Annotated in this window: 51 protein-coding genes, 6 tRNA genes, 3 rRNA genes and 1 pseudogene (2 of these 61 cut by a window edge); 46 read left to right on the top strand and 15 right to left on the bottom strand. The window is 41.5% G+C overall.

Annotation, left to right across the window (positions count from 1 at the left end; translation table 11 throughout):
- Positions 1 to 1,643, top strand: the 3' portion of a protein-coding gene (locus F993_RS06355; protein WP_004655620.1) for a DUF2339 domain-containing protein. Its footprint begins 1,222 nt before the window's first position; only the last 1,643 of its 2,865 coding nucleotides appear in the window; its start codon lies off the left edge, out of view; the stop codon is at positions 1,641 to 1,643.
- Here the strand turns inward: F993_RS06355 and F993_RS06360 are convergent.
- Positions 1,640 to 2,557 (bottom strand): mechanosensitive ion channel family protein, encoded by a 918-nt coding sequence (locus F993_RS06360; protein WP_004655618.1) that lies wholly within the window; start codon positions 2,555 to 2,557, stop codon positions 1,640 to 1,642. The genes F993_RS06355 and F993_RS06360 overlap by 4 nt on opposite strands.
- A 9-nt stretch (positions 2,558 to 2,566) precedes the next feature.
- The gene (locus tag F993_RS06365) at positions 2,567 to 3,388 is read right to left on the bottom strand and encodes a hypothetical protein (RefSeq protein ID WP_004655616.1); all 822 of its coding nucleotides are present in this window, start codon (positions 3,386 to 3,388) and stop codon (positions 2,567 to 2,569) included.
- Positions 3,389 to 3,481: 93 nt separating this feature from the next.
- On the opposite strand from F993_RS06365, the gene gspE reads away from it, so the two are divergent.
- Positions 3,482 to 4,972: a type II secretion system ATPase GspE gene (gene gspE / locus F993_RS06370; protein WP_004655614.1), complete on the top strand. Its 1,491-nt coding sequence runs from the start codon at positions 3,482 to 3,484 to the stop codon at positions 4,970 to 4,972.
- 65 nt (positions 4,973 to 5,037) lie between these two features.
- On the opposite strand, the gene F993_RS06375 is transcribed toward gspE, so the two are convergent.
- The 7 genes from F993_RS06375 to F993_RS06405 all read right to left on the bottom strand — a co-directional run bounded on the left by F993_RS06375 (position 5,038) and on the right by F993_RS06405 (position 10,170).
- Positions 5,038 to 5,472, bottom strand: a complete 435-nt coding sequence (locus F993_RS06375) for an organic hydroperoxide resistance protein (RefSeq protein ID WP_004655612.1) — start codon at positions 5,470 to 5,472, stop codon at positions 5,038 to 5,040.
- Between the two features lie 87 nt (positions 5,473 to 5,559).
- Entirely contained in the window at positions 5,560 to 5,997 is a 438-nt protein-coding gene (locus F993_RS06380) for a MarR family winged helix-turn-helix transcriptional regulator (protein WP_004655610.1), read from the bottom strand.
- Between the two features lie 135 nt (positions 5,998 to 6,132).
- The gene (locus tag F993_RS06385) at positions 6,133 to 6,495 is read right to left on the bottom strand and encodes a DUF4951 domain-containing protein (RefSeq protein WP_004655608.1); all 363 of its coding nucleotides are present in this window, start codon (positions 6,493 to 6,495) and stop codon (positions 6,133 to 6,135) included.
- 211 nt (positions 6,496 to 6,706) lie between these two features.
- A complete protein-coding gene (locus F993_RS06390) occupies positions 6,707 to 7,531 on the bottom strand; it encodes a carbon-nitrogen hydrolase family protein (RefSeq protein ID WP_004655607.1) in 825 nt (274 codons plus the stop codon).
- A gap of 28 nt (positions 7,532 to 7,559) precedes the next feature.
- The gene (gigB, locus tag F993_RS06395; protein ID WP_004655605.1) at positions 7,560 to 8,081 is read right to left on the bottom strand and encodes an anti-anti-sigma factor GigB; all 522 of its coding nucleotides are present in this window, start codon (positions 8,079 to 8,081) and stop codon (positions 7,560 to 7,562) included.
- 102 nt (positions 8,082 to 8,183) lie between these two features.
- Positions 8,184 to 9,152 carry an RsbU family protein phosphatase GigA gene (gene gigA / locus F993_RS06400; protein ID WP_004655603.1) on the bottom strand — a complete coding sequence of 323 codons (969 nt, stop codon included), beginning with the start codon at positions 9,150 to 9,152 and terminating at the stop codon, positions 8,184 to 8,186.
- Between the two features lie 130 nt (positions 9,153 to 9,282).
- Positions 9,283 to 10,170, bottom strand: coding sequence for an MlaA family lipoprotein (locus F993_RS06405; RefSeq protein ID WP_004655601.1), 888 nt, complete (start codon positions 10,168 to 10,170; stop codon positions 9,283 to 9,285).
- Positions 10,171 to 10,734: 564 nt separating this feature from the next.
- On the opposite strand from F993_RS06405, the gene F993_RS06410 reads away from it, so the two are divergent.
- From F993_RS06410 to hisC, 14 genes are all read left to right on the top strand, one after another.
- Positions 10,735 to 12,272, top strand: a 16S ribosomal RNA gene (locus F993_RS06410).
- 59 nt (positions 12,273 to 12,331) lie between these two features.
- Positions 12,332 to 12,408, top strand: a tRNA-Ile gene (locus F993_RS06415).
- A gap of 55 nt (positions 12,409 to 12,463) precedes the next feature.
- A tRNA-Ala gene (locus F993_RS06420) sits at positions 12,464 to 12,539 on the top strand.
- Positions 12,540 to 12,916: 377 nt separating this feature from the next.
- Positions 12,917 to 15,808, top strand: a 23S ribosomal RNA gene (locus F993_RS06425).
- Between the two features lie 159 nt (positions 15,809 to 15,967).
- A 5S ribosomal RNA gene (rrf, locus tag F993_RS06430) occupies positions 15,968 to 16,082 on the top strand.
- The 16S, 23S and 5S rRNA genes sit together here with 2 tRNA genes alongside, the layout of an rRNA operon.
- 140 nt (positions 16,083 to 16,222) lie before the next feature.
- Positions 16,223 to 16,558 carry a hypothetical protein gene (locus tag F993_RS06435; protein WP_004655600.1) on the top strand — a complete coding sequence of 112 codons (336 nt, stop codon included), beginning with the start codon at positions 16,223 to 16,225 and terminating at the stop codon, positions 16,556 to 16,558.
- A gap of 200 nt (positions 16,559 to 16,758) precedes the next feature.
- Positions 16,759 to 18,207, top strand: coding sequence for an RNA polymerase factor sigma-54 (locus F993_RS06440; protein ID WP_004655598.1), 1,449 nt, complete (start codon positions 16,759 to 16,761; stop codon positions 18,205 to 18,207).
- 170 nt (positions 18,208 to 18,377) lie between these two features.
- Positions 18,378 to 18,719: a ribosome hibernation-promoting factor, HPF/YfiA family gene (gene hpf, locus F993_RS06445; protein ID WP_004655596.1), complete on the top strand. Its 342-nt coding sequence runs from the start codon at positions 18,378 to 18,380 to the stop codon at positions 18,717 to 18,719.
- A gap of 138 nt (positions 18,720 to 18,857) precedes the next feature.
- On the top strand, positions 18,858 to 19,109 hold the full coding sequence (gene ibaG / locus F993_RS06450; RefSeq protein WP_004655594.1) for a BolA family iron metabolism protein IbaG: 252 nt from the start codon (positions 18,858 to 18,860) through the stop codon (positions 19,107 to 19,109).
- Between the two features lie 6 nt (positions 19,110 to 19,115).
- On the top strand, positions 19,116 to 20,375 hold the full coding sequence (murA, locus tag F993_RS06455) for a UDP-N-acetylglucosamine 1-carboxyvinyltransferase (RefSeq protein WP_004655591.1): 1,260 nt from the start codon (positions 19,116 to 19,118) through the stop codon (positions 20,373 to 20,375).
- Entirely contained in the window at positions 20,372 to 21,061 is a 690-nt protein-coding gene (gene hisG / locus F993_RS06460; protein ID WP_004655588.1) for an ATP phosphoribosyltransferase, read from the top strand. Before murA ends, hisG begins: the two co-directional genes overlap by 4 nt.
- Before the next feature lie 139 nt (positions 21,062 to 21,200).
- Positions 21,201 to 21,863 carry a DUF4272 domain-containing protein gene (locus F993_RS06465; protein WP_004655587.1) on the top strand — a complete coding sequence of 221 codons (663 nt, stop codon included), beginning with the start codon at positions 21,201 to 21,203 and terminating at the stop codon, positions 21,861 to 21,863.
- 131 nt (positions 21,864 to 21,994) lie between these two features.
- Positions 21,995 to 23,287, top strand: a complete 1,293-nt coding sequence (hisD, locus tag F993_RS06470) for a histidinol dehydrogenase (protein ID WP_004655585.1) — start codon at positions 21,995 to 21,997, stop codon at positions 23,285 to 23,287.
- Between the two features lie 159 nt (positions 23,288 to 23,446).
- A complete protein-coding gene (gene hisC, locus F993_RS06475) occupies positions 23,447 to 24,532 on the top strand; it encodes a histidinol-phosphate transaminase (protein WP_004655583.1) in 1,086 nt (361 codons plus the stop codon).
- Between the two features lie 8 nt (positions 24,533 to 24,540).
- Here hisC and F993_RS06480 read toward each other — a convergent pair whose 3' ends face one another.
- Positions 24,541 to 25,884, bottom strand: coding sequence for an anthranilate synthase component I family protein (locus tag F993_RS06480; RefSeq protein WP_004655580.1), 1,344 nt, complete (start codon positions 25,882 to 25,884; stop codon positions 24,541 to 24,543).
- 506 nt (positions 25,885 to 26,390) lie between these two features.
- On the opposite strand from F993_RS06480, the gene filA reads away from it, so the two are divergent.
- The 6 genes from filA to filF all read left to right on the top strand — a co-directional run bounded on the left by filA (position 26,391) and on the right by filF (position 34,697).
- The gene (gene filA, locus F993_RS06485) at positions 26,391 to 27,338 is read left to right on the top strand and encodes a putative pilus system protein FilA (protein ID WP_004655578.1); all 948 of its coding nucleotides are present in this window, start codon (positions 26,391 to 26,393) and stop codon (positions 27,336 to 27,338) included.
- A gap of 412 nt (positions 27,339 to 27,750) precedes the next feature.
- Positions 27,751 to 28,584: a putative pilus system C39 family peptidase FilB gene (gene filB, locus F993_RS06490; protein ID WP_004655576.1), complete on the top strand. Its 834-nt coding sequence runs from the start codon at positions 27,751 to 27,753 to the stop codon at positions 28,582 to 28,584.
- A gap of 45 nt (positions 28,585 to 28,629) precedes the next feature.
- The gene (filC, locus tag F993_RS06495; RefSeq protein ID WP_004655575.1) at positions 28,630 to 29,772 is read left to right on the top strand and encodes a putative pilus system protein FilC; all 1,143 of its coding nucleotides are present in this window, start codon (positions 28,630 to 28,632) and stop codon (positions 29,770 to 29,772) included.
- Positions 29,773 to 29,787: 15 nt separating this feature from the next.
- The gene (gene filD / locus F993_RS06500) at positions 29,788 to 31,452 is read left to right on the top strand and encodes a putative pilus system OmpP1/FadL family transporter FilD (protein WP_171066071.1); all 1,665 of its coding nucleotides are present in this window, start codon (positions 29,788 to 29,790) and stop codon (positions 31,450 to 31,452) included.
- Entirely contained in the window at positions 31,452 to 32,696 is a 1,245-nt protein-coding gene (gene filE / locus F993_RS06505) for a putative pilus assembly protein FilE (protein ID WP_004655570.1), read from the top strand. Before filD ends, filE begins: the two co-directional genes overlap by 1 nt.
- Positions 32,697 to 32,717: 21 nt before the next feature.
- Positions 32,718 to 34,697: a putative pilus system protein FilF gene (gene filF / locus F993_RS06510; RefSeq protein WP_032812748.1), complete on the top strand. Its 1,980-nt coding sequence runs from the start codon at positions 32,718 to 32,720 to the stop codon at positions 34,695 to 34,697.
- Positions 34,698 to 34,735: 38 nt separating this feature from the next.
- Here filF and F993_RS06515 read toward each other — a convergent pair whose 3' ends face one another.
- The gene (locus F993_RS06515) at positions 34,736 to 35,284 is read right to left on the bottom strand and encodes an NUDIX hydrolase (RefSeq protein ID WP_004655567.1); all 549 of its coding nucleotides are present in this window, start codon (positions 35,282 to 35,284) and stop codon (positions 34,736 to 34,738) included.
- 121 nt (positions 35,285 to 35,405) lie between these two features.
- Between F993_RS06515 and F993_RS06520 the strand changes: the two genes are divergently transcribed.
- From F993_RS06520 to fghA, 7 genes are all read left to right on the top strand, one after another.
- Positions 35,406 to 36,020, top strand: a complete 615-nt coding sequence (locus F993_RS06520; protein WP_171066070.1) for a CoA pyrophosphatase — start codon at positions 35,406 to 35,408, stop codon at positions 36,018 to 36,020.
- 23 nt (positions 36,021 to 36,043) lie between these two features.
- Positions 36,044 to 36,571, top strand: coding sequence for a gamma carbonic anhydrase family protein (locus tag F993_RS06525; protein ID WP_171066069.1), 528 nt, complete (start codon positions 36,044 to 36,046; stop codon positions 36,569 to 36,571).
- Positions 36,572 to 36,702: 131 nt separating this feature from the next.
- Complete coding sequence (gene tsaB, locus F993_RS06530) at positions 36,703 to 37,401, top strand: tRNA (adenosine(37)-N6)-threonylcarbamoyltransferase complex dimerization subunit type 1 TsaB (RefSeq protein ID WP_004655560.1); 699 nt, start codon at positions 36,703 to 36,705, stop codon at positions 37,399 to 37,401.
- A gap of 8 nt (positions 37,402 to 37,409) precedes the next feature.
- On the top strand, positions 37,410 to 38,231 hold the full coding sequence (locus F993_RS06535; protein WP_004655558.1) for an undecaprenyl-diphosphate phosphatase: 822 nt from the start codon (positions 37,410 to 37,412) through the stop codon (positions 38,229 to 38,231).
- A complete protein-coding gene (locus tag F993_RS06540; RefSeq protein ID WP_004655556.1) occupies positions 38,231 to 39,055 on the top strand; it encodes a class I SAM-dependent methyltransferase in 825 nt (274 codons plus the stop codon). The genes F993_RS06535 and F993_RS06540 overlap by 1 nt, the downstream gene beginning before the upstream one ends.
- Before the next feature lie 188 nt (positions 39,056 to 39,243).
- Positions 39,244 to 40,689 carry a C13 family peptidase gene (locus F993_RS06545; protein ID WP_004655554.1) on the top strand — a complete coding sequence of 482 codons (1,446 nt, stop codon included), beginning with the start codon at positions 39,244 to 39,246 and terminating at the stop codon, positions 40,687 to 40,689.
- Entirely contained in the window at positions 40,658 to 41,497 is an 840-nt protein-coding gene (gene fghA, locus F993_RS06550) for an S-formylglutathione hydrolase (RefSeq protein WP_004655551.1), read from the top strand. Before F993_RS06545 ends, fghA begins: the two co-directional genes overlap by 32 nt.
- An 89-nt stretch (positions 41,498 to 41,586) precedes the next feature.
- On the opposite strand, the gene F993_RS06555 is transcribed toward fghA, so the two are convergent.
- Together F993_RS06555 and F993_RS06560 are read right to left on the bottom strand one after the other, a co-directional pair.
- Positions 41,587 to 42,594, bottom strand: a complete 1,008-nt coding sequence (locus tag F993_RS06555; RefSeq protein ID WP_004655549.1) for an OmpA family protein — start codon at positions 42,592 to 42,594, stop codon at positions 41,587 to 41,589.
- Positions 42,595 to 42,711: 117 nt separating this feature from the next.
- Complete coding sequence (locus tag F993_RS06560; RefSeq protein WP_004655547.1) at positions 42,712 to 42,987, bottom strand: DUF2218 domain-containing protein; 276 nt, start codon at positions 42,985 to 42,987, stop codon at positions 42,712 to 42,714.
- Positions 42,988 to 43,168: 181 nt separating this feature from the next.
- On the opposite strand from F993_RS06560, the gene rpe reads away from it, so the two are divergent.
- From rpe to F993_RS06630, 14 genes are all read left to right on the top strand, one after another.
- Entirely contained in the window at positions 43,169 to 43,855 is a 687-nt protein-coding gene (rpe, locus tag F993_RS06565) for a ribulose-phosphate 3-epimerase (protein ID WP_004655545.1), read from the top strand.
- Between the two features lie 368 nt (positions 43,856 to 44,223).
- The gene (locus F993_RS06570) at positions 44,224 to 44,649 is read left to right on the top strand and encodes a hypothetical protein (protein ID WP_004655543.1); all 426 of its coding nucleotides are present in this window, start codon (positions 44,224 to 44,226) and stop codon (positions 44,647 to 44,649) included.
- A 70-nt stretch (positions 44,650 to 44,719) separates the two neighbouring features.
- Complete coding sequence (locus F993_RS06575) at positions 44,720 to 46,675, top strand: multicopper oxidase domain-containing protein (protein ID WP_004655540.1); 1,956 nt, start codon at positions 44,720 to 44,722, stop codon at positions 46,673 to 46,675.
- A complete protein-coding gene (locus tag F993_RS06580) occupies positions 46,662 to 47,564 on the top strand; it encodes a copper resistance protein B (RefSeq protein ID WP_004655539.1) in 903 nt (300 codons plus the stop codon). The genes F993_RS06575 and F993_RS06580 overlap by 14 nt, the downstream gene beginning before the upstream one ends.
- A gap of 82 nt (positions 47,565 to 47,646) precedes the next feature.
- Positions 47,647 to 48,144, top strand: coding sequence for a hypothetical protein (locus F993_RS06585; RefSeq protein ID WP_004655536.1), 498 nt, complete (start codon positions 47,647 to 47,649; stop codon positions 48,142 to 48,144).
- Position 48,145: 1 nt separating this feature from the next.
- Complete coding sequence (locus tag F993_RS06590; protein ID WP_004655534.1) at positions 48,146 to 48,691, top strand: hypothetical protein; 546 nt, start codon at positions 48,146 to 48,148, stop codon at positions 48,689 to 48,691.
- A 168-nt stretch (positions 48,692 to 48,859) separates the two neighbouring features.
- Positions 48,860 to 49,177 carry a DMT family transporter gene (locus F993_RS06595; protein ID WP_004655532.1) on the top strand — a complete coding sequence of 106 codons (318 nt, stop codon included), beginning with the start codon at positions 48,860 to 48,862 and terminating at the stop codon, positions 49,175 to 49,177.
- A gap of 17 nt (positions 49,178 to 49,194) precedes the next feature.
- A complete protein-coding gene (locus tag F993_RS06600; protein WP_004655530.1) occupies positions 49,195 to 49,683 on the top strand; it encodes a methylated-DNA--[protein]-cysteine S-methyltransferase in 489 nt (162 codons plus the stop codon).
- A gap of 349 nt (positions 49,684 to 50,032) precedes the next feature.
- On the top strand, positions 50,033 to 51,253 hold the full coding sequence (gene argJ, locus F993_RS06605) for a bifunctional glutamate N-acetyltransferase/amino-acid acetyltransferase ArgJ (protein WP_004655528.1): 1,221 nt from the start codon (positions 50,033 to 50,035) through the stop codon (positions 51,251 to 51,253).
- Positions 51,254 to 51,396: 143 nt separating this feature from the next.
- Positions 51,397 to 52,461, top strand: a complete 1,065-nt coding sequence (gene nadA, locus F993_RS06610; protein WP_004655525.1) for a quinolinate synthase NadA — start codon at positions 51,397 to 51,399, stop codon at positions 52,459 to 52,461.
- Between the two features lie 143 nt (positions 52,462 to 52,604).
- A tRNA-Pro gene (locus F993_RS06615) sits at positions 52,605 to 52,681 on the top strand.
- Positions 52,682 to 52,749: 68 nt separating this feature from the next.
- A tRNA-Arg gene (locus F993_RS06620) sits at positions 52,750 to 52,826 on the top strand.
- A gap of 36 nt (positions 52,827 to 52,862) precedes the next feature.
- Positions 52,863 to 52,938, top strand: a tRNA-His gene (locus tag F993_RS06625).
- Between the two features lie 4 nt (positions 52,939 to 52,942).
- A tRNA-Pro gene (locus F993_RS06630) sits at positions 52,943 to 53,019 on the top strand.
- Between the two features lie 1,379 nt (positions 53,020 to 54,398).
- On the opposite strand, the gene F993_RS06650 is transcribed toward F993_RS06630, so the two are convergent.
- Positions 54,399 to 55,028, bottom strand: coding sequence for a type VI secretion system amidase effector protein Tae4 (locus F993_RS06650; protein ID WP_004655517.1), 630 nt, complete (start codon positions 55,026 to 55,028; stop codon positions 54,399 to 54,401).
- Positions 55,018 to 55,548 (bottom strand): PAAR domain-containing protein, encoded by a 531-nt coding sequence (locus tag F993_RS06655; protein WP_004655515.1) that lies wholly within the window; start codon positions 55,546 to 55,548, stop codon positions 55,018 to 55,020. The genes F993_RS06650 and F993_RS06655 overlap by 11 nt, the downstream gene beginning before the upstream one ends.
- Before the next feature lie 204 nt (positions 55,549 to 55,752).
- On the opposite strand from F993_RS06655, the gene F993_RS06660 reads away from it, so the two are divergent.
- The 3 genes and pseudogenes from F993_RS06660 to F993_RS06665 all read left to right on the top strand — a co-directional run.
- Complete coding sequence (locus F993_RS06660; protein ID WP_004655513.1) at positions 55,753 to 56,220, top strand: DMT family transporter; 468 nt, start codon at positions 55,753 to 55,755, stop codon at positions 56,218 to 56,220.
- 84 nt (positions 56,221 to 56,304) lie between these two features.
- Positions 56,305 to 56,941: pseudogene (locus tag F993_RS0119780) on the top strand (nuclease-related domain-containing protein).
- 181 nt (positions 56,942 to 57,122) lie between these two features.
- Positions 57,123 to 57,671: the 5' end (the start) of a GMC family oxidoreductase gene (locus tag F993_RS06665; protein WP_004655506.1), read on the top strand. 1,056 nt of this gene lie beyond the right edge of the window; the window shows 549 of its 1,605 coding nt (coding positions 1–549); its start codon is at positions 57,123 to 57,125; the stop codon falls past the right edge of the window.

The raw sequence follows: 57,671 nt of genomic DNA, 5'->3' as shown, positions 1-57,671 counted from the left end.
TTATCTGGCTGAGCATTCGCTATAGCCAGCTGATGTTACGTGCTCAAAATGTGCAGCAACAAACAGCTCAGCTCCCTGAGCGTTTACAACCGATTTTAGATGTAGGCTTGATTTTTAGTGTGCCTGTACTGGGCTTTTCGCTACATGCCTATTTAATGCATAACTCAACCTCAGCACTCACTTGGGGTGTAGTTGCACTTGCGATTGTTTATATCAGTTTAAATATCTGGATTAAGCGTCAACATCCGCAACTTTTAATTTTAGCCAAAAGCTTTTTCATTCTTGCTGTGGTCTTTGTTGCATTGATTTTCCCATTGGCCAAAGGGGCACATTGGACTTCAACAGGCTGGGTAATTCAGGGAACGGCATTGATTGTCTGGGGCGTGACCGAGCGTTACCGATTAAGTCGCTATGTTGGTGTGGCATTGGTGTTATTAAGTTCTGTGGCGCTGCTGTTCCAAGTCTGGTCAAATGATCATTTCCCAATTCTAAGCACTGCGATTTTTGCATTGGCTCAGTTTAGCTCTGCTTTTTACTTATTACATTATCAAGAAGTGGAGAAGTATTTCAGCGCACGTATGCTGAGTGGTGTGTTTCTGGTACTTGGACTGTATTCAGGAGCGATTGCAGGGGCTGAGTTGATGCAATGGCAGCAGTATGGACTGAGTCCTTATCTCGCGATTGCTGTCATATTACTGCTGTTATTTAGTTTGGCTGTGCATTTTAAATCACGTTTGCAGTGGGACAATCTACAGCTGATTTTGGCGGCGGTACTGTTATTCCTACTCTACGGGGAAATGTTTGCTGTAGGCGTTTATTCGACTGGACATTGGCCGAACATGTTAGATCAGGTCAGTTTTGCCGTTGCTGCAAGCTTATTGTCCTTACTGCTGATCAGTTTGAATTTGAGTAAGTTTCGTGTCTATACGGTGATTTGGGCGACGTTGCTGTGGTTGAGTCTTGCCAGTATCGGTTTGGCCATTTTCCCAATCATGCCGATTGCAGCACTTGCGCTGATCCCTGCGATCTATGCTATTTGCTTATTACGATTGCATAAAACACAGTTATTGCATCAATTACCAGTGTGGGGCTTAAGCCTGTTGTGGTTGTTGCTGATTAGTCTAGATCCTTATTCGGCTGAACATTATTATGTTTTACCACTATTCAATCCTACCGATCTTTTGTCGTTGTTGGTGTTTGCAGGTCTGATCTGGATGATATATCAGCATGATTTTAGCGCAGAGCGTTCGATGGAGTGGGGCTTTAAAGTTATCACGATTTTGATTGGCTTATTGGTATTGAGCAGTGTGGTGGTCCGCGCCATGCATCATTATCTAGGCACGCCATTCTGGAGTGTCGCAATCTGGACGAATGGTGATGTACAACTGAGTTTGACGCTGCTGTGGGTGATCTTGGCCTTCGTTCTGATGACTTTTTCCAGTCGCCGTCACATTCGACAAATCTGGTTTGTTGGGGCTGCCTTGTTAGCCATTGTAGTAGCGAAACTACTGTTATTGGATCTATCGCAAAGTGGCACCTTAACTCGCGTGATTTCATTTATTGGTTCGGGAGCTGTGATGCTGGTGATTGCTTATTTGGCACCTTTACCACCTGCGATAGAAGAAAATCAGAAAGAGAGCTAACTCTCTTTCTGTTCTTTTTTGAGTTCTTTCTGATTGGCATATTGATCGACTTCGTCATTTTCTAAGGGCAGAGGTCGATCAATCAGACCCATTTTCGGTACAGGAATTTCAATCTCATTTTCCAGAAAGCCATTGCGAATACGTTCCTGCATTTCATCGCGAACTTTGAGTGAGTTCTCCTGACGACACCATACCGCAAATAGAAGCTCAATGGATGATTCTCTAAATGCCGTCACCGTAACCGTAGCTTTAGGATCATCCATCACCAGCGGGTATTTGGCTGCCACTTCTAATAGAACATGTCGTACTTTAATAATGTCTTCGTGGAAGTTAATCGCCAAGGTGATTGGAATACGCCGTATCGGGTATTTGGATAAGTTCATCACAGGGGTTCGGATCAGTTGTTCATTCGGCAAACGAATATAAACATTGTCCAGTGTGAGCAGTTTCACCGAGAGTAGATCAATTGAAATCACCTCACCTTCGATGGTTTGACCTCGAATTAAAGTAATTTGAATGGTATCACCGACTTCAAATGAGCCTTCTCCAATCAAGAATAAACCACTGATCAAGTTGCTGGCAGAGGTTTGTGAGGCAAAACCCAAGGCAACGGTTAAGATCCCTGCGGCACCCAAAAACACACTGAGTTTAAAACCGGCTTCTCTGAGGCTGGTCATAATGAACAGCAAGAAAATGAAGTAAAAGATACCTCGGCGCCATAACAGGCGTTGATGGGCATTAAAGCGACTGCCTACTGTGCGAATAAAGGCATTTGAAACCAAACGTGCAATCAGGAAGCCGATGAAACATAAAATAATCGCGACCACGATTTCACTAAGTCGCTCAAAGTTAATGTTGGTGAAAACACTTGTCAGGCTGCCAGCAACATCTTTGGGAATATTTGAATTTGGCATGGCAACCCCTTAAAAGAATGAATCGAACATATTAAATAAGGTGCTCCCCGGTGCGCGGGGCGGATGCACGTAAATCACTTCACCCGCAGGGCTTGGCGTTTTGTTTTCGATTCGAATACGTGCAGGATGATCGGTGCCTTCGTAATAGACTTTGATTTGTGAAGTCCATAAGCGACCTGTACTCTCACTATAAAATAAAGGCAGTGCGGGAACGGGGACATTCATACGGTCAAAACGCAATTGGTGATGACTGGTATTGTGGAACTCAATAGGAGTCACTGCTCGGAATGCACGTGGTTTGAGTAGATTCAAGTCAATACGTCCATCGACCGAGGTGGCATAGCAAATTTCACCATTCTGCGGATCTTTACCAAACCATGTGTCCTTAGGCTGAATCACAGGAATATCAAATAAAGGTTCAGAGAGTCCATCCACCATCCCTGCAATCCATAATGGAGTGCTAATATATAAGGTGCCGCGTTGACCCGCAGGAATATAAATCGGATCAACCGGTCGAATCACCACCGAGCGATCAGCCAAACGTGGCATCAAATGAAAACTGCTATTGGTTTTATGAAACATGTAGCGTTCAATTTTTGCTGGGGGTGGCATGGCAAACTCAGTATCGTTCAGGATTTTCCATTGCTGTTCGTAGTCGTGCTGAGATTGCGGGCGATGATATTCCAAACGCCACTCTTTAATTCCGCGTGTCAGACGAAACAGTAATGAACCGAATTGCCAAGCTTTGGTTTGCTGGATTTCAAATTGTTGTTCGCCCCACCATTTCAAAGTATTGGAATGTGGCGCTTCATATTGATTATTTTGAGACAAGATGCAAAATTCCTGTGTGAGTATGCTAAACAGACTTCACGCTGTAATCTGCTTAGAGTACACTCACTGCTTTCTTTTATCATTATTTGTGTGATGCAAATACTTAAACAAATACAAATTCCTTATAGTTTCGCTAAACGACATGGCGTTTTGTTACGTTATGAAGGCGATCAAGTTTTTATTGTACGACGCAAGGACACCGCGCGTATTGCTTTGCAGGAAGCTCGTCGAATTTTGGGGAAATCAGCTCTTGATCAACTTTGTACTGATCAAGAGTTTCATGCCTTACTGAGTTCCAGTTATGCAGGGGATACCGGGGAGTCGCAGCAGGTTGCAGCTGGCTTGGAAGATCATCCAGATTTATTGAGTTTGGCAGATCAAGTGCCTGAAGCTGAAGACTTGATGGATCAGGAGGATGATGCACCGATCGTGCGTCTAATCAATGCCTTGTTGTCAGAAGCGATTCGGGTAGGCGCCTCGGATATTCATATCGAAGCCTTTGAGAAAAAACTCTCGGTCCGCTTGCGTGTCGATGGACAATTGCGTGAAATTGTACAGCCACGTCGTGAATTAGCGCCGTTGTTGGTGTCCCGTATTAAAGTCATGGCCAAGCTGGATATTGCCGAAAAGCGGATTCCGCAAGATGGTCGTATCTCATTGCGTCTTGCAGGGCGTGAAGTGGATGTGCGTGTTTCGACTTTACCTTCTTCGCATGGCGAGCGCGTGGTAATGCGTTTGCTGGATAAGCAGGCAGGGCGTTTAAACATGACCCATTTGGGTTTAATGCAGAACGATTATGAGCGTTTAACGCAACTGGTTCATCGCCCGCATGGCATTATTTTGGTGACAGGCCCAACGGGTTCGGGTAAAACCACCACCTTATATGCGGCGCTATCCGATCTGAATGACAATACTCGCAATATTTTGACCGCTGAAGACCCAATTGAATATCAGTTGGAAGGAATTGGTCAGACCCAAGTCAATACCAAAGTGGATATGACCTTCGCACGTGCGCTTAAGGCGATGCTACGGCAAGATCCCGATGTGGTGATGGTGGGTGAGATTCGTGATCTGGAAACTGCTGAAATTGCGGTTCAAGCTTCTTTAACCGGTCACTTGGTGTTATCCACCCTACATACCAATACCGCGATTGGTGCAGTAACGCGTCTGAAAGATATGGGAATTGAGCCTTTCTTATTGGCGAGTTCTTTGATTGGGCTGATTGCGCAACGTTTGGTGCGAACTTTATGTCCACATTGTGTCACGTGGCGTAAGGCTGATGATTTTGAGCGCCAAGTATTCCAGCATCTTAAAGTGGATGAATATATGCAACTACCAGAGCCTCATGGTTGCGAAAAATGTTCACATGTTGGCTTTAGTGGACGAACTGCAATTTATGAAATTGTGCCCGTAGATGAATCGATGCGCCGTTTGATTCATGGCAATGCGGCTGAGTATGAATTGGAAAATCATGCACGTCGTCATGCTGCTTCGATTCGTGATGATGGTTTACTTAAAGTATTAGCTGGGAAGACAACTTTAGAAGAAGTGCTTCGTGTCACCAATGAAGCTGCGGAAGAATAAATAAATTCACGCATAAAAAAACAGCATGGATCATCCATACTGTTTTTTTAGGCGATGCTAAAGACTTATTCAGTCGTCACAATATTAAAATTCACATCAATATTGCCACGCGTCGCATTTGAGTAAGGACACACAATATGTGCAGCAGCAACCAATTGTTCTGCTTCTGCTTGTTCCATTCCAATTAAATACACATTCAAGGTCACTTCGATACCAAAGCCATTTGGAATCGGGCCAATTCCGACCTCACCTTCGACATAGGCATCTTTGCTAATTTTGAATTTATCGCGATTCGCGACAAATTTCATTGCACCCAAGAAACAGGCTGAATAACCTGCAGCAAACAGTTGCTCTGGGTTGGTGACTGCGCCACCTGCACCGCCCATTTCTTTTGGCACACCTAATTGCACATCTAAAACACCGTCAGAGGAAGTTGCACGACCATCACGACCACCTGTTGCTTTTGCTTTGGCACGATAAACCACTTTTTCTAAAGACATGATTATTATTCCTAAATAATATTGAATACAATTAAATCGTACACGATGTAAATTAAAAAACAAGTTGCTGTTGTGTAAATTTTAAACTTATTTGTTTAGGTTAGTACGCAGTTCTGAAAGTTGCGCTTTCAACTCAGATAACGTTGCAGGCGTACACGAGGCCGCTTGAGCCAGTTGATTTGGAATATCAATTGCTTGTAATTGTAAAGCGTGTCCTTTCTCAGTCAGCTCAATAATTACCTGTCGTTCATCTTTATGGGAGCGTTTGCGCGTGATCAGTGTTGCTACTTCAAGTTTTTTAAGCAATGGGGTCAGTGTTGATGATTCTAAAAATAGCCGTTCGCCAATCTCTGAAACAGAGAGCTGATCTTTTTCCCAAAGCACCAACATCACGAGATATTGTGGATAGGTCAGAGCAAGTGGGGCAAGCAACTGGCGATAGACTTGATTCAAGGCGAGATTGGTCGAATAAATCAGAAAACATAACTGATTGTCTAATAACAATTGTGGATGTTCTTCGCCCATATCATTCTCAAAGGTCATTGCATCACATCAGTATATATTGCTCTGCACGATTACCTAAGTGATTTGCAGTGCAATTCAAATACGAAAAGCATTGATTATAAAAAAGGAGATAGCTTAATCAGATTAAAGTTTAGTCTACCAAAGATCGGCGATTTTTTTCATCAATCGCGCTCGATAAAGTGCTGTTGGATTACTCAGATTATTTTGTGCTTCAAGTTCAAAGTGTTGTTGCCAAGCCTTGATCATATCTAAAGTGGTGCCTTTTTGCTTAATCACCACAACATCCTCACGTCGAATATTACTTAAACGTTGTCGTGCACCTTCAGCACCAGTTCCCCAACCAATCACCCATTGCCCAAACGCGTTTAAGGATAAATTTTGTGGTGTAGACAAAACCCGAGAAGATGGTGTCAACTCATCCCCATCGAGATCAAGTGATGATGCATGCAGCGGTACAGCGGTCCCCAAAAAAGAGAAAATCAGAATCAATCTAAACATGAATAAAACTTAATAAGAATTAATTGGCGATGTTACATCATTGGTAGTCCAAAATCGTATGAGCTTGTTCTACTATGATCAATAATTTGTATTAAATCATGATTCTATAGATCAGACATTTATTAAAGTTGATCATCTCAGTCAGATTGCTTTTGATTGGGTGAATTTTATACAGCAAGAGTTTGCTAGACAGAATATAACCAGAAGCAGTTTAATAATGAATAATTTTGCGATGTTGCATGAGTGGCATTGCCAAACGAAGCTGATTTTGTTGCTCAAGGTCAAAGTTACTGCTGATTAAACCGTGTCCTTCAGTATCAATGCTTTGCAGCAATTGGCCGCGGCTATCTGCGATGCCTGCATGTCCCCAGGTTTGACGTTGTTCACCGTGCCAACCTTGTTGTGCAGCGCCTAAAACATAACACTGACTATCCATTGCACGTGCTTGTAAGAGCAATTGCCAATGGAGCTGGCCTGTCGTATAGGTAAATGCAGCTGGGGCAGTTAAGATATTGGCGCCTTGCTGACGTAAAGTTAAGGCAAGTTCAGGGAAGCGTAAGTCATAGCAGACCATCAGGCCAATATTGCCAAAAGGTGTTTTGGCAACCACCACTTGATCACCGGGTTCGAAGAACTTGGACTCTTGATAACCCCCCACAGCATCGCCCACTTGTACATCAAACAAGTGGATTTTGTCATAGCGGGCTTCAGTACCTTCAGGACTAATACACAGACTGACGGTTCGAACACGGCCATCTTGAATGACCGAACCATCTGGACGGAAAGGGCATGGGAGTGTACCTGCAACAATCCAGATCTGGTAATGATGCGCCAACTGCTCTAAGCGCGCTTGAATGACTTCGAATTGGGCAGCAGTTTCGCGTTGCTTACCTGCGGCAAAGCAGACAAAATTCTCGGGGAAAACAATCAGCTCGGCACCTTGAGCCTTACTTTGTTGAAGTAATGATTCAATGACATTGAAGTTCGCTTCAATATCATTTTGAGAATTCATTTGGGCAACAGAAAGTAAGGTCATAGGGAGGCCTCAATACTGAGTTTAACGGTCAAGCATTTTGTTTTTGTACATCTGTGTTTAAGCAATCTTGTTCTTTTTGCAATTGCTTCACCAGTGGTTCAAACATATTCTGGTTGTTTTCATTTAAACGCATCAACGTTTTGTGTGCATCGAGCACGGTATTGAGCATGGCACTATGTGTGACATGTTCATCTGTCAGCTCTAATGTACATACATTAGGGTCGCCGCAGTAATTCAAAATCACAAATACTTGCCCGAGCCCCATACTATTGGCCAAGGTGGTAATATCTGGATTTGTCGACAGCATAACCGCTTGTATGTGATGAGCTTGCTTAAGCTTTAAACCCAATTTTGCCAGTATGCCTAAAACAGTACTGTCAATAAATGTGGTTTCAGTTAAATCAACGATTGCACCAACAACATTCTGCTGTTGTTCAATTCTATTGAGTAGTTTGTCTAGACTTATACAAGAGTGAGCACGCACTTCGCCAATAAGCTTGAAAATATGCGTTCCGTTCAAACTTGCATATTCAACATGACCTGTTGACATATAAATGCCATTTTCAGAGAAAGGATATAAAATTATCCCATAGTGATATTGTAGACACAAGTGGTTGCAAGGTGTGATTTAATTAAAGTGTTGATTTTTAATTTAATTCATTCGGCGTAAGCTCAAGATCGCGATGTCATCTGCTACATGATCAGGTGCTTTAAAGGAATCTTTTTGTAGGTGTTCGACCAATTGATTAAACTGATCATTCAAACCGCCATCAAAGGGCTCCAATGCTCCATCAGAACATAAAATAAACCGCGCATGGCGACTTAATCGACAATGATGCTCTTCCACTTCAAGCTCCTCGGTCAGACCCAAAGGAAAGCTGCTGGTGGTTAAAATCTGAGGGGGTTGATTGGGTTCGAAAATAATCGGTGGTGGGTAATGTCCTGCACTGGACCAGCGGACTTCATGCGTGACCAAATTTAAGATCCCGGCCACCATGGTAATGTGCTTCTCGATGTTTTCTTGCACTAACATGGCATTCAGTTTCTGAATCAATTGACTTGGTGTTTTTGAACGACCATGGAACGCAGCCATCCATGAGGTTAATAAGCTGCTAGTGACACCATGACCGGATACGTCAGCAAGATAGAACAAGACCTCTTCATCATTTAAGCGCCAATAATCATACCAATCACCCGATAAATAGGCTGAAGGTTGAAAAAAGGATTCAAATTGATAGTTCGGCAATTCAATTGGATTTGGTAACAGGCGCTTTTGTAATTCGGCGGCAGACGGTAAATCACGACTGTCTTGATTACGTTTGTATTGCGCATCTATTTTAAACAAGGAGTGAACAGGATTTTTGGGCAAACTATCCCACATCCAACCTGCTAAAGCACCTAATTCCCATGCTTGTGCCAACGCTGCACCTTCATGTTCAAACGCAAGCACAATCGTAGGGAGTTTCCACTGATATTTTAAAAAGTCTTGTACATCGGCAATTGCGATAATGGTTTGATCATACAAATCCAAATCATCAACTTGAATGATCTGCAAACTGGGTAACTCAGTTAAAGCTTGATCTAAACAGGGTATGGAACGCGTAGGTTGAATGAAATACATAGATGAATAGCCAATCCTTTGTATGATCATTTAAAATTCATCATAGATGAAAGATGACCTTGGATATAGTATTGCCAGAGTTTAAATTCTCTGGCAATACATAAGTTTGTAAAACATTATTTTAATTTAATCATTTTTCATCGGCAGAACTGTCATCGACATCATCTGCATCACCCACAAATGAAACATCATTTGAGTCGCCACGTTTCTCTGCAATCTGGAACGCTTTACGTTGTAGATAGAAGTCACGAATCATTGAATACTTGTCACCTTTCAAGCTTTCTTCAATATCTAGAATTTGAGATCGTGCATCAACTGCCTGTAACAGGTTGGTTGACCAATAAATACCATCTTGATCATCTAACAGATATTTCTGTGGACGACCATAACTATCTGCGGCTAAACCAAATCCATCACGGAATGTACTTGGGCCGAAGAAAGGTAACATCACATAAGGACCTGATGGAACACCATAATAGCCAAGGGTAACACCAAAGCTTTCCTCTTCAGTATTTAAACCTAAACGACGAGCCGGATCGGCAAAACCTAAAGTTGTTAACGTATTTACAGTAAAGCGACCTAAGGTTTTTGCTGCACGTGTAGGACGACCTTGTATGAGTTGATTCACCGCATTCCAAGGTTCGCCTAGGTTTTTGCGAAATTGACGATATGGGCTACGTACAGGTTCTGGAACCTTGGCAACATATTGAATAGCGACAGGCTTTAGAATGTTGCGGTCTAGCATGTCATTAAAAGCATAGATTTGACGGTTCAACGGCTGTAGAGGGTCTTTCACTGAATCTGGCTGTGCTGCATTCGCATTCACTTTTAAATCATTTTTAGTCAGATGCTTTAAATCTTTAATCGCTTGAATCGTTGAGGTCTTCTGTTCTGCAGTGACTTGGCTTGCTACAGCATTAGTTTGATTGGCTGAGTCGCTGAGAGTCTCTTGTGCGAATACTGATGAACATGCTCCAGCAGTTAACAACCCAAGCAAGATAAAATTTGAGTAATGCATATAAGTCCTTAATCGCTGTGAGAGCGAAATAATACAGCCATTAAAATGATTGCGTCATGCAACGCGAAACATAGAGATGAGCATATAGTTTAGTTGTTCTCTTATTATTAAAACAAATTCGGTCGAAAAATATAAGAAAAATTGTGATTTTGGTTTAAAAATGTTCACTCGAATAAAAAAGTTGAGAAAGGGGGTTGTGTTGTGTTGTGAATGCTGTAGAATGCACATCCATCGGCGGTGATGCAGATAAAAACTTGTTGAGAAACAAGGATTTGGCTGGAAAGGTTGGATTCTTGGGTTGATTGATAAGTTTGCTAAATATCTAAATTACCTGTTGACTTTTAAGAAATTGAGAGTAATATAGCCGACCTAGCTTGATGATGACGAATCATCGAGAAGATCATTAAGAGAATAGAAGAACAACTTGTGTGGATTTTTACTAGTTAATCAATCGAAAATATTTCATTGATTGAAGAGTAGAAATTTCTCGAAGTTTATTTGAGCGAATTTTTAGTCAGAAAATTGATGAGCCAAGATTTGTAGCCATAAGCTACTAATGATTTTAAACTGAAGAGTTTGATCATGGCTCAGATTGAACGCTGGCGGCAGGCTTAACACATGCAAGTCGAGCGGAGTGATGGTGCTTGCACTATCACTTAGCGGCGGACGGGTGAGTAATGCTTAGGAATCTGCCATTTAGTGGGGGACAACATTCCGAAAGGAATGCTAATACCGCATACGTCCTACGGGAGAAAGCAGGGGATCTTCGGACCTTGCGCTAAATGATGAGCCTAAGTCGGATTAGCTAGTTGGTGGGGTAAAGGCCTACCAAGGCGACGATCTGTAGCGGGTCTGAGAGGATGATCCGCCACACTGGGACTGAGACACGGCCCAGACTCCTACGGGAGGCAGCAGTGGGGAATATTGGACAATGGGCGGAAGCCTGATCCAGCCATGCCGCGTGTGTGAAGAAGGCCTTTTGGTTGTAAAGCACTTTAAGCGAGGAGGAGGCTACCTGGATTAATACTCTAGGATAGTGGACGTTACTCGCAGAATAAGCACCGGCTAACTCTGTGCCAGCAGCCGCGGTAATACAGAGGGTGCGAGCGTTAATCGGATTTACTGGGCGTAAAGCGTGCGTAGGCGGCTTTTTAAGTCGGATGTGAAATCCCCGAGCTTAACTTGGGAATTGCATTCGATACTGGGAAGCTAGAGTATGGGAGAGGATGGTAGAATTCCAGGTGTAGCGGTGAAATGCGTAGAGATCTGGAGGAATACCGATGGCGAAGGCAGCCATCTGGCCTAATACTGACGCTGAGGTACGAAAGCATGGGGAGCAAACAGGATTAGATACCCTGGTAGTCCATGCCGTAAACGATGTCTACTAGCCGTTGGGGCCTTTGAGGCTTTAGTGGCGCAGCTAACGCGATAAGTAGACCGCCTGGGGAGTACGGTCGCAAGACTAAAACTCAAATGAATTGACGGGGGCCCGCACAAGCGGTGGAGCATGTGGTTTAATTCGATGCAACGCGAAGAACCTTACCTGGTCTTGACATAGTAAGAACTTTCCAGAGATGGATTGGTGCCTTCGGGAACTTACATACAGGTGCTGCATGGCTGTCGTCAGCTCGTGTCGTGAGATGTTGGGTTAAGTCCCGCAACGAGCGCAACCCTTTTCCTTATTTGCCAGCGGGTTAAGCCGGGAACTTTAAGGATACTGCCAGTGACAAACTGGAGGAAGGCGGGGACGACGTCAAGTCATCATGGCCCTTACGACCAGGGCTACACACGTGCTACAATGGTCGGTACAAAGGGTTGCTACCTAGCGATAGGATGCTAATCTCAAAAAGCCGATCGTAGTCCGGATTGGAGTCTGCAACTCGACTCCATGAAGTCGGAATCGCTAGTAATCGCGGATCAGAATGCCGCGGTGAATACGTTCCCGGGCCTTGTACACACCGCCCGTCACACCATGGGAGTTTGTTGCACCAGAAGTAGGTAGTCTAACCGTAAGGAGGACGCTTACCACGGTGTGGCCGATGACTGGGGTGAAGTCGTAACAAGGTAGCCGTAGGGGAACCTGCGGCTGGATCACCTCCTTAACGAAAGATTGGTGACTGGTAAGAATCCACAACAAGTTGTTCTTCGAAGATGTATCTGAGGGTCTGTAGCTCAGTTGGTTAGAGCACACGCTTGATAAGCGTGGGGTCACAAGTTCAAGTCTTGTCAGACCCACCAAATCTGATTGCAGTAGCTTGGATTGAAAGATATGTCGTTCATTAAGTGATAAGCTGGGGACTTAGCTTAGTTGGTAGAGCGCCTGCTTTGCACGCAGGAGGTCAGGAGTTCGACTCTCCTAGTCTCCACCATACATTACGAAGTAATGTAAAAAACGAAAGTTAAATTCCAAGATAGCTTATAGAATTTAGTAAGTAGATAGCTTATTAAGTTCTGTGATTTATCACAGTTTACTACGCACCGACGAGGTGGTAGTTAATCATTAACAGATTAGTAGAATTGAGTCTGAAATAAATTGTTCACTCATTCTTTGATTTAAACGTTTCGATGTTTAAGTTGAATGAAATGAGAACTAGCAAAAACACTGAATCAAGCGTTTTGGTATATGAATTTAGATTGAAGCTGTACGGTGATTAAGTTCACGAAACAACAAGCTGTATGAATTAATGTTTACATTGATTCTGTTGCTACACCCACTTGTAGGTGTAACGACTGTTTGGGGTTGTATAGTCAAGTAATTAAGTGCATGTGGTGGATGCCTTGGCAGTCAGAGGCGATGAAAGACGTGATAGCCTGCGAAAAGCTCCGGGGAGGCGGCAAATATCCTTTGATCCGGAGATTTCTGAATGGGGGAACCCACCCGCTATAAGGCGGGTATCATAAGCTGAATACATAGGCTTATGAAGCGAACGAGGGGAAGTGAAACATCTCAGTACCCTTAGGAAAAGAAATCAATTGAGATTCCCTTAGTAGCGGCGAGCGAACGGGGAGCAGCCCATTAAGTTGTGTGTGTTCTAGTGGAACGCTCTGGGAAGTGCGAACGTAGAGGGTGATATTCCCGTACACGAAAGGGCACACACAATGATGACGAGTAGGGCGAGGCACGTGAAACCTTGTCTGAATATGGGGGGACCATCCTCCAAGGCTAAATACTCCTGACTGACCGATAGTGAACCAGTACCGTGAGGGAAAGGCGAAAAGAACCCCTGTGAGGGGAGTGAAATAGATCCTGAAACCGCATGCATACAAGCAGTGGGAGCCGACTTGTTCGGTGACTGCGTACCTTTTGTATAATGGGTCAGCGACTTATATTCAGTAGCAAGGTTAACCGCATAGGGGAGCCGTAGAGAAATCGAGTCTTAATAGGGCGTTTAGTTGCTGGGTATAGACCCGAAACCAGGCGATCTATCCATGAGCAGGTTGAAGGTTGGGTAACACTAACTGGAGGACCGAACCCACTGTCGTTGAAAAGCCAGGGGATGACTTGTGGATAGGGGTGAAAGGCTAATCAAGCCTGGTGATAGCTGGTTCTCCCCGAAAGCTATTTAGGTAGCGCCTCGGACGAATACCATTGGGGGTAGAGCACTGTTTCGGCTAGGGGGTCATCCCGACTTACCAAACCGATGCAAACTCCGAATACCAATGAGTACTATCCGGGAGACAGACTGCGGGTGCTAACGTCCGTAGTCAAGAGGAAAACAATCCAGACCGCCAGCTAAGGCCCCAAAATCATAGTTAAGTGGGAAACGATGTGGGAAGGCATAGACAGCTAGGAGGTTGGCTTAGAAGCAGCCACCCTTTAAAGAAAGCGTAATAGCTCACTAGTCGAGTCGGCCTGCGCGGAAGATGTAACGGGGCTAAAACTATGTGCCGAAGCTGCGGATTTGACTTTAAGTCAAGTGGTAGGGGAGCGTTCTGTAAGCCGATGAAGGTGTATTGAGAAGTATGCTGGAGGTATCAGAAGTGCGAATGCTGACGTGAGTAACGACAAAACGGGTGAAAAACCCGTTCGCTGAAAGACCAAGGGTTCCAGTCCAACGTTAATCGGGGCTGGGTGAGTCGACCCCTAAGGCGAGGCCGAGAGGCGTAGTCGATGGGAAATTGGTTAATATTCCAATACTTCTGTGTAATGCGATGAGAGGACGGAGAAGGTTAAGTCAGCCTGGCGTTGGTTGTCCAGGTGGAAGGTTGTAGGCATGTATCTTAGGCAAATCCGGGGTACTCTATGCTGAGAACTGATAGCAAGCTGTACTTGTACAGTGAAGTGGCTGATACCATGCTTCCAGGAAAAGTCTCTAAGCTTCAGTTACACAGGAATCGTACCCGAAACCGACACAGGTGGTCAGGTCGAGTAGACCAAAGCGCTTGAGAGAACTCTGCTGAAGGAACTAGGCAAAATGGTACCGTAACTTCGGGAGAAGGTACGCTGCTGACGGTGATGGGACTTGCTCCCTGAGCTATTGGCAGCCACAGAAACCAGGCCGCTGCAACTGTTTATTAAAAACATAGCACTCTGCAAACACGAAAGTGGACGTATAGGGTGTGATGCCTGCCCGGTGCTGGAAGGTTAATTGATGGGGTTAGCGTAAGCGAAGCTCTTGATCGAAGCCCCAGTAAACGGCGGCCGTAACTATAACGGTCCTAAGGTAGCGAAATTCCTTGTCGGGTAAGTTCCGACCTGCACGAATGGCATAATGATGGCGGCGCTGTCTCCAGCAGAGGCTCAGTGAAATCGAAATCGCTGTGAAGATGCAGTGTACCCGCGGCTAGACGGAAAGACCCCGTGAACCTTTACTGCAGCTTGACATTGAACTTTGACCTTACTTGTGTAGGATAGGTGGGAGGCTTTGAAGTACGAACGCTAGTTTGTATGGAGCCGTCCTTGAAATACCACCCTGGTAATGTTGAGGTTCTAACTCTGCCCCGTAATCCGGGGCGAGGACCATGTCTGGTGGGTAGTTTGACTGGGGCGGTCTCCTCCTAAAGAGTAACGGAGGAGTACGAAGGTGCGCTCAGCGTGGTCGGAAATCACGCGTAGAGTATAAAGGCAAAAGCGCGCTTAACTGCGAGACCCACAAGTCGAGCAGGTACGAAAGTAGGTCTTAGTGATCCGGTGGTTCTGTATGGAAGGGCCATCGCTCAACGGATAAAAGGTACTCTGGGGATAACAGGCTGATACCGCCCAAGAGTTCATATCGACGGCGGTGTTTGGCACCTCGATGTCGGCTCATCTCATCCTGGGGCTGAAGCAGGTCCCAAGGGTATGGCTGTTCGCCATTTAAAGAGGTACGCGAGCTGGGTTTAGAACGTCGTGAGACAGTTCGGTCCCTATCTACCGTGGGCGCTGGAAATTTGAGAGGATCTGCTCCTAGTACGAGAGGACCAGAGTGGACGAACCTCTGGTGTACCGGTTGTGACGCCAGTCGCATCGCCGGGTAGCTATGTTCGGAAGGGATAACCGCTGAAAGCATCTAAGCGGGAAGCCTACCTCAAGATAAGATTTCCCTAGGAATTTATTCCTCTAAAGAGCCGTTCGAGACTAGGACGTTGATAGGTTGGGTGTGGAAGCACGGTGACGTGTGAAGCTGACCAATACTAATTGCTCGTGAGGCTTGACTATACAACACCCAAACAGTTGTTGTATTCAAGATAAATTCAATACATAACTTGATTTAGTGTCAAAACTAGTTACAATACGACTCGATTAAACTAATCCGTTAATAACTCTTTCGGTACTAAGTGGCAAAAAACGTAAGACCACCCAAAACCAAAACAGTTTGCTGGCGACAATAGCAAGAGTGAACCACCTGATCCCTTCCCGAACTCAGAAGTGAAACCTCTTAGCGCTGATGGTAGTGTGGCACTTGCCATGTGAGAGTAAGTCATCGCCAGCTTTTAAATACGAACACCCCTAACCTAACGGTTGGGGGTGTTTTTTATTGGAAAGAGAAAAGAAAATATAAGTCAATATTGAAGGAGTCGTGCTATTTTTATCCTAATTAGATGTTAAATAAGAAATGCTATTAGGACTGATATGATTCTCTATGAACTTTTATCTGCTATTGGAATTGTTTATTTAGGTTTTTTAGTATGGAAGTGGTTAGAAAAACCTAAGCAACAATATCAAGCACCTAGAGTTATTCGCGAATGGATATTGGATGATCCTGAAGGGGAGCTGTATTTAGCTTCTATTACATCAGATCAAAAAGTCTGGTCTGCTTGTGGACGTTATGCACATTCTTCTGGTTCAACGAGTACGACTTGGTCTGGCTTTTTAGCAGGGGATTTAAATGAGCTTTTGCGAAGAACCCTGGGGCAGAAAGTACTTGATGAAATGATCGAATGCCTAAAGCAGCAAAATTTGAAATGATTCCATGTTGTTCAAATGTTTGCTAAATGAGGGGGAATAGTGTGATTAGCGCTGCATTAGAATATATATTTATTTTTTTGATAGTTTTTTGAACAGATAAGTCAGTAGAAACGAATTTTCCTTATATGCGTAAACATTGCTTTATGTTATAAATATTTTTATAGGCATGTTTTTTGCTTATCTTAATAAAAGGAAAGACTATGAAATTATCTGTTGGATTGAAAGTTGCGAACAGTTTATCGTTGACTCCTCAATTACAACAGGCCATACGTCTTTTACAACTCTCAAGTTTAGAACTCGAACAAGAAATCCAGATACAATTAGATAGTAATCCTTTATTAGAGAAAATTGAAGATCTAGGTACAACAGAAAGCCTTTCGACGCTAGAAGCAAAAGAGACAGGGGACTTAACCACTGAACTCAATGCTGATCATCTTCCTAATGATTTACCTGTAGATACTGAATGGGATGATATTTATACCCATCAATCGACGGCATTGGGCTCACCAGAATATGAAGAAAGAGAAGACAATCGCCAGATACAATTGAGCCTAAAAGAGTATATTTTAGATCAAGTGAATCTTTTGCATTTTTCGACTGTAGATAAACTGATTGCATATTGCATTGTTGACTCTTTGGACGATAAAGGATTCCTCGATGCAACGTTAGAAGATATCTTGCTTGCTGTCTCAGGCTTATTGCATGAAATGGAAAGTGAGGAAGAAGTTGAAGAAGATGAAATCGTTGTGGTTTTAAAACATATTCAACGTTTAGATCCAATTGGAGTGGGTTCAAGAAATTTGGCTGAATGTTTGAGTATCCAACTTGAAACTTTTAATGAAAAAATTCCTTATCTTACTGAAGCTAGAAATCTATTAAAATACTATGAGTTATTGATCTCGAATGATTTGAATAAATTATTAAAACAAACCGGTTTATCCAAAGAACAGCTAAAAAGTGCGGTTGATTTACTCAAGACTTTAAAGCCTTATCCTGGTTTGGAATTTAATCAGCAAGAGTCTGAGTATCAAGTGCCTGATGTTGTGGTGGCAAAAAAAGACCAACATTGGCAAGTCCAACTCAATCCAGATGTAATGCCGAAACTCAGGATTAATTCTTTTTATTCCAATATGATTCGTCGTGCTGATCAAAGTGATGATAATGTGTATTTACGCAATCAAATGCTGGAAGCGAAGAATTTTATTAAAAGCATTGATGAGAGACATAAAACATTGCTGAAAGTTGCGACCTGTATTGTTGAACATCAACGCGCTTTTTTGGAGCAAGGGCCAGAGGCGATGAAACCTTTGGTGCTTCGTGATGTAGCAGAAGAAGTTGAATTACATGAGTCAACCGTTTCACGTGTGACCACCAACAAATATATGCTGACCCCACGTGGTTTATTTGAGTTGAAATACTTTTTTTCAAGCCATGTAGGAACCACAACAGGCGGTGAAGCATCATCAACAGCAATTCGTGCCATGATTAAAAAACTGGTATCGAATGAAAATCCACGTAAGCCTTTGTCTGATAATGCAATCGCTGAAATGTTGAAGGATGAAGGGATTGAAGTGGCTCGACGCACCGTAGCAAAATATCGTGAATCGTTACATATTCCTTCATCTTCTGAAAGAAAAGTCTTGATCTAAATTTTAAGGTGTGACTATTCTAGTAGTTCATTATTACGAAATAATGAATTTCTTATAGTCACTAGAGGAGTCGCTGAAAATGATTTAATGGATGTTGAACCACTGATGTACATTAAATTTGCTTGAGCGATTGTCTTGTATCCTGAGAAAAAAAGGTGAGGGAAAGAATTATGCAAATAACGATTCGTGGACACCATTTAACCATTACACCAGCAATTGAAGAAAATATAAAAGAAAAGTTTAGTCAAATGACCAAGCATCTCGATCAGGTCAATAGTATGCAAATCAAGCTGGCTAAAGATCATCAAATTGATAAACGTTCACACAAAGGCAGTGCAAACCATATTGCAGAAGCAATTATCCGTTTGCCGGGGGTGGAACTGTTTGCACAGGCGACAGCCGATGATATGTATACTTCGATTAGAAAATTGACAGATAAATTAAAACGTCAGCTTGCGAAACATCGAAAAATTCAATGTTCTTATCAGCATGAACTGGCACTTTTGAGTTAGTTTTTATTTTTATAAAAGAGGCTTTTTGTGGAGCCTCTTTTTTTTATTGATAAAAAAAGAAACTGCTTACTGAATTATGTGAAAAAGTTATAGTAAAATAGCTCGTTTTACACCAATGGTTGTATAAGAGGTCTTGGAATGAATAGTGAGCAGCTCACGCAAATTTTAAAAGAAGCTTTCCCTGAAGCAGAAGTAGCGGTGAGCGGACAAGCTGGAAAATTTGACCTGCGTATTGTTGATGATCAGTTTGAAGGTAAACGTACCGTTGCTCGTCAACAATCGGTTTATGCACCTCTAAATTCTTATATTGCGAGTGGTGAAGTTCACGCTGTTACGATTCGCGCAATGACAAAAGACGAATGGCGCAAAGCAAGCCTTTTCGGAGCTTAAATATTAATGGATAAATTTTTAATTACGGGTGGTGTTAAGCTCGAGGGCGAAGTACGCATTTCTGGCGCTAAAAATGCGGCTTTACCTTTACTTGCAGCAATGATCCTTGCTGACTCTCCGATTACGCTGACCAATGTTCCAAATCTAAAAGATGTAAACACTTTAGTTAAACTCATTGCTGGCCTTGGTGTAACCATGAGCTATGAAGGTGAAACGGTTTGTGCTGATGCGTCGACATTAGACAACCAGTTTGCACCTTATGAACTAGTTAAAACCATGCGTGCTTCAATTTTAGTTCTCGGACCATTATTGGCGCGTTACGGTAATGCCAAAGTCTCGTTACCAGGCGGTTGTGCGATTGGTTCACGTCCAGTGGATCAACACTTAAAAGCATTAGAAGCTTTGGGTGCGCAAATTGAAGTTGAAAATGGCTATGTGCATGCTTCAGTTGATGGGCGCTTAAAAGGTGGTGAAGTTGTTTTTGATATGGTGACTGTTGGCGGTACTGAAAACATCTTGATGGCTGCTGCTTTGGCTGATGGTGTGACCACAATTCGTAATGCCGCACGTGAACCAGAGATCACTGATCTTGCACAAATGCTCATTAAAATGGGTGCCAAGATTGAAGGTATTGATACCGATACTTTGATTGTTACTGGCGTTGAAAGCTTACATGGCTGTGAATATGCTGTGGTTGCTGACCGTATTGAAACTGGTTCATATTTAGCTGCTGCTGCCATTACGGGTGGTCGAGTGAAGACCACACATACTGATCCAGCTTTGCTTGAAGCTGTTTTGGACAAGTTTGAGGAAATGGGTGCGGAAGTGACCCGTGGTGATGACTGGATTGAGTTGGACATGCAAGGTAAACGTCCAAAAGCGGTGAGCTTTAGAACCTTACCTCATCCTGAATTTCCAACTGATATGCAAGCACAAATCATGGCAGTTAATGCGATTGGTCGTGGTTTTGCAACGATTTCAGAAACGATTTTCGAAAACCGTTTTATGCATGTTCCAGAACTTTCACGTATGGGTGCGAATATCCAAGTGGAAGGTCATGATGCAGTGGTCACTGGGGTTGAAAAACTGCAAGCAGCTCCTGTGATGGCAACTGATTTACGTGCTTCTTTCTCATTGGTTCTGGCTGCATTGGTGGCCGAAGGTGAAACACTAGTCGATCGTATTTACCATATTGATCGTGGCTATGAACACATTGAAGAAAAATTGCAAAGTTTAGGTGCTCAGATTAAGCGGGTAAAAGGATGAATGACTTAAGAAACGATGATCCAAATTTTGACGTAATGGGCAATTTTGATCATGGTTTAACTTTAGCACTCAGTAAAGGTCGTATCTTAAAGGAAACATTGCCCTTACTTGAAAATGCAGGCATCAACTTACTGGAAGATCCTGATAAATCACGTAAACTGATTTTTCCAACTACGCATAAGAAAGTGCGTATTTTAATTTTACGTGCTTCTGATGTACCGACTTATGTCGAGAATGGTGCGGCAGATTTTGGTGTGGCAGGCAAAGATGTATTGATGGAACATGGTGCACAACATGTTTATGAATTACTTGATCTAAAGATTGCCAATTGTAAGTTAATGACTGCGGGTAAAGTTGGAATGGAACGTCCGCAAGGTCGTTTAAAAATTGCAACCAAGTACGTGAATCTTACTCGCCAGTATTATGCAAGCTTAGGCGAGCAGGTGGATGTCATTAAGCTATACGGATCAATGGAACTTGCACCTTTAGTAGGGTTGGGAGATTACATTGTTGACGTTGTTGATACAGGTAATACCTTGCGTGCCAATGGTTTAGAGCCTTTAGAGGAAATTTGCAAAGTTTCTTCACGTCTCATTGTGAACAAAGCCAACTTTAAACGTAAGCAAGCGGTGTTAAATCCGATTTTGACGCAACTTGAAGAGGCTGTGAAATCGCGTTCAGCGTGATTTTTTGTATGATGATTCTAAAAACCGTTCTTTTGAACGGTTTTTTATCGCTTAATCTTCTGATTTGGGGAAAGAATATCTTCCTTTTAGATTTAGGGCTGTGCTAAAAGGGCGTATTGTCTGGTAATGAGTAATAACAATGAAAACGCCTTTACAGCGTAAACAACAGTCAATTTTAAAATTACAAGCTCAGTCTATCCCTTATATAGAATGGTTACCGCATATTGAATCTGCTGATGAGGTGATCACTCGTTCCGCTGAAAGTATTGCCAAAAGGGCGATTACATGTTTGATCATCATCCAAGTGGCCTGTGATTTAAATCATCAGCAATTTGATGAGGAAACTAAAAGCTTTATCGTTGATATGTTGAATAAGTTTGAAGTATTTGATGAGTTAACCCTTAAAGAGCAAAATATTTTAAATCAAGAAGTTTCTCAACAAGACATTGTCAATATGATTTGGAAATATGAAGCTTACTGGGTTTTACTTTGGGCATTAGGCATCGTTAAAGAGCTCGGCTACCCAGATACAATTGCAGATTGTGATTTTGCAGTGCAAGTTGTCTCTGCATGTGATTCTTTTGATGAATTTATGCAGCAAGTTGAGTTAAGAAGTATCGATGAAATTTTAGATCAGGCTGATTTGATCTATCGCTATGACTGGGCATGTGTTGATGCTCGCTTAAAACAACAAGAGGCGCCTAAAGATTTAAATGCTTCCATTGTCGTAGAACGTCATGGTGCTTTAAATTGGCTCATACAACGTGATGGGGATTGGGATAATCCTGACCTAAATACATAAAATCTAAAATATTTCGGCCTAAAAATGATTTTTCCTATTAAAGCAGAGGGAAATGCTGATGTTATCTTGCCCACAAGTGGGGTGAAAAAGAGTAAACTTAGCGCTCTCTTATTCGCCTTGTGGGTAAATTGATGCGACGTTTATCGACTCAGGATCAGAACTTTAAACAGATTTTTGCTGAACTTTTAGCATTTGAAACTGTGAATGATCCTCAATTAGTACAAACTGTAGACCAAATCATTGCTGATGTTCGTCAGCATGGTGATGAACATGTACTTAAATTAACGCAACAGTTCGATCGACATCCAGCGCATCAATTCTCTGATTTGGAACTGACTCAAGCCCAGCTGAAAACTGCATTTGAGGGCTTAAGCACTGAAATTCGTGAAGCTTTGGAGTTGGCTGCAAAACGCATTCGTTCGTTCCACCAAGCACAAAAGCAAGAAGGTTGGACGTATGTGGATGAACTAGGGAATACCTTAGGTCAGAAAGTCACACCGCTTGATCGCGTGGGGATTTATGTACCGGGGGGGTTAGCGTCTTATCCTTCATCGGTGTTAATGAATGCTTTGCCTGCCCATGTAGCGGGTGTTCCTGAAATCATCATGGTGGTTCCAGCACCGAATGGTGAATTAAATCCATTGGTATTAGCAGCTGCCTATTTGGCAGGGGTAAGCCGAGTCTTTACCATTGGTGGTGCACAAGCTGTTGCAGCCTTAGCTTATGGTACACAAACCATTCCAGCTGTCGATAAAATCACAGGTCCAGGCAACCGCTTTGTTGCGGCTGCAAAACGTGCTGTTTTTGGACAGGTCGGGATTGATATGATTGCTGGCCCTTCCGAGATTTTGGTGTATGCCGAAGGCGAAAATAATGCAGAATGGTTAGCTATGGATGTATTGTCTCAAGCAGAACACGATACCGTTGCTCAAGCAATTTTTATTACGCCTGATGAGTCGTTATTAAATGCTGTCGAAGTAGCCATTGAAAAGCACTTAGCTGAATTGCCAAAAGCTGAAATTGCGCGAACCTCGATTCAGAATCGCGGCGCTTTAGTCTTGGTGCGAGACCGTGCTGAAGCGATTGAGTTGATCAATCAAGTAGCACCTGAGCACTTGGAACTCTGCCTTGATGATGCTGAATTGATGAGTCAAGAAATTCGTCATGCAGGCGCAATCTTTATGGGACGTTATACACCAGAAGCGATTGGTGATTATTGTGCGGGCCCAAACCATGTGTTGCCAACTTCGGGCACAGCAAGGTTCTCATCGCCACTTGGGGTTTATGATTTCCAGAAGCGTTCAAGCCTGATTATGTGTTCACAGCAAGGTGTTAAAACTTTGGCGAAAACGGCCGATGTCCTTGCGGTACAAGAAAATCTTGATGCCCATGCACGTTCAGCCCGCTACCGTTATGAAGTTTAAATCTGAAGTGTGTGTCGTGGTCTAGCACGATAATAAATATAAACCTTTCCCAAACCCTCTCCTAAAATGAGCGGGGACTTGTCACGATATATGTGAAATAGGTTTGAAGATTCCTCTCTCTTTGGGGGAGGTTAGGAGAGGGCAACAAGAGAATATAAAATGACGTTTACAACAGAACAAATGCGGTTTTGGAGTCCCGAAGTTCGTGAATTAGAGCCTTATGTGCCGGGTGAGCAGCCTAAAATTCAGAACTTACTCAAACTGAATACCAACGAAAATCCATATCCGCCATCGCCAAAAGTCGTGGCAGCGGTTGAAGCGGTTTTGGCTAATCAAGCTGATGCGCTACGTCTTTATCCAGATCCTGATGCAACGGCACTCAAGCAGGCGATTGCTAAGCAACAACAGGTAGATATCAGCCAAGTCTTTGTCGGCAATGGTTCGGATGAAGTTTTAGCGCATATTTTTAAAGCGTTTTTTATTCAAAAAGAGCCGATTCTTTATCCAGATATTACTTATAGTTTTTATCCTGTTTATAGCCAGTTTTTTGCAACGCAAACCAAGCAGATTCCATTGAATGACCAGTTCGAAATTGATGTGTCGGATTATGCGCAGGAAAATGGCGGTATTATTATCACCAATCCAAATGCACCAACCAGTGTTGCGCTAGACTTGGAACAAATTGAACAAGTGCTTAAAGCAAATCCAGATCGTGTGGTGGTGATTGATGAAGCCTATGTCGATTTTGGTGCAGAGTCAGCGGTGCAATTGGTTAATCGATATGAGAACCTAGTCGTTTGCCAAACTACATCGAAATCACGTTCATTGGCAGGATTACGTGTTGGCTTTGCGATTGCACAAGCGCATTTGATTGCTGCGCTTGAAGCAGTGAAGAATAGTTTTAATTCCTATCCAATGGATCGCTTTGCCATTGCTGCAGCTGTTGCATCCTTTGAGGATCAAGCTTATTTTGAAGCGCAATGCCAAAAGGTGATTGCGAGCCGTGAGCAATTGGTGAGTGATCTTACCGCTTTGGGGTTTGAGGTTTTACCATCAAAAGCTAATTTTATCTTTGCAACGCACCCACAACATGATGCGGCACAACTTGCCCAACAATTGCGTGAACAAGGAATTATTGTTCGTTACTTCAACAAACCACGAATCAATCAATTCTTGCGTATTACCATTGGCACCGATGAACAAAATCAGCGTTTCGTGGATACGCTTAAAACGCAAATTTTATAAGCTTTGATCTAAATGTCCGCTTTCTGCCATGTATTGAGTAAATCAAGCATGGCAGAAATTTTATCGAAACATTCTTGATATTCAGCTTCCGCATCAGAGGCAATGGTGATGCCACCACCCGCCCACATCGATAATTGATTCTGGTATTGCTGAATACTGCGAATCAAAATATTCCAGCATCCAGTCCCATCAAAATTAAAATACCCCAAGCTGCCACAATAAGCACCTCGTGGTGCGCCTTCTAATTCTTCAATAATTTGCATTGCTCGGATTTTGGGTGCACCTGTAATCGAACCGCCAGGCAGGGCAGACAATAGCATTTGCATTGGATTAATCTGTTCTTTTAAAGTCGCGGTGATCTCACTGACCATATGATGAACTTGATTGAAGCTCTCAATTTCAAATAGTTTTGTCGTGTTTACCGAACCTGTTTCTGCATAAACACTTAAATCATTGCGCAGTAAATCCACAATCATGACATTCTCAGCCTGATCTTTTTCAGAATTGCGGAGTTTGTCTTTGGAGATTTGATCCTGCTCAGGATCATCATAACGGGGCATGGTTCCCTTAATTGGGCGCGTTTTTATCTTTCGATGAATTTGAAATTCAATAAACAATTCAGGTGAGCAGCTGAGTAATTCGAAATCATTTATTTTGAGATAACCCGCATAAGGGGCATGGGTGAGTTCCCATAAATCTTGTGCACGACTTAAAAGTGAGCCTTGTGTTTGAGCGACAAACTCTTGGGTTAAGTTGATTTGATAACAATCTCCTGCCTTGATGTACTCCTGAACTTGGTTGAATGCAGTGAAGTACTGCTGTTTCGTCCAACGAGGTTGGCATTGCTGATTTAAAGACAGTGCATTGAGTTGTTTTGGCGTCTTGATCAAATCGGAAATGTATTGATAGATACTTTCAGCCTGAGCTTCATCACTATGAAAGTACCATTCACCTTGCTGAAACTTTAAAAAGCTGTTGTATTGGCCTAAAAAAAAGCGTGGCTGTGGATGTGCATCGATTTCAATAAATTGATCTGCACTGTAGTCATAGCTACAGAAACCAATATACCCACCATGAAATCCATCAGGCTGATTAGAATAGGAAATGTCATCAAACTGAGCGAACTCTAAGGGAGTGTTCGCTTCTGATTTGATTTGATATTGATTGAATTGTATTTGTTGGAATTGCTGTAGTTCAGTGTGCTGAAAAACTAAAAACTCTGTAGGTAAAAAGGCAATTACAGGCGAAGTCTTGTCGTGCAAATGGACCAATCCAGTTAAATCATACAGTCGGGACAGAAGCTCAAATGCAGAAGGGAGTTGCGTGTTAAGCTTTTGCTGAAAATAAGACATAAAACGGAAATACTTGCACTAAATGTAGAGAGCAGAATTGTACTACATTCAAAAACATCGCACGGATCATAATCCCGTCTTTTGGATAAAATTATGTGTTGTGCTAGCAGATTACTTAGATAAAATGAATGATGTATTTATCAAATTAAAATAAGAAAGCGCTTTTGTTAACACTTCTTATACGTTTTTGGATGGGGATAAACGGAGCATCCCTAAACTTTGTTCTTGGGGATTCAAAATTATTTTATGCAAATAACCAATAATTACATGATGTTGTCATAATTTTTTGATGCTTCGGGAATTGTGTGTTTTATATGCCGTTTGTCGGTTTGTGGATAAAAAGCAGTTAACAGGAGTTGAACATAAAATAACAAACAGGTAATTTAGTAGTTGCTAAGCGAACTACTCAAGGATTGGAAGTTCAAGTTGTCATTTAAGAATAAAACGACCGTGGACAGTTTAGAGTAGTGTAAGTCAAAAAATAAATGCTCTTGGGAGAGTGCTCAATGAAAATGTTTACTAAACTAGCTTTAGTTTCTTCAATGGCGATTAGCGCAAATGCAATGGCTATGCAGTCAATGGATGATGCTGCACTAAGCGCTGCAACAGGTCAAGATGGTATCAATATTGGTCTTGGTGTTACTTCTGTTACGATCGACAAATTATTAATTCATGATACTGATGGTTATGCTGACAATGGTGGCGCAGCAGGCACAATCGGTTCTGGTGGTACAGGTGTTGCTGGTGCAATCGTTGTAAACAATGTTGCAATTACGCCAAATATGTCTGCATTATTGCCTTCTCATAACTTGGCTGATTTAACAATCGATACCGATGCTGGTGATTCAACAACTGGTGGTGCGTTCCTAAATGTAGCGGCAAAAGTATCTGGTTTGAATATTAGTCTTGGTAAAATTGAAGTGGCAGCTTCTGGAACACCGAGCGCAACAAGTATCCAGCGTGGTACGACTGGTACAGCAAATGAAATCTTATCTGGTTTAACTTTAAAAACTGGTACGATGGATGCAAATATTCAATTAGGTGCTGCGCCTCAAGGTGCAATGATCATGTTGAATACAACGATGACTGGTGGCTTGGAAATTACCAACCTTGGTATTAAAGATAAATCAACAATTGGTCAATTAACTTCAACTGGCGCAGCAAGTACATTGGCGGGTGAAATTCACCTAGACAGCATTAAAGTTGCTGATAGTGGTTCTACTAACATGACAGTCAAAGCACAAGTAAGTGTTGTTGGTGAAAGCACTGCTGGTGCAAAAGATGGATATTTAAAAATTGTCAGTGAATCTCCTGTAAATGGTTCAGATATTTACATTAAAGGTGTTCATTTAGGTAGTGCAACCGCTGGTTCGATCGGCGATGTGGAAATTCAAGGCTTGAAAACTACATATTCTGGTGGTAATGGTGCGGTAATTACGATTTCTGGCCACTAATCAATTATTAAACAAAAAAAGCGCTTTTGCGCTTTTTTTGTTTTTAAAAGAATTTACATTAGTAACGATTATATAGATAGAAAAAGTAGGACTTATGGATTTAACTTATTCTCATTGCTTGTTGTTATTTTATGCCTATTCATTATTTAACTTAAGCTACAGAATAGGACTTTGATAAATATGAATAGAAGATAAAAATTTAAAACAATGTTATAAAAATGTTTGATTAAACACAATAATTGTCAAATTATAGAAGTAATAATAAAAAAAATAACATTCCGTCAAAAAAAACCAAAAAAAAGATGTATTTTCTTATAAAAGAAGGTATCTTCATCTTGCAGGGATGTAGTGTCATCGACACTAAAAATAAAATGAATAAGGCAAGTGCTGCCATTGTTAGAAAAAGAGACTTATGTTAGAGATCGCTTTAGGCTCGGCATTGATGTATTACTTTACAACGCAAGCCTTTGAAATAGAAAAAAAACCAGAAGGGACTGTATTCTATACGGAAACTTTGGATTCTCGTAACCCTTCATTTACACGGAATCATCGCGAATCAGTTGTGATTAAACCCGCTGTAGAGGAGCAGTTCCGGGGGATTGTACGCCAAGCTTATGATTATAGCTGTGGTTCTGCTGCCTTAACGACTCTACTCAATGGTTATGGTGGTTTGAGACTAACTGAACAGCAAACTATGAGCGGTTTACTTCAATATGGCGAGTATCAACGCATTATCGAGCGTCGAAGTTTCTCTTTATTAGATATGAAACGCTTTGTCTCCGCTTTAGGGATTAATAGCGGTGGCTATCGTGGGGAGTTTTCAGACCTTACAGCTTTAAAACAGCCTGCAATTGTGCCTATTACTTATGCAGGCTTTAAGCATTTTGTCGTATATAAAGCGTATAAAGATGGAAGGGTTTATGTTGCTGATCCAGCGCTTGGCAATATTAGCTTTGATGAAGCTCGGTTTAAAGAAATATGGGACAATAATACATTATTTATTGTTGATATCCCTCAACAGTACCAAAAGAGTTTATTGGCATTGCAAGATGCAGATATGCGTCATGTAGAAGATGCAACAGTAAATCGGTACGCTCTTGCTGAAATTCAGTTTCCAACGCAAAAATTTGAACGCCTTGCAGACAAAGCGTCAACCATGCGTCGGGTTTTGGATGCAGATCCTAATTCTGCAACTTATAACCAACCAATTAACACCTATATGCGCTTATATTACAAGCGGAAGTAAGTTTAGAAAAATCAGTAAAATTAATGTAATAGGATGCAAAGTAAAATGAATCGTACATGGATGAATATGAGTGTGTTGGCCTTAAGTTTAAGCGCGATCACATCGACACTTTACGCAGCAGAACAACAACCCGCAACCGAGCCTGTAGCATCTGAGACAGATCAGGCGGTTCAAGTACCGACGAATACAGTGATTGAAAGTCCTGTCAATTCTACACCAGAGATTGCTTCGGCTGTTGAGGGGAGTCAAGCAGATCAAGCTGCAAGTGCTTTACAAAAAAAAGAAAGTGATGCGACTCAAGAAACAAATTTGCAAGAAGTTTTTACCTCAAATGAACGTCAATACTCATTAATTAAGAAAGGTATTTTCTCATCTTATTATGATTTAGATTATACCTACTATCGAGATAGCCGCCTTGATTTGGCAATGAATGATAGTAATAGCTCGCTATCACGATTACGTGTAGAGGAAGATGCTAACCATACCTTAACCAATACCTTTACGGTGCAATATGGCGTATTGGACAACGTCACTTTATCTGCATCATTACCTTTTGTTGCGAAAAAAGACTTATTACAAGACCAGACAACTGCAGGTTTAGGTGATATCAACTTTGGTGCGCGTTGGGAACCGTTCCCATTGAAACAAGGTCGATTACCTTTAGTCTTATTTGGTAGTTTATCAACCAAGACTGGTGACAGCCCATATGAAATTGGGGTAGATGAGCTTTCAACAGGTAAAGGATATTACTCAGTTGGTGCAGGTGCAAGTACACGTAAATATATTGATCCTGTCGTATTGTTTGCTTCAGTTTCAACAAGTTATGGTTTGAAAGAGTCTGGTCTTAATCAATTGCGTGGAAGTCGTGTACTTGAGAGTTTTGATCCAGGTTTAAGCGGTGGCTTCTCTTTTGGATTTGCTTACTCCTTTAACTATGATGTGTCTTTGACAATGTCATATCAACAAAGCTTTAACACGGGCGCAAAATTCTATTTTGAAAATGATGAAAGTTATAAATCTGCAGATCAAAGTAGCGCAATGTTGTCATTTGCTTTAGGGGTGCGTGTATCGCCTGAGACAATTGTCAATGGTACGGTTGGGATTGGTTTAACGGAAGATGCACCTGATGTTTCACTCGGCCTATCTTTCCCACTTGATATCATCGGTTTTGGTAAGAAAGTCCGTTAAGGAGATATAATAATGGTGAAAAACCTTAAATTATGTCCATTAACGATAGCAATTTTTTTTGTGGGGCTATCGGGTGCAACTCATGCACAACTCGGACAAGACTTATCTGTAGATTTACGTTCTCTTTCCTTAGGGAATGCGGTAACCGCTGATCCACCAGGCATTAGTGCTGTTCACTTTAACCCAGCAGCATTGGCTAAACTAGATGGCTTACAAACCGATGTACAAGGGATTTTGGCTAATTTTGCAATTCAACGAGACTATTCAGCACCTGGGGGGTATAACGTTTTCGGCTATTCGGATGATCCTTTAGTCTGTAATGATGGTCCTGAAGTTGATGCAAACATTTGTACAGATTTTAAAGGTACGGTACATGGTGATGTTGAATATGCCAGTATTTATGTCCCAATTTTAAAGAAAATTGTAGATTTAGGTCCGAATTCGCCTTTAGTTGCACCTACAGCAGGTATTTCCTATAAACCTCCAGGCTCAAAGGTAACTTATGCAACTGCGATTTATGCACCACTGGTTGCTGGTTTTGGGGCGGAGGATGGTAATCCAAGTAACTATATGGGACAACAGGTTGCCTTAGAGCGGATTACCTATTTATCACCTTCATTTGGTTATCAGGTCAATGATAATTTATATTTAGGCGCATCATTTGGAATGTCGTACCAAGCCATTGCGATGAAAACGGATCTGCGTTTTCCTAATGAGTTAATTGGGGTGCTGCGTATGGTCGATGAGGTAGTCTGTGGCCCATTTAAAGAGAATGGCGACATTATTACCGACCTTTTGCTTTTTGGTATGTGTAATGCGAAAGAGGGCATGAATCCATTTAGCAAGGTTGGAGCCTTGGATGTTTCTTTAGAGCAGTCATTAAGTCCAAGTTATAACCTAGGTTTACTTTGGGAACCAACAGACGATTTTAGCTTTGGTATGGTGTATCAAAGTGAAGCGAAGATGCGTTTAAAAGGTAAATATTTGATTAATGTTGCTGAGGCTCCGCAACAGTTAATTGCAGCTTTAAACTCATCTGCAACGGGGCAAATTCTGGCTGCCATTTTAGGCTTTCCTGGTTATGCACCTGCTGTGGAATCTGGTTTATTGGCGATGGACTTTAAGTATCCACAACATTTTAAAGCAGGGATTAAATATAAAATATTACCTGATTTACAAATGAATTTTGATTTAGGGTGGACAGATTTCTCGGCTTGGGACAAGTTTAAATTTGAGTTTGATCGACAAATCTCTTTATTAAAAGTCGCGAAATTATTATCTGCTGATGTCACAGATCGTTCGTTATCCTTGCCATTAAAATTTCAATCTTCTTGGCGTTGGGGAATAGGTTTTGAATATTCTGCAACAGATCGCTTGAAGTTACGTATGGGTTATGAACCACGGACAAGTTCAATCCCTGATGATAAGCGAAATACCATGGTGCCGATTAACAATGCGCAATTGTTTGGCTTAGGTGTTGGCTATCGTTTCGATCAGGATACAGATTTAGATTTATCAATTGGTTTCTTACGTAGCCGTGACGACATTCCTGCAAATACCAGTAGTTTATCCAATAAAACAGGAGTGGATAACCTTTTATTAAACCCTTATGCTGGTTTAAATGTAAAAACAAATACAAAAGTAACGTTACTTGGTATTAACTATAGAACTAGATGGTAATGCAAAATAAAATGATCCGTCAATCAAGACTTGTAATTTCATTTGTATGCTTAATGATAGCAAGTACTTCGGTTGTCTATGCAAATGGTTTTTATACAATTATTGGGCCTGATGGTCGTCCTATGGTTGTGCCGATGAGAGATGGAAAAAAAGCAGTAGAGCCAAATAAGCAGAAACAGGCAATTATTACTGAAAAAACGGTTCAGCCAACTATTGATCATTCCAGTACGGTAAAGACCATTGTTGTGCCTATCGAACAGCAAAAGGTTGAATATGCTCATCCAGTTGAGCCCCCAAAAAATCTGCCTAAGGCTATTAAAACTGATGAAGGTGCTAAACCTACGATAGAACAGCATAAAATAGAACCAATGCCTTCATCTGATAGGATGGACAAGGGGACAATAAAGTCTCCAATTGTACCTATTGAACAATCAAAAGTGATCCAAGTATCTACACGCCCATTGATGATAGAGACGCCATCAGTTGAAAAAAACACAACTGTGATAAAAGAAGCACCGTTAGCTCAAGGCATTTCAAGTTCTTCAAATGAGGTAGTCTCATCCACTGGATTTAGTCAGGTGGATGGTGTTGATTATGTCAATAATGAATATTTAGAAAATCAAGAATTTAATCTTGATGGCAAAAAACGCTTTTATACCATACCTGACGGCACTGGGCGTACTGAAACGATTGAACGGAAAAAAGGAGTAAGTCGTTCAGTTTTGGATAAATTATTAAATCGTTCACAGCAATCCTCTGCTCCAATCGTTTTATCTAGCACCTATGTGCGTTTATCGAGTGAAGATCTAAAAGCTGCTTTTGAAAATGATCGCTGTTTTTTAGAAGATTATAAAAAGTCGATCAAAACCTTGACTTTGAATAAAGATGTCGGCATTTGGCCTAGAAAGCCACTGAAGGATAAGTTTGAATATGAACTTTTGAAGTTAGATACCTCGATTCAATATATGCAGATTGACTCATATTCTTCTAGTAACAGTAAACCAGTGTATTACTGGCCACTGGTTGTTTTTCTCGATGAAAAAGGCTGTATTGCTGAGGGGGTCAGTGGGTTTAAAAATAGCACAACTGCAGCGACAGTGTTGCAACACTCTGCACTTCAAGGTGTGATAAAAGTACCTAAAGATGTTCGTTATGTGATGATGACACCTTTAGCCTCTGCAGTTGATGTTTCTGAGCGAGAGCTCTCAAATCAGGGGCAGATCAGAATTTCTGTTTTACAGTAACATGGATAGGATGAATCAATGATGAATAAAAAAATACTATTGCCATTTGCGCTTTCAACGTTGGCTTTTTTTTTACATGGATGTGGTAGTGAAAGCGCAAAAATCAATGAGGATCCTAATAAAGGTGTAAAAGGTGTCACATCAAGCACCAGTTGCGATATTACAGCAGATAACTGTTTGCAATTTGTATTAGACTATCCTGTTGCTGGTTTAAATTTTGATTGTAGTAGCGATACGGTTAACCATTTTGCGACTAAATTAGATAGTAATGTTGTTTCTGGTGCATGTAAGCTCGGAGATAGTGTTAACTTTTATATTCAAGGTGCATTGAGTCCCCGAAAAATTAGTTTAGGCTCAGTTAAACTTGATAATATTTCTAAGTTAAAAACAACAACCTTACCCCGTATTCGTGTAGTTGATTTTGCTACAGCATTAACAGGAAAAGAACCTGCATCATTAAGTGCGAATGATGAAACGATTAAAGTAGCTATGGCTCTCGTGAAAATATTTCAAAGCTTAGGTATAGAGCGAGGAAATAATGTTGTTACCGATCTACAACCAACGGAATTAACTACAGATAAAACAGATAAATTATCTTTAATAGAAAAAGATGTTGGTGTTTCTGAGTTCATAAGTGGGGAATATGCCCAGATTTTGAAGCCTTGGTTAAATGTAGCATCTGTTACTGATGAACAAGCGTTTAATATGGTTGTTGAACTTTTAAATTTAACAAACTCTGGCGTTTGGCAAGCAGAAATTCCAATTTATAAAGAAGGTGGAGAAATTAGTTCAACCGAGATTGCAGGTGTTAGACCTGATGGTTTCTTTGGTTGTAATAAAGCGATTTATACAGATTGTACTAAAGCCAGCAATAATCTATTACATTCTATGGGAAGTTTTTTCTTATTATCTGATCGTCAAGGTTACACGCTCGGTTATGGTCAACAATGGAGGGGGAGTGCAACTATATCAAATAATACGGTTTTATCTCCGTATGTACTTACGACTAAAGTAAAGCCTATAAAAATTCAAGCTACTACAACGAAAAATTGGTTTGATCCATTGAGTCAGAAAGTAAATGTAAATCAACCATTGCATTTTAGTCAGACCAATGATGTCGCTGATGATATATTAATTACTCAAGGTAAATTAACTAATGGTAATACGATCGCGGGTACAGAGAGTGTATATCGGAAATTAATATTAGCTAAAGATACGGATACAATAGATAGTAGTAATTTAGGATTGTGGAGACAAACAATTCGTGGTGAGTCCTATCGAGGGGTGATTGATATTGTTAAAGTTAATCCATCTAGTTATTTAGCAAGAGATATTTTTAGAACTGAAAAAAATGTAGAATCAAAACAACGATATATTTTCCCGTTGTATGCAACACTTACTTTTAAGTTTAATGACACTAGTGTTACACCAAAAGAAGTAAATCTAGGTATTGTAATTGATGAGAATGGGGATATTCGAACAGATATCAAGAAAGGAGCTACGACAACGGATATGACTGGGAATTGTGCTGCAATTCAAACGGTCAATAATGATGGAACTCTTGTAGATGAATATGGTGAAATGCAATATCGAATTGGTACAACAGGAGCAACATTATTTTCCGCAAATGATAAGTCTATTTCTGTACGTGTCATTTTAGCTAATCCTAAGTTTGATGTGATTGATGGTGCAATGTTTGGCTTAAATTTAAGTTCTGGTTCTGGCGCCAAAATTAACATTCATAATTTATTGGATGGTCAGGCAACAGGGATAAATTTAACAAATTTTGCAAATAATCAGGTAGCTTGGTCAAATACATATGCTTATTATCAAGCTGCTTATGTGAATACTTATGATAAATTAAATGATACAAATAAAAATCAGTATGTTAGACCAACTGATGAAGAAAGAGCTTTAGCAAAACGTTATACGGGTACGGTGAGTATTACCGTTGCCGATCAAAAGATTCCTGCTTGTAATGCGATTAAGATCAAGTCTTAATAACAGAATAAAAAGACCGCTGCGGCGGTCTTTTTTATTTAACCGGTATGATCGAGCCGTGTTCCCAGCGTTTCCAGATGGGTAGGAAACTGTCCGGTTTTACGATCAGTAAAATAATGTCGGAGTGTTTGTTCTACACTCGGAAAAGCCAGTTCGGTCCAAGGAATTTCATGTTCTTCGAATAGACGACATTCAATACTTTCTTCACCCGCACCAAATAAACCTTGCTTTAAATGCGCTTTAAATAACACATAGATTTGGCCAATACGTGGAATATTGTACATACAATACAGTTGTTCTATTTCTACTTCGGCCTCAGCTTCCTCACGGGTTTCACGTGCCGCACCTTGCTCCATGGTTTCAAAGAGTTCCATATAACCAGCAGGTAAGGTCCACAGACCATAGCGAGGCTCAATTGCGCGGCGACATAACAACACTTTGTCATCCCAAAGGGCCAAGGCACCGCAAATCACTTTGGGATTTTCGTAGTGAATATTGCCACAATGAGTGCAGACAAGTCGTGTTTTATGATCACCGAGTGGAATTTTTGCTTCAGTTTGATGTCCACACGCAACGCAAAAGCTCATAATTATCATCAACCGTAGAGATAGCTCAGCATAACTGAATTTTGATGACTTCGCATCATGATCTATGATTGCAGTGAAAATTTCAGCTATGATGCTGGATAAGGAAAAAGAGAAAAAAGAGATGAGTCATATGGAAGAACCATCGTTAATACAGCTTTTACAACAACGGTTGCGTTTTTCCAAACGAATCCAGCAGGCAGATGCCGCTGTTTTGATTGCCATTACCCAAGAACCGCAACCGAAAGTTCTACTGACACGCCGTTCAATGCAGCTGTCTCAACATGCAGGGGAAGTATCTTTCCCTGGTGGCAAACGTGATCCAAGTGATACCAGTAATATTGTGGTTGCTTTGCGTGAGGCTCAAGAAGAAACTGCACTGAATCCATTTGATGTCAAACTTTTGGGGGATTTACCGATTCAGCGGGCGCGAAGTGGTCTCTCGGTTAAACCGATTGTGGGGTTAATCCCGGCTCAAGTCGACTTAATTGCTCAGCCAACAGAAATTGATCGAATCTTTTTTGTACCTTTACAGGAATTGATTGATGCACCACCGTTGCCTTATGAAGTCCGTTTGGCGACACAATCGTTGTATTTCCCAAGTATGCAGGTCGAGAGTGAAATTGTGTGGGGGCTGACGGCGCGAATGTTAATTTCTTTATTTCAATATGGATTGGGGTATCAAAAGAATTGGCCATTCTTGGTGAATCCGCCTCATTTTGGTTTATCTAAATTCTAATCTTTAAAAGAGTTTTTATCATGATGTATACCTATCAGGGATTGAGTCCAAAAGCCTTATATGAACCTTGGGATGGTTGGGTTGCACCCACGGCGACCGTGATTGGTCAGGCTGAATTAGGACGTCAGGTCAGTATTTGGTTTGGTGCCGTGGTTCGTGCCGATAATTGTGTGATTCGGATAGGTAGTTTTTCCAATATTCAAGAAAATGCAGTATTACATACCGATGCAGGCATTGAACTGATTGTGGGTGAATATGTCACGATTGGGCATAAGGTGATGCTGCACGGTTGTACGATTGGCGATAATTCCTTAATTGGTATGAATGCTGTAATCCTCAATCATGCAGTGATTGGCAAGAATTGTATTATTGGAGCCAATGCGCTGATTCCAGAAGGGAAAGTAATTCCAGACAATTCAGTGGTGATGGGGTCACCGGGTAAAGTGGTGAAAACCTTAGATGAGCAGGGGGCTGCACGATTACGTTTAAGTGCATTGCATTATGCAGAACATTATAAAAATTTCTTAGATTTAGAGCCGTTCCAGTTCTAATTATTTCAGTTTAAAAAGCCAAGTTTATGCTTGGCTTTTTTATGGTGATAAAAACACAATAACTCGCCTATCGCGTTTGAGTGGAGTATGATACTCGACGTTTTTGATCTCTTTTTCTCTAAGGTTTTTGCATGAAGTTGCTTGCATTGGAAACTGCAAATGAGCAGTGTTCTGTTTCATTAATTGATGATGCTCAAGAACTCTATTTTCAATTGGATGAGCGAACCAAGGCACAAACTCAAACCATTTTACCTTTAATTGAACAAGCCTTGTTACAAACCAATACGCAATTGGCCGACTTAACCGCAATTGCATTTAGTCGTGGTCCAGGTTCATTCAGTGGTGTACGGATCAATGCGGCGGTCGCACAGGCCTTAGCGTGGTCGCAAGATTTACCTGTGATTCCTGTTTCAAGTTTACAGGCTTTGGCGCAGGCGGCTTATCGTCTCAATGGCTTAGAACAGGTGACAGCCGTTCTTGATGCACGTATGCAAGAAGTCTACATTGCCAATTTTAGTCTGGATGAGCAGGGCATGATGCAGGCCATTGATGATGAGAAATTGTTAAGTTACGAGCAGGCCACAGCGTATTGTCAATTTACCGCGATTGGTTCGGGTTCAGAATTAATTAAGCCAACTGACATAGACTCAGAAGCGGCTTCCAGTCAGCACACGTCAAATGTCAACATCAAGGCAACGGCGCAGGACATTGCAACGATTGCACGCGTGTATGCGGCACAACAAAAATGGGTTGATGCTGAATATGCACTGCCTGTGTATTTACGTGATGATGCTTGGAAAAAAATTCCCGAACAAGGTAAGGCGAACTAAGGTTAATTATGGATCTTTTATTGCTATTTAAAGCAGCAATTATGGGGTTGGTGGAAGGGATTACCGAATTTCTACCGATTTCAAGTACAGGGCATTTGATTTTAACTGGTCAACTGTTAGATTTCTGGACGGTTGAAAAACGAGATATGTTTGCGGTGGCTGTACAGATTGGTGCAATTGCAGCCGTGATCTATGAATATTGGGGTAAATTGTGGGGCGCACTGATTGGCGCACTCACAGGACAAGAACAAGGTCGCCGTTTAAGCCTGAATCTGATTATTGCCTCAATTCCAATTGTGATTATTGGTTTGACCTTCGGCGATGTGGTCAAAGCCTATTTATTTAATGCGATTACCGTTGCGATTGCCTTGATTGTTGGTGGTTTTATTATTTTATGGGCGGAACGTCGTCCACATCAGATTGTGACACAAGAAGTGGATGATCTGAGTTTTAAGCAAGCGACTTTAATTGGTTTGATTCAGTGTCTGGCTTTGATTCCGGGAACGTCTCGTTCAGGTTCAACCATTATTGGCTCATTATTCTTAGGCGTATCACGCAAAGCGGCAGCTGAGTTTTCCTTCTTTTTAGGGATTCCAGTGCTGATGGGCGCAGGCTTACTGGATATGTACAAGATGCGTCATGAGTTGCATAGCAATGATATGGCTGTGTTAGGCGTAGGAATCATTGTTGCCTTTGTTTCTGCTTTGGTGGTGATTCGCGCTTTGATTCGTTATGTCTCTAAACATGATTTCACTGCATTTGCTTATTATCGCATTATCTTTGGTTTGTTTATTCTTGCGACATGGTGGACAGGTTGGGTGCATTGGTAATGCAGATGGGGTGTTGGTATCCAGCGGAATATGCACAGCCGTTTCAACAACTGCAAACCCGTTTGGCTGAATTGAATGTGCAGCTCAACGGGCAAGTAGTTGAAAAGATCAATGCACGTTTTTTACGTTTGAATCCTGACATGGCATTGGTTTTGGATGAAGATGGGCTCAGTCTTGCTGCCAATGGCATGAAAATGCAGCCGGATTGGCGCGCTGAAATTCCTCGTCTGAAAAGAGCCAGTCTAAAATCTGAAATGATTGCCAGAGCCTGTCAGCTCGGTGAAAAGCCAACCTTAATTGATGCCACTGCAGGTTTAGGTCATGACAGTTTATTGATGGCCTATCTGGGGGCGGATGTTCGTTTAATTGAGCGCCATCCGATTCTGTTTGTGCTATTGGAATATAGCAAAGCCAAAGCTGAGCAAGATCCATTTTTACAAAGCTGTATGCAGCGGATTGAGCTGATTTATGCAGATTCCAATACCTATTTACAGCAATTGGTACAGCAAGGCGAGCAGGTGGATGTGGTGTATTTAGATCCAATGTTCCCACAGCGTGATCAAAATCAACAGGCAGCAAAAAAACAGGCACAAGTCAAAAAACAAATGCAATTGCTGCATATGTTGTTGCCTGAAGATGGCGAGATGGATTTAGGTGATCAACTCCTACATTTGGCGCAGCAAATTGCCAAACGTGTCATTGTGAAGCGCCCACGCCATGCTGTTTATCTGGCAGATCAAACGCCTGATCATCAATGGTTAGGTGATGCTTGCCGTTTTGATGCATATTTTCCAAAAGGTCAAATTTGCAACAGAATTGAATGATTGTTTGGCTTGCGTCAATGCTCGGTAAAGATTTGTGATATAGTGCAAAAGCATGATTGCTAAAAAATTCTTGTCGAGCTTACACTACAGTCACGCATCGCGTCTTTTAGGAAAAGTACTGCACATTCAATCATTAGAATGGCATATTTTCAGTTTAGGCTTGAAAAGAGAAACTCCCGAAGAATTTTATGATCGACCTCAAACCCTCTATTAATATCTGGCATGATTTTAAAAGTAACCAAATTGCTGGAATGTGGTTGTTCCTCGGGTCACGTCGTTCCTTACAGGTCGTTCATCCCTCGATTACCCAACTGATTATTTGGGGAATTCTCGGAGGATGTACCAACTCTTTGTATAGCTGGTTGGTGGCTGGACAAGTCGGAGAGTTTAACTCCCAAGGTCTGATTGGTTATGCGCTTTGGCCGTTTATTGCGCTGATTGTTGGTATTTTCCTTTCGCAGCGCATGAATCAGCCGCGTCTGATGCTGGTGCCTGCCTTATTATGGTTGGTGCTAGATACCAATATTCTACTGTTGCAATGCATCATTCAGTATTTGGGTTCAAACGGCTATCTCAATTTCATTCCTGACAGTATTTATAACGGCTTCCTGCCGCCCTTATTTGTTGGCCTCTTTGTTTGGCAAAGTTTGGCTGTGATTTGGGTTTTTTCACGTGCCTTGAATTGGCCCTGGTGGGAACGTGCCTTGGTCTTTGTGGCCACGATCGCCACCATGGTAGTTTGGCAACTTTCAGTGAAAGACCAGCCGATTTGGAAAGTGGAAGAAACTCCACCAAGCTTTGCTGAAGATGCTTTTTATGCGCAAAGCCATTTATTGGATAAAGCGCTGGATCAAATTCAATATGGGGATATCGCCAAAAGCCATTGGTATTTTATGGGGGTGGCCGGTGATAGCTATGTGGATGTATTTAAATCTGAAATTGAGCGAATAAGAGAACAGTTCGATACGCGTTTTGGAACCTTCGGGCGCTCGATTATGCTGATTAATAATCCTGCGACACGTTTAGAGGTCCCAATTGCCTCTAAAACCAGTATGGAGTTAGCTTTACGCCGTATTGGTCAGCAGATGAATCGGGATAGTGATGTCTTGTTTCTGTATATGACTTCGCATGGTGAGCGTAATCATTTTGAAATTGAAAATGCACCCTTGGATTTAGATCAGGTAGATCCAAAATGGTTAAGAGAAACCTTGGATAAATCGGGGATTCGCTGGCGTGTGATTGTGATTTCAGCCTGTTATTCAGGCAGTTTTATTCCTGCATTACAGTCACCCGATACTTTAATTATTACGGCTTCTGCTGCAGATAAAACCTCGTTTGGCTGTAATAATGAAGCAGATTATACTTATTTTGGTCGAGCGTTCTTTGATTTGGCGATGCGCGAACAATATTCAATGAAAACCGCATTTGAGCAAGCCAAACAAACCGTGACTAAATGGGAAATTGCACAGGGCGTAGAACCTTCTGAACCCCAGTGGGCGATCGGGCGGAATATGGAGCTGATGCTGCCACAGCTTGAGCCCTATTTATTTCCAACTCAGAATATCGCATCAACAGATATAACTAAAACACAGGATGATGAACATGCAGCTACTGCAAAAAAACCGCTGTTTTGAGGGTGAGCAACGTATTTATCAGCTGGAATCTCAACATTTAAAGGGAAGCACTAAGGTAGGCGTTTATTTGCCTCCTGCTGCTTTAGCGGGGAAACCGTGTTCAGCTTTGTTTTATCTTGCAGGATTGACCTGTAACGAAGAAACCTTTGCCATCAAAGCACATGCACAACGAATGGCTGCTCGATTAAGTCTGATTTTGATTACGCCCGATACTTCTCCGCGTGGAGATGATGTGGCTCAAGGTGATCACTGGGATATTGGTCAGGGTGCTGGCTTTTATCTCAATGCAACGCAACAGCCTTGGGCAGCGCATTATCAAATGGAGTCCTATCTGGTTGATGAACTCTATGCACATGTCTTGCAAGAGTTGCCTGTGATCGAAAACCAAATCGGTATTTTCGGGCATTCGATGGGTGGACATGGCGCTCTGACCTTGGCCTTTAAATATCCAGAGCAATTTAAATCGGTTTCGGCGTTTGCGCCAATTTGCGCACCGAGTATTTGTCCTTGGGGTGAAAAAGCATTCGCCCAATATTTAGGTGCTGATCAACAACAATGGCTCGCACATGATGCGACGGCTTTGGTTCAGCAAAAGGGCAGTGTATTTGATGAAATTTTAATTGATCAAGGTTTGGATGATCAGTTCTATGCGCAACTGAACCCAGAAAAGTTTAAGCAAGCTTGTCTGGATGCAGGGCAACACCTGACTTTACGCCAACACAAAGGCTATGATCACGGCTATTACTTCATACAAAGTTTTATCGATGATCACTTACAGTTTCATGCGATTCAATTAGAAAAAAATTAACAACCGAAAGGTTCTGCTTAGGGGCTGTTGTTTGAGCCTATAACATAAGGCATAGCCGAAATGCCAACAGCCCCTAATTTGTTAGAGCATTATAATTTTACTAATTCGACTCTTCTGTTTTTGGCTTTACCTTCTTCACTCTCATTACTGGAAACCGGTTTGGTATCACCAAAGCCTTGCGCCTTTAAACGGGATGGATCTATGCCTGCATCGGTCAATGCTTTGACGACAGTTTGAGCTCTTGCCTGAGAGAGTTTCAAATTATGTGCGGACTCACCTGAGTTATCGGTATAGCCATTAATTTCAAGCTTGAGCGCATCATCACTTTTTAATAAGTTCAGTATTTGGGTGATTTGTTCATGTGAGTTTGCTAGTAATGTGGCTTTATCTGTTTCAAAATTAATCTGTATATCAACTTTATTGTTTTGATCTAAAGCTGCTTTTAACTGATTTGCAGACAGGGCTTTAGCAGTTATTTCTACTGGTCGGGTTTCTAAGACCAATAAACCCGCTGAGCGTCCACTTTGAGTGATTTGAAACCAGATATCTCGATGATTCTGATGAATCACATAGCTTTGTGTCGGATTGTTATAAATATCTCCTAATCCATCGACATAAGCTACGCCATATTTTTCTGAAAGTTGGCTAGCAAGCTCTGTCGGGATTTTACTGTCTGTAATTTTTTTCCCACCTAAGTCGCTAATAACCGCATCCAAATTACGCTGTAATTCCAAGAAAGAGGTTTCTTGGTTATTCTCTTCCGCATCGATTCGTCCATTGAAAAGTTTACCCTCAACTTTCTCAAGTTTGCCTCCGACCCAAAATTCCATTTGAGCGAAGTTTTCAGTGGATTGATGCGCAAAATGATACCCTTTAGGGAGTTGAATAAATGGCAAATCTCCAAGTTCAACATTCGAAATCGGAATTTGATCGATACTGAAGCTATCGGTTTTTGTTTGTGCTTCAACTGATTGATGTTCTGTTGTCGCAGTATTTGTTTCGGCTGCCTCATGCTTTTCTGGTTTTTTACTACAACCGATGCTCGTTAGGCTGATGATTGCCGTCATTAGCATGACGGATGAAATTTTTTTATTCATATGCTTTCCCTATTTAAGGCGTACATGATATCCAAAACAAAATACTATTTTTAATTTTAAGCAGACAGATTGAATTGAAATACTGATCTGCCCGCTGATTTAACACTTTTCAGTTTTTTAACTATGCTGCCATTCAGCAACAAATTCCTGTTGTGCCATACGGTTTAAATGATCCAGTACCACCTGTTCTAGACGCGCTACATCTTCTTGTTGATTTTCAATCAGTACAGCCAAATGTTGTTCCTGTGGTGTAAGTGTCACCGTAGCCGTCGGCATAAAAATTTTTGAATGGGTTTCGGTTTCCAAGACTTCAAATTTATGTTTCCAATGGTTCAGTAAGCGCTTACTGATTCGTTTTCCTTCAGTGGTTGTGATTTGAGTCGTACTGTTCATGTTTTAGACATCCTCTTATTTCACTCCATACCATAGCAAAGCTGAGAAAAGATAAAAATAGTTCAGATGCAACGCGTTGTTGCAAGTTTGCAATGTCCTAATAATGACTTTGTAACAGACTTAAGTTCGCTAAATTTGCTATAATCCTTGCATTATTTTCTTAGAGTTTGCCAGGTCGTCCATGTCCAAGCCTTATTTAATTGCGCCTTCGATTTTATCTGCTGATTTTGCACGTTTAGGTGAAGATGTAGAGAAAGTTCTAGCTGCGGGCGCAGACGTTGTACATTTTGATGTGATGGACAACCACTATGTACCTAACCTGACTTTTGGTGCAGGGGTATGTAAGGCACTGAAAAACTATGGCATCAAAGCGCCGATTGATGTGCATCTGATGGTTTCACCTGTTGATCGTATGATCGGTGATTTCTTGGAAGCAGGTGCGGACATTATTACCTTCCACCCAGAAGCAACGGATCATATTGATCGCTCGTTACAGTTGATTAAGGCCGGTGGAGCTAAAGCAGGCTTAGTGTTCAATCCAGCAACCCCGTTGCACTATCTTGATTATGTATTGGATAAAGTCGATCAAATTCTATTGATGAGTGTAAACCCAGGGTTTGGTGGGCAAAAATTCATTCCAATGACGTTGGAAAAATTACGTCAAGCCCGTCAAATTATTGATGCCAGTGGTCGTGATATCCGTTTAGAAGTGGATGGTGGTGTAGGACCAGCCAATATTCGTGAAATCGCGGAAGCAGGTGCAGATATGTTTGTTGCAGGCTCAGCAATTTTTGGTCAGCCTGACTATAAAACGGTGATTGATCAAATGCGTGCAGAGTTGGCACAAGTTGGTGCAAAAGAAGTTTAGTATTTTCATTCTATTATTCACATAAACTTGTGGATAACTTTGTTTATAACTCGGTGGATAACCGTGTTGATAAGCAGGTGGATAAGATGTTGTTAAAATAAACAAAATGATTTCAGTTGTTTATATTCACAACAAAATAATGAAAAAAGGACAATTTTCTGTCCTTTTTTTGTGCATTAACTTATTCATTTTGCTTTATTTTTGCTCATGCTTATTGATGTGCCGTTTAGCTCGATAAAACAGCAGTTTACAGCGGGATTTGGGTGGAATTATCGAAATTCAAACACAAAGATGATTGTGCATAACTGCAAAAGAAATTATCCTAGGCACATTAAGTAATTTTTTGATGATTGGAATAAGGAACATAAGTGCAACTTCTTAAGCGATACAAACGCCTGTGGTTTGTATTCCTGATGATATTTTTCATCGGGGGAAGTGGTGTGGCTGTTGCTGCTGTTCAAGCGATTCAATCCGATCAAAATACTTCAACTACAATTCCAGCGATGGCATGTCACGATCAGCAAATGATGGATCAACATCATCAGATGCCAAGTTCGAAAAGTGACTCACTGAGTTCAGCACAGTGCCATGATGGGAAAATGCATAGCGATCAACATTGTCTGGACTGCAATAGTACCTCACATTGTCAAAGCATAAATCTGGGCTTAGATCAAAACAGCCCAAGTTTAGCATCTTTACCATTTTTAGAGTTGAGTACCCGTACCAATACGGACTATCAAGCTCGACATCTTGCTGGTTATTGGCAAGAGATTTTACGCCCTCCTAAAGCCTGATCTGTCTTTACTCGGCTCTTTCTATCCATGAACAGAGCAATTTGAAAAGTTAACAGATTAGGAAATTATCATGTCTTCAAAACTATATGCTGGTGTTGTCGCTAGCTTAAGCCTATTGTTTGCGCCTTATACTTTGGCTGCAATTAAAGAATATCATCTGAATATTAATGAAGGGATGGTGAATGTTACTGGCAAGCCCGTCAAACGTATTACCGTAAACGGTAAATTTATCGCCCCGCTCTTAGAGTTTGAAGAGGGTGATGAAGCGGTCATTCATGTGCATAACCAACTCAAAAATCAAGATACCTCTTTGCATTGGCATGGACTGCTGTTGCCTGGATTGATGGATGGTGTACCAGGTTTTAATGGTTTCCAAGGAATTAAGCCGAATGGCAGTTTTGAGTACCGTTTCAAGGTACGTCAAAACGGGACCTATTGGTATCACGCACATAGTAAAGGGCAGGAACAAGATGGTTTGTATGGCGCGTTGGTGATTTATCCAAAAGGCAAGCAACCTGTTGCTGCACATGAGAAAGCTGAACGTGATTATGTGGTGATGTTGTCGGATTTCCATGAAACGGAAAGTGACAAGATCATGGCGAATTTGAAAAAGTCTGCTGAATATTACCAAAACCATCGTGAAACATTGGGTGATGTCTGGAAACAGGTTAAAACGCAGGGTTTAAAAGCTACGTGGCAAGACCGTTCTGCATGGAATCAGATGCGTATGGCCAAAACTGACATGGGCGATGTAGACGGTTATACCTTCTTGGTCAATGGTCAGACACCACAACAAAACTGGACCGGTGCTTTTAACGCGGGTGAAAAAGTACGTTTACGTTTTATCAATGCTTCAGCAATGTCTTTCTTTGATGTGCGTATTCCCAATTTAAAAATGACCGTGGTCAGTGCCGATGGCCAGCCCGTGAAACCTGTTCCTGTGGATGAATTCCGTATTGGAACAGCCGAAACTTATGATGTATTGGTTGAACCAAAACAGGCCCATTATCAAATTGAAGCAGAGTCGATTGACCGTACAGGCTTTGCTATTGGTGCATTACACAATAGCATGACGCCCAATACGCAAAAGGTTCAGATCCCTAAAGCGCGTCCACGTGCTTTATTAACCATGGAAGATATGGGTATGGATCATGGTGCACATGGTCAAATGAATATGGGCAAGATGGATCATAGCCAGCATCAGATGCCGCAAGACAAGGCGAAGGCTGCAGCAAATTCACAGCCCGCTATGGATCATAGTGCACATGCTCAAATGAATATGGGCAAAATGGATACTGGATCAGACCAGCAGATGAATATGGCGAATATGGATCATAGCCAGCATCAGATGCCGCAAGACAAGGCGAAGACGGCAGCAACTTCACAGCCCGCTATGGATCATAGTGCACATGCTCAAATGGATATGAGCAATATGGACCATAGCCAGCATCAATCAGCTGCGACTACGGACACATCAAACACGGATACTGTGCAGGGCTGGGCTAATGCGGCAACACCAGCAGGCCATAAAGCGTTAAGTTATGCAGATTTGCAATCATTAAAGCCACAGCCTGAGAGCTATAGTCGCCCTGCGGAACGTGAAGTGGTGATTCGTTTGGGTGGAACCATGGAGCGTTATATTTGGACCATTGATGGCAAGAAATTTAGTGATCCTGACTTCAAGCCTTTAACTGTGCGTTATGGTGAGCGTATCCGACTCAAATTTGTCAATGACAGTATGATGGCGCATCCGATGCATTTACATGGCATGTTTATGCAGCTGGAAAATGGTCAGGCACCTCAAGATATGCCAAATAAACATACCTTGATTGTACCACCAGGCAAGACGGTTACGGCTTTACTGACTGCGGATGAAATCGGTGAATGGGCGATCCATTGTCATCTGTTGTATCACATGAGTGCGGGTATGATGAGTAAGTTAATTGTCGCCAATGTGGATGACAGCAAAGCAGCACCAACAACACCAGTTCAATCATCTCAAGGAGCGAGCCATGCACATCACTAAGCAATCTTCTAAGATGAAACGTTATACACAATTACTGGCGATTGGCGGCATTGTCTCTTCTTTCAGTGCATTGGCCTATGCACATGAAGGACATGATCACTCGATGCAAATGGATATGTCAGCACAGCAGAACATGACAATGAATGCATCGATGCCGATGGACCATTCACAGCATCAAAGCCCAAGCATTTCCGCTCAAACGCAGAATCAAGATGGACATGCTGACCATTATAAGGAGCATGGCGGACAGATTTATCAGTCGACGCAGTTAGATACACAATGGCTACTTGATGAAGATGGGCAGGGCACGCTCAAGTCCAAGTTAAAAACTTGGGTGGGAACCGATGAAAATAAATTATTCATCATTGCGGACTATGCCAAGGCCGAGTCAGAGAAATCGGAGCAAAGTCTGGCTGCGCTATACAGTCGGAATATTGCAGATTTCTGGGATGTGCAAGCTGGAGTAAATTACAGCTATAACCCTGAGCGTGAGGTGGATAAGGAACAATTTGAGGGTGTCGTCGGTTTTCACGGCATGGCGCAGTATTTCTTTGAAACAGATGCACATCTGTATGTTGGGCAAGACCAACAATGGCGCTTTGTATTGGAAACTGAACGAGATTTGTTGCTGACTCAAAAGTTGATCCTGCAGCCATATCTGGAAATGGAATGGGTACTGAGGGATGAATCCAAGTATGCCGCTAAAACAGGCCTTGCTGATGCAGAAGTGGGGATCAAAACTCGCTATGAAATCGTCAAGAATCGAGTGATGCCTTTTATCGATGTCGGCTATGGTTATAGCAACGGGCGTAAAGAAACCAATTGGCAAACGGCCAGTGACTCCAAAACAGGTTGGGTCTATGGTGCAGGTCTATCGCTAAAGTTCTGATATTTTACTTAAAATGTCATTTTTTCGAGATACTGTTGGTTTATACTAACAGTATCTTTTTTGAGTCATTCATGGTGCATAAATGGCTTTAGAACAACAAGACAATCCAATAATAGATAAACTAAACGCATCGACTAACTTGCGAGAAAAATCTCAACGTTTGTCGGCTTCTCAGCTTGAGTTGATTCCTGCCGATGGCAGTATGAATGTGAGTTTTTACTATATTCCTCATATGAGTAGTGCTGTAGAAGAGCAGCGCGTAAGAAAAGCATTATTGCCTTTTTCAGATCAACTCATTGAACACTGTATTGATTTAGAAGCACGCCATTTAGCCCTCTATCATCAGGACTCGATTGCTGAGGTGACTGCCGCATTACAGCGTTTGAATCTTGGTGCGGAATTACAACAAACCATGCCGCATTATGAACCGATGGAACTAGCGACCTCTAAACCACCAGTCGCTCAGAATAAATATCAGCAAGATGAAAATGTCTTCAGCCTGATTCAACAGTTTTTTTCAACTGCTTTAGCGCGATTTAAGCAATGGGTAAAAGCCTTGAGAAATAAACAGGATCAATAACATGCCGAGATGGATGTATGGCTTGCTGGTGATTGCACTCGGCTGGATGCTGTGGACAAAATGGATTAAGCCTACACCTGATATTAGTCAGATTACGACTCAGCAAGGCGTGCAGGTTGTGGCACTGGAAAATTATGAGGGTTCATTTCGCGTGCTTTCAAGAGAAGACTATCACTTAGGGCGTGAAGCTGAGTTTTCTCCTATGGATATTGCGGTAGGTTGGGGTGAAATGGCCAATCCTCAGGTTTACAAACAGATTGATATTTCCCAAAGTAACCGTTGGTATCGTTGGTCTGTCGATCACGAGCCACCCATTCCACTGCGGCAGATTGCAACACATAGTGCCAATATGCATCTGGTTCCCGCCAATTCCACAATTGCAGCACAAATGAAAAAAATTAAACAAGATGACTTGGTATATTTAAAGGGTTCTCTGATTGAGATTCAGAGCCAAGATGGCTGGCGCTGGAAGAGTTCTTTATCTCGAGAAGATACAGGTAATGGCTCATGTGAGCTGATGCGGGTCGATCAGATTATCTGGCAGTAATGTATTTTAATAGAAGACTAATTTTTTCAATGTTTTAGTGATTTTAGATACAGAACAAATCACATAATTTTCATGTTTTACAGTACACTGCTGCACCTAGGAGGACGACCTCCCTCGAAATAATCACGTTGGGACGACCCGACAATCGATAAAGTTGAGCGTAATAAAATGGCATGGGCAATTCTAATTTTGGCAGGTATTTTTGAAGTGATTTGGGCATATTCCATGAAGATGTCTGAAGGATTTACCAAGTTAACGCCAAGTATCGTGACCATTGTTTTCATGATTTTAAGTGTGGTATTACTTTCCATGTCGATGCGGACACTTCCACTTGGAACGGCCTATACCATCTGGACGGGAATTGGTGCAATTGGATCGTTTGTTGTTGGCATTTTGATCTTGAATGAACCGATGACGGCTATGCGTATGATCGCAGCGGTATTAATCGTTTCAGGTCTTGTATTGATGAAGTTATCATCAAATTAATGGTTGAGGAGAGTGTGATGCAACTGGTCTATATGTACATGGATTCTCCTGTGGGTGCATTAAAGCTGGTTGCTCACGATCAGGCACTGGTCGCCGTGATGTGGGACAATGAAGACCATAAACGGGTGCGGCTTTCTGAACTGGTAGAAGATCGTCAGCATCCGATGCTGCATCGAGTTAAACAACAATTAGAACAGTATTTTGCTGGGCAACGTCAGCAGTTTGATTTACCTTTGGATTTTCAAGGCACTGCATTTCAGCAACAGGTTTGGCAGGCTTTATTGAGCATTCCTTATGGGGAAACACGCAGTTATAAAGACATTGCCGTTCAGTTGGGTAATGAAAAAGCGGTGCGTGCGGTTGGGGCAGCCAATGGTAAGAATCCGATTTCGATTATTGCGCCGTGTCATCGGGTGATTGGGTCGAGTGGCGCATTAGTTGGTTTTGCAGGTGGTTTGGATAAGAAGCAGATTTTACTGAGTTTAGAGCAAAGCCAAATTCCATAATCTGTAGTGTTAATACTCGATTTTCATTTCTTTTTGGAATAAGCTACTTAACAGATATGAATCGACATATTTTATGACTTGAACCGTAACTCAGTTATTCGCGAGGCGGTGTCTTGCTTAGTGTAATTCAATATTAGGAATAACCTTCGGTTCGAGTTACTTTGGTTTCACCCAAAGTAACCAAAGGCATTGTCATCTACAAAACCTGTTCACTTGTTGCATTTGTTTTATCTATCGCAGAAACGGGATATTACAAATACCACCCAGGTTGTAGATGACCTTTCCGAGTCTCATATATAGGGTATGTATTCATTTTCTTTTTCATAACAAATTGAATGGAAGTTTAAAAATGGCTGTTGGTGACGTAACTATGCCACTTATGCATGTGGTGCAGGGTGTAAAAATTGGCTCAACTGAGGCGTATGTACGTTATCCAAATCGACGAGATTTAGTTATTTTTGAATTTGCCGAAGGCTCAAAGGTTGCAGGGGTATTTACCCAAAGCGCCTTTGCTGCTGCACCTGTTCAATTGAGTAAAAAGCATTTGGCAGAAAATACCCCACGTTTCCTGATCATCAACACGGGTAATGCCAATGCTGCAACAGGAACAGTTGGTTATCAAAATGCAGAGGCGACTTGTGCAAAGTTGGCTGAGCTAACTGGTGTTCAAGCCAATCAGATTTTACCGTTTTCAACTGGCGTGATTGGTGAGCAACTCCCAATTGAACGTTTAGTACAAGGCATTCAGCCTGCATTAAATGATTTAAATGCCGATCGTTGGGCGGATGCGGCATCAGGCATCATGACTACCGATACCACACCAAAAGGTGCATCTGAACAGTTTGAGCTGGATGGTGTGACCTATACCATGACGGGAATCAGCAAAGGTGCAGGCATGATTCGTCCGAATATGGCGACCATGCTCAGTTTTGTTGCAACTGATGCTCCGATTAGTACTGAACTGGTACAGCGTTTACTGCAAACCACGGTTGAGCACTCTTTTAACCGCATTACCATTGATGGCGATACCTCGACCAATGACTCTTGTATCTTTGTCGCAACGGGTCTAGCTGGCGGTGCTGAAATCCAGAACCAAGACGATGCACGTTATCAACAAGTGCTCGATGTGCTTGCACGTATCATGAATCGTTTGGCGCAATTGATTGTACGTGATGGTGAGGGTGCAACCAAGTTCATTACGGTACAGGTCGAAGGCGGAGCCAATACCCAAGAATGTTGTGATGTGGCCTATAGCGTTGCCGAGTCGCCACTCATTAAAACTGCTTTATTCGCTTCAGATCCAAACTGGGGTCGTATTGTGATGGCGATTGGTAAAGCGGGTGTGCCAAACCTAGATAGCAGCAAAGTTCAAGTTTGGCTTGGTGATGTACAAATCTGCTTGGATGGTGGTGCAAACCCAGACTATACCGAAGAAGCGGGCGCAGCCGTCATGGCTGAGAAGGAAATTAGCATTCGTATTGACCTCGGTCGTGGTACAGCAAAAGATACGGTTTATACCTGTGACTTTTCTTACGACTATGTCAAAATTAATGCCGATTATCGCTCATAAATTTGCGTTATAATAAAGCCTCCACAGTGGGGCTTTTTTTATAAGCTAGTTTGTGGATGAGGTGATTTTTCCCAAATGATCACGCCATTACCCACGTTAAAAGTTTGCAGTGATGCAAGCACGCAGGATAGAGAAGACGTTTTATGAATGATGCGAATTTAATTGCGAACGAAGCCAAAAATATTGTGCAGGCGCATTTAGATCGTTTGGGCGAGCCAAAGGACAATAGCCTTAGCCCAGAAGTGAAACAAGAAAAGTTTGCCCAAATTGCAGCAGAGTTGAAAAAACGCAATGCAGTGCTTGTGGCTCACTATTACTGTGATCCGGAAGTGCAAGAGCTTGCCGAACTGACAGGTGGCTGTGTTTCTGATTCATTGGAAATGGCGCGTTTTGGTCGTGATCATCCTGCAACAACGCTTGTGGTGGCAGGCGTGAAGTTTATGGGCGAAACTTCAAAAATCTTATCCCCTGAAAAAACCGTATTGATGCCAACCCTAGAAGCAACCTGTTCACTCGATTTGGGCTGTCCTGTCGATGAGTTCACTGCATTCTGTGATCAGCACCCTGATCATACCGTGGTGGTGTATGCCAATACCTCGGCGGCTGTAAAAGCACGTGCCGATTGGGTCGTGACTTCAAGCTGTGCGGTGGAGATCATTGAGCACTTGGACAGTTTGGGCGAAAAAATTATTTGGGCACCAGATCAGCATTTAGGCCGCTATATTCAAAAGAAAACTGGCGCTGAAATGTTGTTGTGGGATGGCGCATGTATCGTGCATGAAGAATTCCGTGCGCGTGGTATTGCACAAATGAAAGCACTTTACCCAGATGCTGCGGTATTGGTTCATCCTGAGTCACCTGAATCAGTGGTAGATATTGCTGATGCGGTGGGAAGTACCTCGCAATTGATTAAAGCAGCACAGACCTTGCCGCATAAACAAATGATCGTGGCAACAGATCGCGGCATTTTCTATAAAATGCAGCAAGCCGCACCAGATAAAGAATTATTTGAAGCACCAACTGCAGGTGAGGGTGCAACGTGTCGTTCATGTGCACATTGTCCGTGGATGGCAATGAACGAATTGGATGGTATTTTGCATGTATTGCAGCATGCTGATCAAGAAATACACGTCGATCCAGCCTTAGCTGAACGCGCGAAATTACCCTTAGATCGAATGTTGAACTTTAGTGCTTCTTTGAAACGCTAAAATGTCTGAAAATGCTTGTTAAATATACATTTGATAAGGATTTATTAGTTTTTTGGAAAATAGGTGTTGACGTTCTAGGGCGTCGCGCCTAGAATGCACACCGTACCGCACGATGTGCGATACACTAAAAGCTGAAAAGAAATCGGAGCATAGCACAGCCTGGTAGTGCACCTGGTTTGGGACCAGGGGGTCGTAGGTTCGAATCCTACTGCTCCGACCATTTAAAATATGTTGAAAAACATAGTTTTAAATATCGGCGAAGTATCGTGATAGTATTATCATCGTTATGCGCCTGTAGCTCAGTTGGATAGAGCATCCGCCTTCTAAGCGGATGGTCACAGGTTCGAATCCTGTCAGGCGCGCCATTTGGCAGCTTGGTATATAGAATCAAAGTTTTGATGGTGGATGTAGCTCAGTTGGTAGAGCCCTGGATTGTGATTCCAGTTGTCGCGGGTTCGAATCCCGTCATTCACCCCAATTTCGGAGCATAGCACAGCCTGGTAGTGCACCTGGTTTGGGACCAGGGGGTCGTAGGTTCGAATCCTACTGCTCCGACCATCATCTTAAAAGATGAGATAAAATACCGCTAAGTTAGCGGTTTTTTTACGTCTGGATTTTTTGAATTTAATAGCTTAAATTGAGTCCGTAGCCATAGGTCGAGGCGTACCAATTCACGATAAATGTAGAGATTACAAATATAAGAACTAAGATCATGATGAGTTTATGGCTCGCTTTTTTGGCCGCTATAAGGTAACCAGTCAACATGCTTAAGATGAACCAAAACCAAGTGTAGATCATTAAAAAGTTCTTAAATGAACCACTGCAACCTTCTATACATGGCCTTTTATGTTTTAGTAAGTTAATAAAAATTTCATGCGAAAGTTGCATCAAAACAATGATAATGATGAGACCTAAGATAGGGTATATAATCTTTTTTATCATTTGACCTCAAAATTAATAACTTAGGTTTTTCCATATCCATAATCTAGACCGTACCATGTTGTTGCTATACAAATGATTGAAAATAAAATTGCCCAGAAAAATATGCTTTTATATGAAATTTTTTTAAGACTTTTTAGATAGGCTAAAGCAGCTCCAAAGAAAATTGATATAAGAAATACCCACAAACAAAAATCATTGTATGCTCGACTACATCCCTCCCGACAAGTATCTCTGTCAATAATAGTTAAATACAAATTAGGGACTATGATCATCAGAACAAAAGTTACTATGATTCCAATGCAAATATATAAAAATTTATTCATTCTTTTTTAAAGAGTCATCCATTTAATAGCTTAAATTGAGTCCGTAGCCATAACCTGTGCTGTACCAAACAATGACTAAATAAATCATTAAATAGAAGGTAAGAAAGAAATAAATATTTTTACGATTAACAGTTTTTTTTGCTAATAAATAACCAAGTGTGGGTGCTATGATTAAACTTATAAGGCCAAATACAAATACAAATTTCCTAAATATTGGATCGCACCCTTCGGAACATACAGATGAATTAGGAATCATAAATTCATAGATTAGAGGTAGTCCCAAAAAAATAATTATTACAAGGATGATACTTAAAATTGGGTAAATTATTTTCTTCATTATTTACTCTATTAAGAATATTTTCTCATTTCAGAATTATGAAAAGAAGGGATAACCTGCATATACAGCTGAGTACCAATGAAATAAGTACATTACAATAAAATAGATTGGGAAGAACCACAGAAATGAAATACGTTTGCTAGTCCAATATTTCCAACCGATTAACAGTCCAAAAAAAGGTGTAAGCATGATTATTCCAAAATACATATAACTGAATGTGCCAGATGCATGTTCAACAGCATAATAACGCCCTGTCATTTTGTGCATTGAGCTTTGAGCTAAAACGGACAATATGAAAGCGATAATTACACTTAAAATTGCAGATACATATCTCATTATTTCACCTCAAAAAATATTATCTTCTTCGCCTTGCTCAAATCAGATAATTGGTAAAAGTAAAAATCGAGGCTGTCTATACCGAGTGTAAATCGTATTGTGGAAGCTAGATTCGGTGTCATTGTTGTTTTATTCCATAAATCAATATGTCCTCCACTAGCAGCATCTGAACTCTCCCCATCTCGTTGCCAATAGTCTCCAAAGAATATGATCCCTGTTTTGCCCTTAATTTTATCCTTCCAATTGACTCCTGTAATATTCTGTGCTGGACCAATCCCACAAACAGGACGGGTTTCAAGCCATTTCGACATTTCGTTGGCGCGTGTAGCTGTAGCCATACCATTAAGGAGAATGCGCCCAAGGGAAGGGGCTTTGCCTTCTGGTTTGATATTATTCTGCGAAAATGTGTTCATTTTAACGCCAACTTTATGTAGCGTTGCACTCATACGAATTGCACACTGGTTTTCAAAGCCCTTTGGAATATCTCCCTTTACTGTATACGGCGTACCCTTAACATAGCTTGTCCATAGCTCCTTAAATGTTATTGGCACAATACCGACCATACTACAAGCAGCAACAGAACCTCGTTTGGGATTTGTTTTAACCGTCCCCGATTGATTAACTGGCATCACCACCACGCTTGGTGAGTGCTTCTTCGCCTAAATAGAGTTTATAAGAAGCATGTCCCTCGGTTTCAATCCTTGGCAGTTTCCCATCAGCGCCAATTGTGCCTTGAAAGATTTTACCGTCAGTTGTTTCGATCAAGTAGGGCATACCTTCGGCAAAACTAAACTCAGCTGCAACTTGCTCATCAAAAACTTGAGGGCTACTGGTATTGAGAAAGTTGCTAACAGCGGATGAACTATTCGCGCCTGCACCGATTCCGTTATCTCTCACCACAAGGCTTTGATTCGGGAAAAAAGTTGCACCGCAAGTGGCTTTGTCACCTGCCATAATAATTGTTCTAGTGCCTGCCATTAAAAAGCCTTTGCCTGAGGATTGAGCTGTAGCCATCACTTGGCATTTGGGGCAATAGTGTCTCATGCCTTCTACGTGTACAGGAATCCCTTCGACGAGAAAGGTGTTATCCGCTTCTTGTACTATGCCACCGTGGTCTGTATGACAACCTTTGGTGATGAGTGCCTTCATTATTTTATCCAGTAAATAATCTTCAGTTATTTAAAAAATTTGTTTTAATAAAACTAATAAATGGTTTATTTACTTGGTTTAGCTATTCAAAGTAAAGTGGAATGCAAACATTGTCCTGATGTGTTAAGAGGAAGTGGCTAAAATGGTGAGTTAAGCTAGGTATTTGCGATATGATTAAATCAAAATAAAAAAGAGAAAATGACCATGCATAATATGAGTTATATTATGATTAGCATATTGGGAGGTGTGATCGTTCCATTACAGCTCGCAATGGTAAATACTTTTCGAAATACAAGTGGTGCTTCTCAAATTCAATCAACTTTTGTGCTTTATGTTGGTGGAGCAATTGCATCACTAATTATCGCATTAATCGTTGATGGTACAATTAAACCTCTATTATACCAACAAGCCTCATGGTGGATGTGGTTTCCAGGTTTTCTTGGCTCTATTTATATTCTTTGTATGTTTCTTGCAGCTCCTCAAATAGGAGCAACAAATACATTGTTATGGGTTTTCTTAGGACAAATGCTCTTTGCAACGATTATTGATAGTACTGGACTTCTAGGAATGCAAATTAGAAAAATAGATGGATTAAAGCTGTTAGGTCTGTTTTTTATCTTTATGGGTGGTTTGATTTTAATTTATAATGAATATAAAAATATAAATAATTAAGTGAATATTAATAAAATATATTTTAAAATTTTAGATCTTTTTTGTTCTTAATAAATTAAATTTAAAATTACTGGGGGGAGGAATATGCTTTTATATTTTATGTTTTTCATTATTATTCTTTCTATTATCACTTATTTGAAATCATCATATTTTAAGGGGAGAATAGGAGAGTTGATGGTTAAGGCTCACGTAGAAAAGGGATTAGGAGAGGAGTACATGTTATTCAACAATGTGACGATCGCCTGATGGCGAGCAAGGCACAACTCAAATTGATCATATTTTAATAAGTCCTTATGGGGTTTTTATTATAGAAGCGAAGAACTATACGGGGTGGATTTTTGGTGGTGTTCGACAAAAACAATGGACGCAAAAGATCTATAAGAAAAGCTATAAATTTCAAAATCCTTTACATCAGAATTACAAACATAGCAAAGTACTAGAGATGGTGCTAAATGACGTGTTAGATCTACAATATTTGCACTCGGTTATTGTTTTTACGCCTCGCAGTGACTTTAAAACAGAAATGCCTGAAAATGTGTTTCGAGGTAAGGCTTGGCTGAAATATGTGAAAAGTTTCAATGAGGAGGTGATCAGCCCCATGAAACAGAAAAGAATTCGCTGTCGTATTGAAAAAGAAGTATTGGAACAATCGTGGAAAACAGATCGTCAACATGTTGAGTATTTGAAACAGAAAAAATTAGAGAAAGAGAAATTAAGTTAGCTTTTAAATAAGATTGCTTTTTTACTGCAAGAGCATTGCTTGATTTGGCTATTGCGCTTTTATTGCGTTGCAGTTAAGTTGCTTATATTGATATGAATTGGTTAGACAACTACAACAGTATTTAAATGCCATGTTCGGCATAATGCGTCCACTTTTTAAAAAGAAAAAACAGAGTATAGCGATGACAGAAACAGCTTTTGATTTTGTAATTATAGGTGGTGGTTCAGCAGGTTCGGTACTGGCTGGACGATTAACAGAGAACCCGAATATTTCGGTATGTTTATTAGAAGCGGGTGGGGAGGGTAATAGTTGGCTTGTGAATACACCTGCCGCCGCTGTCATCAGTATTCCCACTAAAATTAATAACTGGGCTTTTGAAACTATTCCACAAAAAGGCTTGAATGGTCGTCGAGGTTATCAACCGCGTGGCAAATGTTTGGGTGGAAGTTCTGCGGTCAATGCCATGGTGTATATTCGTGGGCATCGCAGTGACTATGATCACTGGGCCGCATTAGGTAATATGGGCTGGTCGTATGAAGATGTACTGCCTTATTTCAAAAAATCAGAGCATAACGAACGTATTCATAATGAATATCATGGTCAGCATGGTCCCTTAAACGTTAGTGAGTTATATTCAGATAACCCTTATCAGAAAACTTTCATCGAGGCGGCAAAACAGGTCGGTTATCCACTGAATGATGATTTCAATGGTGCTGAACAAGAAGGTTTA

Origin of the sequence: Acinetobacter proteolyticus (assembly GCF_000367945.1) — a bacterium.
Classification (GTDB): Bacteria; Pseudomonadota; Gammaproteobacteria; order Pseudomonadales; family Moraxellaceae; genus Acinetobacter; species Acinetobacter proteolyticus.
The sequence above is the reverse complement of the archived record's forward strand: the minus strand, read 5'-3'. Positions and strand labels throughout refer to the sequence as shown.

Coding starts and splice junctions, on each gene's coding strand:
- F993_RS06360 (WP_004655618.1), bottom strand. CDS start 2,557: ATGCCAAATTCAAATATTCCCAAAGATGTTGCTGGCAGCCTGACAAGT.
- gspE (WP_004655614.1), top strand. CDS start 3,482: ATGCAAATACTTAAACAAATACAAATTCCTTATAGTTTCGCTAAACGA.
- F993_RS06375 (WP_004655612.1), bottom strand. CDS start 5,472: ATGTCTTTAGAAAAAGTGGTTTATCGTGCCAAAGCAAAAGCAACAGGT.
- F993_RS06380 (WP_004655610.1), bottom strand. CDS start 5,997: ATGGGCGAAGAACATCCACAATTGTTATTAGACAATCAGTTATGTTTT.
- F993_RS06385 (WP_004655608.1), bottom strand. CDS start 6,495: ATGTTTAGATTGATTCTGATTTTCTCTTTTTTGGGGACCGCTGTACCG.
- F993_RS06390 (WP_004655607.1), bottom strand. CDS start 7,531: ATGACCTTACTTTCTGTTGCCCAAATGAATTCTCAAAATGATATTGAA.
- gigB (WP_004655605.1), bottom strand. CDS start 8,081: ATGTCAACAGGTCATGTTGAATATGCAAGTTTGAACGGAACGCATATT.
- gigA (WP_004655603.1), bottom strand. CDS start 9,152: ATGTATTTCATTCAACCTACGCGTTCCATACCCTGTTTAGATCAAGCT.
- F993_RS06405 (WP_004655601.1), bottom strand. CDS start 10,170: ATGCATTACTCAAATTTTATCTTGCTTGGGTTGTTAACTGCTGGAGCA.
- F993_RS06435 (WP_004655600.1), top strand. CDS start 16,223: ATGATTCTCTATGAACTTTTATCTGCTATTGGAATTGTTTATTTAGGT.
- F993_RS06440 (WP_004655598.1), top strand. CDS start 16,759: ATGAAATTATCTGTTGGATTGAAAGTTGCGAACAGTTTATCGTTGACT.
- hpf (WP_004655596.1), top strand. CDS start 18,378: ATGCAAATAACGATTCGTGGACACCATTTAACCATTACACCAGCAATT.
- ibaG (WP_004655594.1), top strand. CDS start 18,858: ATGAATAGTGAGCAGCTCACGCAAATTTTAAAAGAAGCTTTCCCTGAA.
- murA (WP_004655591.1), top strand. CDS start 19,116: ATGGATAAATTTTTAATTACGGGTGGTGTTAAGCTCGAGGGCGAAGTA.
- hisG (WP_004655588.1), top strand. CDS start 20,372: ATGAATGACTTAAGAAACGATGATCCAAATTTTGACGTAATGGGCAAT.
- F993_RS06465 (WP_004655587.1), top strand. CDS start 21,201: ATGAAAACGCCTTTACAGCGTAAACAACAGTCAATTTTAAAATTACAA.
- hisD (WP_004655585.1), top strand. CDS start 21,995: ATGCGACGTTTATCGACTCAGGATCAGAACTTTAAACAGATTTTTGCT.
- hisC (WP_004655583.1), top strand. CDS start 23,447: ATGACGTTTACAACAGAACAAATGCGGTTTTGGAGTCCCGAAGTTCGT.
- F993_RS06480 (WP_004655580.1), bottom strand. CDS start 25,884: ATGTCTTATTTTCAGCAAAAGCTTAACACGCAACTCCCTTCTGCATTT.
- filA (WP_004655578.1), top strand. CDS start 26,391: ATGAAAATGTTTACTAAACTAGCTTTAGTTTCTTCAATGGCGATTAGC.
- filB (WP_004655576.1), top strand. CDS start 27,751: ATGTTAGAGATCGCTTTAGGCTCGGCATTGATGTATTACTTTACAACG.
- filC (WP_004655575.1), top strand. CDS start 28,630: ATGAATCGTACATGGATGAATATGAGTGTGTTGGCCTTAAGTTTAAGC.
- filE (WP_004655570.1), top strand. CDS start 31,452: ATGCAAAATAAAATGATCCGTCAATCAAGACTTGTAATTTCATTTGTA.
- filF (WP_032812748.1), top strand. CDS start 32,718: ATGAATAAAAAAATACTATTGCCATTTGCGCTTTCAACGTTGGCTTTT.
- F993_RS06515 (WP_004655567.1), bottom strand. CDS start 35,284: ATGAGCTTTTGCGTTGCGTGTGGACATCAAACTGAAGCAAAAATTCCA.
- F993_RS06520 (WP_171066070.1), top strand. CDS start 35,406: ATGAGTCATATGGAAGAACCATCGTTAATACAGCTTTTACAACAACGG.
- F993_RS06525 (WP_171066069.1), top strand. CDS start 36,044: ATGTATACCTATCAGGGATTGAGTCCAAAAGCCTTATATGAACCTTGG.
- tsaB (WP_004655560.1), top strand. CDS start 36,703: ATGAAGTTGCTTGCATTGGAAACTGCAAATGAGCAGTGTTCTGTTTCA.
- F993_RS06535 (WP_004655558.1), top strand. CDS start 37,410: ATGGATCTTTTATTGCTATTTAAAGCAGCAATTATGGGGTTGGTGGAA.
- F993_RS06540 (WP_004655556.1), top strand. CDS start 38,231: ATGCAGATGGGGTGTTGGTATCCAGCGGAATATGCACAGCCGTTTCAA.
- F993_RS06545 (WP_004655554.1), top strand. CDS start 39,244: ATGATCGACCTCAAACCCTCTATTAATATCTGGCATGATTTTAAAAGT.
- fghA (WP_004655551.1), top strand. CDS start 40,658: ATGCAGCTACTGCAAAAAAACCGCTGTTTTGAGGGTGAGCAACGTATT.
- F993_RS06555 (WP_004655549.1), bottom strand. CDS start 42,594: ATGAATAAAAAAATTTCATCCGTCATGCTAATGACGGCAATCATCAGC.
- F993_RS06560 (WP_004655547.1), bottom strand. CDS start 42,987: ATGAACAGTACGACTCAAATCACAACCACTGAAGGAAAACGAATCAGT.
- rpe (WP_004655545.1), top strand. CDS start 43,169: ATGTCCAAGCCTTATTTAATTGCGCCTTCGATTTTATCTGCTGATTTT.
- F993_RS06575 (WP_004655540.1), top strand. CDS start 44,720: ATGTCTTCAAAACTATATGCTGGTGTTGTCGCTAGCTTAAGCCTATTG.
- F993_RS06580 (WP_004655539.1), top strand. CDS start 46,662: ATGCACATCACTAAGCAATCTTCTAAGATGAAACGTTATACACAATTA.
- F993_RS06585 (WP_004655536.1), top strand. CDS start 47,647: ATGGCTTTAGAACAACAAGACAATCCAATAATAGATAAACTAAACGCA.
- F993_RS06590 (WP_004655534.1), top strand. CDS start 48,146: ATGCCGAGATGGATGTATGGCTTGCTGGTGATTGCACTCGGCTGGATG.
- F993_RS06595 (WP_004655532.1), top strand. CDS start 48,860: ATGGCATGGGCAATTCTAATTTTGGCAGGTATTTTTGAAGTGATTTGG.
- F993_RS06600 (WP_004655530.1), top strand. CDS start 49,195: ATGCAACTGGTCTATATGTACATGGATTCTCCTGTGGGTGCATTAAAG.
- argJ (WP_004655528.1), top strand. CDS start 50,033: ATGGCTGTTGGTGACGTAACTATGCCACTTATGCATGTGGTGCAGGGT.
- nadA (WP_004655525.1), top strand. CDS start 51,397: ATGAATGATGCGAATTTAATTGCGAACGAAGCCAAAAATATTGTGCAG.
- F993_RS06650 (WP_004655517.1), bottom strand. CDS start 55,028: ATGCCAGTTAATCAATCGGGGACGGTTAAAACAAATCCCAAACGAGGT.
- F993_RS06655 (WP_004655515.1), bottom strand. CDS start 55,548: ATGAAGGCACTCATCACCAAAGGTTGTCATACAGACCACGGTGGCATA.
- F993_RS06660 (WP_004655513.1), top strand. CDS start 55,753: ATGCATAATATGAGTTATATTATGATTAGCATATTGGGAGGTGTGATC.